The following is a 56437-nucleotide window of genomic DNA, read 5'->3' on the forward strand; positions in this document are numbered from 1 at the left end:
CGGGGGTGTGGGGGTGGGGGGGGGGCCCGGGGGGGGGGGGGGGGCGGGCGGGGGGGGGGGGGGGGGGGGGCGGCCCCCGCCGGGGGGGGGGGGGGGGCCCCGCCGCCCCCCCCCCCCACGGCCGTCAGGACGACGGCGGCCGCGAGGGCCGCCGATCGCTTCCGCATCTTTGTCGCTCTCCTACAGCTACAGGCGGGGTCAGGGGTTCTGGGTGAGCAGGTGGGCCTTGTAGCCCTCGCCGAACGTGGCCGTCGGGGTGCCGTTCCAGTCGGTGATCAGCACGTTGCCGGCGCTGCCGCAGACGCCCCACGGGTTCCACGTCCACGCCAGGTAGCCGATGCCCTTGGTGTCCGCCCAGGCCATGACCTGGTCGATGTAGTCGTGGGCGCAGGTGTTCTGGCCGATCTCGGTCGCGACCAGCGGGACCTGCGCGGCGACCGGGGCGATCTGGCTGTCCCAGCACGACGCGGTGACGCAGGCGTTGAAGTTGTACGTGTGCCACGACGCTGCCAGGTTGTTCAGCGGGTCCGACGGCTTGTACTGCAGCCACTGCGTCATGTCGTTGGTCCAGGTCAGCCCGGCGGTCATGATGACGTTCGTGGCGCCGGTGCCGCGGACCGCGTTCACCAGGCTCTGCATGCCGGCCACCGGGTAGCCGATGCCGGTGCAGGTGCCGCCGTCGCGCAGGCAGGTCCAGGCCGCCGTCGCGTCGGTCCAGTTGTTGGCGGCGTCCGGGTAGGGCTCGTTGAACAGGTCGAACACGACCGCGTTGTTGCCCTTGAAGGCCGTGGCCAGCTGGGTCCAGAACGTCGGGGCGTACTGCGCGTCGGGCATCGGCTTCTGGCAGGTCGCCTTGACGTCGGAGCAGCCCGCGCCGGCCCCGGAGTACTGGCCGTAGTTCCAGTGCATCTCCACGATCGGCGTGATCCCGGAGGCGACGAGGAGGTTCACGTAGTCCTTGACCGCCTGCTGGTAGGCGGCGCCCTTGGTGCCGTTGGCGGGCACGCTGTCGGTGCCGAGCCAGCACTCCTCGTTGAGCGGGATGCGCACGACGTGCACGTTCCACGTCTTCATCGCGTTGATCGAGGCCTGGTCGGCCGGGCCGTCCCACATGCCGTTGCCCTGGATGCAGGCGAACTCACCGCTGGAGCGGTTCACGCCGAGCAGCCGATACGGGGTGCCGGCCGCGGTCACGAGCTTGTTGCCGGACACGTGCAGCGCGGGCGCGGCCTTGGCCGGGGGCGTGCTGGTGCTGGCGCTGGGGCCAGGGCTGCTCGGCTTCGGGCTGCTCGGGCCCGGGCTGGACGGGCCGGGGCCGGTCGTCGAGCCGGTGCAGGCCACGCCGTTGAGCGCGAAGTTCGACGGCTGCGGGAACGGGGCCGGCGGCGTGCTCCCGGACGCCGAGCGGGTCCAGTCGCCCTGCAGGCCGACGGAGGTGTTGGTGGTGCCGGTGCCGATCGCGCCGTTCCAGCCGGCGTCGGTGGCGGTGACGGCGGTGGTGCCGGTGAACGACGCGTTCCAGCCGCCGCTGCGGGTCTGGCCGCTGGGCAGGGTGAAGGTCAGGGTCCAATGGCTGATCGGGTCGCCGAGGTTGGTGATGGCCAGGCTGGTGGTGAAGCCGCCGGACGTCGGCGTCGACTGCCACGTGCTCAGGTTCTGGTAGGTCACCGAGCAGCCGGCGCTCGCGGCCGCGGCGGGCAGCGTCACGACCGCGACCCCGGCGGCCGCGAGCGCACCCGCCGCGCACAACGCCAGCGCGGCTCTTCGTTGCTTCATGCGGGTCTCCCGGTTCTGAGGCAAACATCAATGCGATGCACCCGGGAACATGGAGAACTTAAACCTTTAAGTCAACCGATCGACCGCCTTCACCGGCCATGATGTTCGAACCGGCCTGAAACTTTCGCGGCTTGTGATTAAGCTTTTAAGCAGGGCAAGGTGCGGCCATGACGGCTGGACTGGATCAGGCGGTCGCACTCTGCGACGCGCTCGGGGACATCTTCTGCCTGACCTTCGTCCGCGGCGTCGAGCCCCGGGAGGCGCTGCGGCGGTTCGGCGCTTACCCGGACACGTTCACCGAGCTCGACGGCGCCGCCATGTACGAGCGGTATTCGTCGTTCGCCGACGGCTACCCGACGATGGCCGGGGCGATCGCGCACGGCGACTGGGCCGTGGTCCTCGAACCGTGGGGGTTCGAGGGGACCGGCTCCCTGCTGGAGCCGGTGTCGGCGGGCACGGAGGCGGTGGCGGCGCTGCGGCACGACTACGCGTCACCGCGTTTCGCATACGCGGTCGACCGGGTCGAGATCGCCGCCTTCGACCCGGAGTGGACGGGGCAGACCTGGGGGGCCGACCCGGACCGGCTGCTGGAGGCGCGGCGCGCGGTCGGCCTCGAGCCGATCGGCCCCGAGGACGACGGCCCGGACGAAGCGGTCGCGCGGGCGGTGCTGCTCGCGGCCACCATCGCGGGCGGGCTGCCGCCGGTGGAGCGGCTGACCGCGCCGATGCTCGCGGCGCAGATCGAGCCGTGGTTCACCGCCGCCCGCCCGGCCGGCGGGCACGTCTACTTCGACCCCGCCGCCCTCAGCCGCCCGGGGCAGAACGCGCTCGCCGCGGCCGTCGACGCGGCCACCCCGGCGGCGAAACGGGCCGTGGCCGTCGCTGAGGCGCGCCGCATCGCCGGACTGCTCGACGTCGCCGGCACCCCGGGGCTGGCCGAGATCCTGGCCGACGCGGAGGCCGGCCGATACCCCGGCATCTCGCTCGACACGCCGCTCGGCCGCGCGGCCCGGCAGTGGCGGCGCCTCGCCGACCTGGCCCACTACTCCCTCAACGACCACTACGGCCGCCGGGCGATGACCGACGCCGAGCGGCGGCGCGGCTACCTGTTCGGCTGGTTCACGGGCGTGCTGCGGGGCGCTCTCTATCCGGAGCCGGACTGGGCCGTCCGCACCGCCCTGTATGCCCTCAGCTCCGGCCCGGCCCCGCTGAACGACCCGGCCGCCCACGCGGAGGTGCTGGCCCGGCTGCGTCGCTGAGCGGTATGGGGGCAGCGCTATGCCCTCGCGCTTGCCCTTCGGATCGCCCTCGGTGCCTTGTCGCGGGGATAGAGGTGTGCGAATCTCGCGCCACCCTCTTCCTCCGACCGAGGAGCATCCCCCATGAGATCCCGAACAGCGGCGCTGACCCTGACCGCGTCCGCCGCCCTCCTGCTCGCCGGCGCCGGGCTGACCATCCCGGCGTTCGCCGCGCCGAACGCCACCCCCGCGCTCGCCGCGGCGCCCGACATCGCCGTCGCGAACGTGCAGGCCCATCTGTCCCAGCTCGGTACCATCGCCAGCGGCAACGGCGGGACCCGGCGCAGCGGCACGGCCGGCTACACGGCCTCGGTCGCCTACATCAAGGGCAAACTGCAGGCCGCCGGCTACACGGTGGCCGAGCAGACCTGCACCTCGTGCACCTACCGGGCCAACAACCTCATCGCCGACTGGCCGGGCGGCCCGTCCGACCAGATCACCATGTTCGGTGCGCACCTCGACAGCGTCGCCGCCGGGCCCGGCATCAACGACAACGGCTCCGGCTCGGCCACGCTGCTCGAGAACGCGCTCGTCCTGGCCCAGCAGAACCCCACGATGAGCCGGCACGTGCGGTTCGCCTGGTGGGCCGGGGAGGAGCAGGGCCTGCAGGGTTCGAAGTTCTACGCCAACGCGCTCACCAGCGCGCAGCGCACCCAGATCAAGGCGTACTACAACTTCGACATGGTGGGCTCGCCCAACGGCGGCTACTTCATCAACCACATCACGTCGGCCGCGGCCGCGCCGATGAAGGCGTACTGGGACTCGCTGAGCCTGCAGCCGGAGGAGAACACGGAGGGCGCGGGCCGCTCCGACGACTACTCGTTCGAGCAGGTCGGCATCCCGACGTCGGGCTACGCGGCCGGCGCCAGCGCCCGCAAGACGTCGTCGCAGGCCTCCAAGTGGGGTGGTACCGCCAACAGCGCCTACGACTCCTGCTACCACCAGGCCTGCGACACGACCAGCAACATCAGCGCCACCATCCTCAACCGCGCGGCCGACGGCGTCGCCTACACGATCTGGGCCACCTCGGTCGGCGGCACCACCACACCCCCGACCAGCACCCCGCCGACCAGCACACCCCCGACCGGCACCTGCAGCGGCCAGAAGCTCACGAACCCCGGCTTCGAGTCCGGCACCACCGGCTGGACCGGGACCACGGGCTCGATCGGCCAGTGGGCGTCGCAGGGCCAGGCCGCGCACGGCGGCACCTACAGCTCCTGGCTGCTCGGCTACGGCTCCACCCACACCGAGGCCATCTCCCAGTCCGTCACCGTCCCGGCCGGCTGCGCGGCGACACTGACGTTCTGGGTGCACATCGACAGCGCCGAGACCACAACGACGTCGGCCTACGACAAGCTGACGGTCACCGCCGGGTCCACGACCCTCGTCACACTCTCCAACCTGAACAAGGCGAGTGGGTACACCCAGAAGTCCTACAGCCTCAACGCGTTCGCCGGCCAGACCGTGGCCCTCAAGTTCTCCGGCACCGAGGACTCGTCCTTGCAGACCTCGTTCGTCCTCGACGACCTGGCCGTGACCGTCAGCTGAACCGCCTGGCGAGCCCCCGGGGGCGATCCCGGGGGCTTGTTATTTTGGGCGCATGACTGTTGTCGTGTTCGGGGCCCGCGGTCAGGTGGGCCGGCACGTGCTCCAGGGGTTGCGGGACGCGGGTGTCGACGCGCGGGGCACCAGCCGCGGCGGGCCGGTCGTCGCCGACCTCGACCGTCCGGAGACCTTGCCGGCCGCTCTCGACGGCGCCACCGCCGCGTTCCTCTACGCCCACCCGGCCGGCATCGGGGGCTTCGTCGCCGCCGCGCGGGCCGCCGGGGTGCGCCGGGTCGCGCTGCTGTCCTCGGCGTCGGTGGTCCGGCCCGACGCCGGGCAGAACCCGATCGCGCAGCGGCACCGGACGGTCGAGGAGGCCCTGGAGCAGTCGGGCCTCGGGTGGACGTTCGTGCGCGGCGGCCTGTTCGCCAGCAACACCATCGGCCTGTGGGCGCCGTCGATCCGCGCCGCGGGCAAGGTCCGCCTCGCCTACCCGGACGCGCAGTCCGCGCCGGTGCACGAGGCCGACCTGGCGGCGGTCGCGGTCGCGGCCCTCGTGACCGGCGAGCACGACGGCCGGGCCTACACCGTGCACGGGCCGCGGTCGCTGAGCCAGGCCGACCAGGTCGCCGCGATCGGCGCCGCGCTGCAGCGGCCCATCGCTGTGGAGCACGTCGACGCGGACACGGCCCGGGCCGAGATGGCCCGGAGCCTGCCGGACGCCGTCGCCGACCGGCTCCTGCGCATGTGGGCCGCGGCCGGGAACGCCCCGGCCGCCACCTCCCCGGACCTCGCCACCCGGACGTTCGCCGAATGGGCCGGCGACCACGCCGGCGACTTCCGGTAGCGCTACGGTGCCCGCCACGGGCCTCTGGGCGACCTGCTTCGCGGTCTCGCGCCGGTCCGGCGACTGGACCATCACCATGAGCTGCTCGCGCGCCGTGCCTGACCGGCACCGTCAGAAAGCGGCGATCGAGCCGGCCGACCGCTCGTGACGGGCCAGGGCGCGGATGACCGGCAGCGGGCCGTGCCGCCAGGTCGCGACCCGGCTCAGCAGGTCGATCGTGGCGGCGGCCGCGGCCGGGTCGATCGGCGGTGTCGGCCGGTCGAGGCTGACGGCGAGGTCGTCGACGTGCACGACGAGCTCGACGAGCCGGGTCAGCAGGAAGTCGTCGACGGCCAGGCCCCAGTCGCCGAGGTCGACGATCCGGTCGGCGGGCTGGGCGGGCAGGACGGCCCGCAGCTCGGTCAGGGCGGCGGCGACGACATCCGCGAGGCCGGCGGCGCTGGTCGAGGTGGCCGCGTGCTCACCGCGCCGGCGGATGTCGACGTTGTCGGGGCTGTCGGCGCCGGAGGTGACCCAGGCGTTGCGGGTGAAGTGCTCCAGCACCGGGATCGCCGCCGGTCCGGGCGGTGCGGCCAGGTAGGTGGCGGTGTGCTCGACCTGGTTGGCCAGGTGCCGGGCCAGGCCGGCGGTGGTGAAGTCGGGCAGGGCACTCGGCGTGGCCCACCGGTCTTCCAGGGCCGGGTCGCGCAGGACGGTCAGGGCGGTGGCGGCCGTGGCCAGGAACGCGTGTCGGATCACCGATTCGACGGTACACAGGTTGCTCCATCGGACCCGGCCCGTGAAGATGTTCGGCATGAGCGCCGCCGTGTCAGGGTCGGTGGGGGGCTTCGCGCACGCGATGACCCTGGCGTCGCTGCGCCGGCGCGGCGGCACCCTCGGCGACTTCTACCGCTCCCGCGTGACCCGGCTGCTGCCGCCGGTCCTGGTGCTGCTCGGGGTGTGGGCCGCAGTCGTCGGCGTCCTGGAGGCGGGCGGCTGGGAGCGGGGGCCGGTCGCGCTCGCCGCCGACCGGGTGACGACACCGCTGTGGTTCATCGGGGTGTACCTCATCGTAGTGCTCTTCGCGCCGCTGATGGAGGCCGGGCATCGACGGTACGGCCGGCTGCTCCTCGCTGTGCTGGTCGTGCTCGGCATCGGGTTCGACGTGCTCGAGTTCCGCTACGACCAGCTGTGGGCCGGCGTGGCCAACCTGGTCGTCATCTGGCTCGCGATCCACCAGCTGGGCTTCTTCTGGGCCGACGGCTCGCTCACGCGCGGCTGGGTTCCGGCGGTGTGCGCGGTCGCCGGGGTCGGCGTCGCGGTGCTGCTGACCTACGGACTGCACTGGTATCCGGTGCTGATGGTCGGCCTGCCCGGCCGCCCCACGTCGAACATGGCCCCGCCCGACGTGGCGCTGCTGGCCTACGCGATCGGGCAGCTCGGCGTGGTCCTGCTCCTGCGCGCCCCGGCCGCCCGCTGGCTGCGCCGGACCCGGGTCTGGCTGACCGTCGTCTACGGCAACGGCGTCGTGATGACCCTGTTCTGCTGGCACCTGTCGGCCGTGTTCGTCGTGCAGGGTGTGCTCCTGCTGGCCGGGCTCAAGCCACCGGCGGCGGGTACTGCCGGCTGGTGGGGCATCTTCCCGGTGTGGATCGCGGCGTGCGCGGTACCCCTGGCGGCTCTGCTGTTGTTGTTCCGGTGGGCCGAACGGGTGCCCGCCCCGCCACCGACGGGCGCCGGCCCGGTCACGGCCGCGGCCGGTGTGTGCCTGGCGGCGATCGGCGTCTTCGTGGTCTCCCAGGTCGGCCTCGACGGCCTGTTCCTCGGCGCGTCCGAGGAGGTGAACGGCGTGACGCTGGCCGGCTGGATGGGCCTGGCCGCCCTGCTCGCCGGCCTGGTGCTCCTGCGTGGCTGGCCGATCCCGGCCCGGCCCACCGCGGCCGGCTAACCGGTTGCGCGCCGCCGCCGCACATACGCGAACGTCGCCATCCCGAGTGTCACGCCCCACGGCAGCCAGATGAGATTGCCGGCCCACGCCGCCCAGTCGGCCGGTTCGAACGCGGCCAGGGACCGCCACATGGTGAACCCGGCTCCGGTGAGGACGACCGCGACGGCGGTGGCCGGCACCGCGGCCACCCACCACGGCACCCAGGTCCCCCAGCGCTGCACCAGCCCCAGCGTCAGCACCCCGCCACCGATACAGGCGAGGGCGAAGATCAGCTCCCGCTGCCGTCCCTCGGCCGTCGCCACCATCCCGGCGGTGGCCTCGCCCAGCCCGAACCTGAGCCCGGCCGCCCACAGCAGCCGCGGCAGCGCATACCCGAGCGGCAGCGCCGCCGCCACCAGGGTCACCGCCCGCCCCCACCGCGGCACCACCGTTTCGCGCGCCCGCCCGCCGTAGGCGACCAGCCCCCACAGCACCCCACCGACCGCGAACCATCCCTGCGTCAGCGCCGCCGCTTCGACCCGCCCCGGATGCCCCGCGAGCACCTCCCCGACCGCGAGCAGCAGCCGCCCGTCCGGCACGACGAGCAGCAGCCCGCCCGCCGCCACCCACGCCGCGACCCGCACGGCCGCGCTCACCCGCGCCGACCGCCAGGCCGTCACCGCCACACCGGCCAGCACCAGCCCGAGCAGGGCGATGCCGATTCCCGCCACCGCACCGCTGAGTCCGGTCAGCACCGCCCCCATGCGCACGGCCCGATCGTCCGTCCCGAACGGCGCCCCGGGAGCCCCGAGCGCCCACCCCACTCCGGCCGCGGCCGTCCCGACCGACCAGCCCAAAGCCACAATTGCCCACATGCCAAAGACCTTCGCGGTGGTACTGCCGGAGCCGCGACTGCCGACCGGCCGGACTCGACCTCAGGTGCGGCCCGCGACCCGGCCGATCGGCAGGTGCCGACCGGGCGCGGCCCTGGTTAGTCTGGCGCCGTGCCCCTGTGGATGACCTTGACCGCGGCCACCCTCACCGCCGCGGCCGCGACGATCGCCGTCCGCTCAGGGGTCAGCCGCCGCACCGCCACGGCCACGATCGCCGCCGCCCTGATCTCGGCAACGGTCAGCCTCGTCCTGGGGGTGGACCGATCCGGATCGCCGCCACCGACGTGGAGCGCCGCCCTGCTCCCCCTGGCGATCGAGTTCACCGCCCTGACCGTGCTGGTCATCCGCTTCACGCACCGGGCCGGCCCGCGCACCGCACTGCCGGCCGCCGCGGCCACCGGCCTGGCGATCGCACTCCTGGTCCTCCGGCTCACCAGCCCGCCGTCCTTCCCGGCCGCGGTCGGCGCGTGCGGCCTGTGGTCCATCGCCGCCCTCACGGCCGCGGCGATCGGCCTCACGCTGCGATCCCAGGACCGCGGCCGGCAGCGGCACGCCGAGGAGGCCCGCCGCGAGCAACGCCTCCGCCTGGCCCGCGACCTGCACGACTTCGTGGCCCACGACGTCAGCGAGATGCTCGCCCTGGCCCAGGCCGGCCAGGTGGCCGGGACCGACCCGGCCGACTTGTTCCGGCGCATCGAGCAGGCCGGCCAGCACGCCATGACCGCCCTGGACCGGACCGTCCACACGCTCGACAGCCCGGGCCTGGAGGCCTTGAGCACGTTGGTGGACCGCTTCCGCGCGACCGGACACCCGGCGGCCGAACTGACCCTCGACCCGGCGTTGCCGCGCCGGACCCCGCCGGCCGTCTCGACGGCCGCGTACCGCATCGTCGCCGAGGCCCTGACCAACATCCGCCGCCACGCCCCCGCCGCGACCTTCGTCCGGGTGGCCGTCACCGGGCACCGCCCGGACGCCGTCACCGTCACCGTCACGAACGGCCGCTCCGCCCCGCACTCCGCCCCGCCCCGCACCACCCCCGCCGGCCGCGGCCTCCCCGGCCTCGCGACGGAGGTGGAGACGCTGGGCGGCACCCTGGCCGCCCACCCGCACGGCGAAGGCTGGCGGCTGACCGCGACCCTCCCCCTGGACCGGTCATGACGACGAGAATTCTGCTGGCCGACGACCAGGCCGGCATCCGGGCCGCGTTCCGCCTGATCCTGGACGCCCAGCCCGACATGACGGTGGTGGCCGAGGCGGCCGACGGCACCCGCGCCCTGGAACTGTCCCGCCACCTGCGCCCCGATGTGGTCCTGGCCGACATCCGCATGCCGGGGCTGGACGGCCTGGAGCTGACCAGGGCCCTGGCCGGCCCGGGTGTGACGGACCCGATCCGGGTCGTGGTGGTCACCACGTTCGACCAGGACGACTACGTGTACACCGCGTTGCGCGACGGCGCGTCCGGCTTCCTGCTGAAACGCTCCGGCCCCACGTTGATGATCGAAGCGATCCGAGCCGCCATGGCCGGCGACACGTTGATCAGCCCCCAGGTCACGGTCCGCCTCCTGCAACGCCTGAGCCCCGAGCCGGCCACCGGGCCCGGCCCCGGCACACTGACGCCGCGCGAGCAGGAGGTGGCCCGCCTGGTGGCGAAGGGCCGGTCGAACCCCGAGATAGCCGCCGCACTGCACCTCTCGGTGGGCACGGTCAAGGGCCACCTGGCCGCCATCCACACCCGCCTGGGCCTGCGCAACCGGGTGGAGGTCGCCATCTGGGCCCACGAAACGGGCCTGGCCCGCCCGTGACGCGCGGTGGGCCCGGCGGCGGCCGCTGAAAAGCAACCTCGAAGGAGCGTCGTTCCGTCCCGCGGGTAGAGGCAACGGAAGGGATCGGCGTGCAGCGAAGCGACGAGGCGGCGTACCGGGAGTACGTCACGCTCAGGATGGATGTCCTGCGGCGGACCGCGTTCCTGCTGTGCCACGACTGGCACACCGCGGACGACCTGGTGGCGACCGCCCTCGCGCGGCTCTACGACAAGTGGAAGCGGGCCGCGCAGGCGGACAACATCGACGCGTACGTGCGGGCCATGCTCGTCAACGTCTACCTGGACGAGCGGCGGCGGCCGTGGCGGCGGGAGGTGTCGACGGACCGGATGCCCGAGGTCCCGGCGGCCGAGGTCGCGGCGGCGGGTGAGCACCAGGACCTGCTGGCGTTGGTGCGGTCGCTGCCGAAGAAGCGGCGCGCGGTGATCGTCCTGCGTTTCTACCTCGACCATTCGGTCGAGGAGACCGCGGAGATGCTCGGCATCTCCACCGGCACCGTCAAGAGTCAGACCGCGCGCGGGCTGGAGACGTTGCGAGCGGCCATTTCCAACGTGTCAGGGGTGCAGTGATGAAGGCAGAGTTCGACGCGGCGATCGGTGTGGTGCCGGCGTCGCCGATCGACGTCGATCGGCTGATCGCGCGAGGGCGGCGGCGGTCGGTGGTACGCCGGGTCGCGTCCGTCGGCGCCGGGAGCGGGGTGGCGGTGGTGGCGGTCGGCGTGGCCATCGTGGCCGGGGGAAGCGCCCCGAAGGCCAACGCACCCGGCGCAGGGGGGCAGGCCACCGCGAGCCCGTCGCCGGTGACGAGCAAGGCGCCGCCTCAGGTTCCGAACGGCAAGGGGTCGACGCCGGCCGGCCAGGCCAGCGCCGCCGCGAGCCACCTGTCCCAGGTCGTCAAGGACGTGGTCAGGCAGCGGGCGCCCCGTTACACGCTGTCGGCGGGTGCGGACGGGTCGCCGTTCACGATGCGGTACCTGTTCTACAGCGGCAACGACAGCTACTTCGGCTCGGCCGACCTGAAGGGGCCGACCGGCGAGGGCAACGTGTCGCTGAACGTCGGGCGGCGCAGCACGGACTGGAACCCGATGAACTGCGGCACGGCGAGTGAGTGCACGACCGAGGCGGACGGCACCACCATCCTGCGGCGGGAGATCCACGAGGGCACCGTCGCCGACAACTATGTGATCGTGGACCGCCCGGACGGCATCACCATCCTCATCGTGTCCGCGAACCAGGGCGGCCAGACCGATACCAGCCCGGGTAAGCAGGCGGACCCGGTACTGCCCTTCGACACCCTGGTCGCCATCGCGCTCGACCCGCGGCTGACCGTGTAGGCAGGCGAGTGCCGGCTCCCGAAGGAGCCGGCATCCACCCGTCAGACCCGGGACAGCGCCCGGTCGCTGATGAACACGTGCAGGCCGAACTGCTGCGCCCGGCGCTTGGCGAAGTCGGCGAGCCCGTCGCTGTCGGCGTAGTCGAGCGCGTACAGGTCAAGGTCGAACTTCAGCAGCCGCTCGGCGATCTGCGCGTGATACTCCAGCACGTCCGGCGGCCACGGCCCGTAGCCGTCCTCGTGCCAGCGGGCCGAGAACGACTCGAACAGGATCCCGTCGACGAGCTCGGTGAGCTGCGGCAGCATCCCGAACCCGCGGTTGGCCAGCATGTAGCCGGGCTGCGCCTCGGAGCGCAGCGCGGCCACGAGTTTCAGCAGGTGCGGCACGTCCTCCGGGAACGTCAGCTCGACGTTGAGCGTGTCGAGGAACAGGCCGGTGAAGCCGCCCGCGAGGGCCGACTTCGCCTGTCCGACCACGTGCTCGACCCAGTCCGGGTGGTCGACGTGCACGAACGCGCCGCCCCAGTCCGGGTTGCGTTCGGTGCGCTGCCAGGCCGCCGGCGGCCCCTGGTCCTCCGACAGCGACAGGTAGGCGAGCGGCTCGGTGCCGTTGCGGGTCAGGTAGGTCAGCTCACCGGGCTGGTAGAACTCGGGCTGCAGTACCACCCGCCGGTATTGACACAAAGCGTCGAGCTGCCCGGCGCCGTAGTAGAAGCCGATCGGAAGCATTAGTTTCCCCATTCTCGATACCAGGCGACAGTCCGGCGGACGCCCTCCTCGAGCGGGACGGCGGGCTGATAGCCGGTCAGCGTGCGGAGCAGGGTCAGGTCGGGGCAGCGGCGGCGGACCGACCCCGGTGGTGCCGGCAAGGGCAGGAGCGTCGCGGGGGTACCGGTCTGCCGCAGCACCAGCTTCGCGAGGTCGGCGATGTTCGTCTCGGCCGTGTCGTCGCCGATGTGCACGATGCGCCCGCCCGCGGCCGGGGTGGCCATGAGCCGCAGCATCGCCTCGACCGCGTCGTCGACGTAGCAGAACGCGCGGTGCTGGTCGGCCCCGGGCACGCGGAACGGATCCTCGCCCCGCAGCGCCCGCAGCGCCATCTCCGGGATGACGTGGTCGGCGCCCATCCGCGGCCCGTACACGTTGTGGAACCGCCCGACGACCGCGGCCACGCCCTTGGCCCGTCCCATGTGGACGAACGCGGCCTCGCCGAGCAGCTTGCTGATCGCGTACGCGAACCGGGGCGCGGTCACGTCGGCGACCGTCACCGGCACGTCCTCGGCGGTCGGCACGGCCACGGTGCCGGCGTCGACGCCGCCCGCGTAGACCTCGCTGGTCGAGGCGAAGAACACCCGCTGCCCGGGCTCGACCCAGTCCAGCAGGTGCAGTGCGGTAAGGGTGTTGACCCGCACGACCCGGGCCGGGTCGCCCTCGACGTTGCGCACTCCGACGACGGCGGCCAGCAGGTACACCTGGTCCCAGATCCGGGGCAGTGCGGCCCAGGTGGCGGCGGCGGTGAGGTCGGCCGAGCGCACGGTCGCGCCCGGGTGGGCCCGGACCGCGGCCAGGTCGGCGTCGTCGCGGCCGCGGGAGAAGTCGTCGACGAGGGTGACCGCGTGGCCTTCGGCGAGCAGGCGGCGGGCGAGGTGCAGGCCGATGAACCCGGCCCCGCCCAGGAGCAGCACGCGCATGGTCAGGCTCCAGCCGCGGTCGGAGCCGCACCAGCCGCGTAGCCGATACCGGCGTAACGAATCCCGGCCGCGCGTACCGCCGGCTCGTCCAGGATCCGCCACGAGTCGAAGATCAGCGCCGGCCGGTGCCCGCCGAGGACCGCGTCGAGGCGGATGGCCCGGTAGTCGGGGTGGTCGTTGACGACGAGGACGGCGTCGGCCTCGCTGAACGCCTTGTCCAGGCTGACCGGTTCGCCGCCGTACTGGCGCACCACCGTGTCGCTGACCATCGGGTCGTGCCCGAGCACCACCAGGCCGGCCTCGGTGAAGATCGGCATCATGGCCTCGATGGGCGTGCCCCGCATGTCGTCGGTGGGCGGCCAGCCCTTGTACGCCCAGCCGAGCACCGACAGGCGCAGCCCGCGGGTCGCGCCGCGCAGCTCCCGCAGGTGTTCCACGACCCGGGTGGCCACGTGCACCGGCAGGTGCTCGTTGAGCCGCCGGGCCCGCTCGACCAGGAACGGCGGCGTGTCCCCGGCGCTGCCGACCATGAGGTACGGGTCCTTGGACAGGCAGCCGCCGCCGACGTACCCGGGCCGGGCCAGGTCGGGCCGCGGGTAGTCGAGGTTCGCGGCCCGGATCACCTCGAGCGGGTCGAGGCCGTGGCGCTCGGCGATGAGCGCGACCTCGTTGCCGTAGGCGTAGATCAGGTCGGTGTGGCAGTTGTTGGACAGCTTCACCATCTCGGCCGCCTCCAGGCTCGACACCGGGACGATCCGCTCCGCGAGCCCCTCGAACAGCGCGACCCCGGCCTGAAGACTCTCGTCGTCGAGGCCGCCGATGACCTGCGGCAGCTCGACCAGCTCACGCAGGGCCTGGCCCTGGATCGTGCGCTCGGGCGCCATCACCAGCCGCACCCCGCTCCCCCAGGCCTCCAGCAGCGGCGGCAGCACCACGGCCCGGCTGGCCCCGACCGGCACGGTGCTGCGCACCACGACGAGCGTCTCCGCCGTGCACGACTGCCCGACGAGGCGGGCCGCGGCCGCGAGGTTCGTCAGGTTGGGCCGCCGGGTGTGCTCGTCGACGGGCGTGGACACGCAGATCACGGTGGCGTCGACGGTGCCGGCCGGCAGCGCCGAGTCCACGAAGATCGATCGGTTGATGTGCTCGGCGAACGCCTCGGCGACGCCCGGCTCGAAGATGTGCGGGCGCCCGGCGGCGAGCGCGCGCAGCACGGCCGGCTGCACGTCGACGCCGTGGACGACGTAGCCCTTGCGGGCCAGGGCCGCGGTGAGCGTCAGCCCGACGTACCCCATTCCGATGACACCGACAGTCCTGGACATGCCTCTCCTTCAAGCGTCAGGTGCACGGCGCGGCGATGCGGTCCAGGTCGCGGACCGTCACGTAGCCGGCGAAACGTTCCTTGCGGTACCGCTGGCAGGCGTCGCGCACGTGGTCGCCCTGCCCGGCGTAGTCGACGGCGAGGACGAACTTGCCCGCGTCGCGCAGGGCGCGGGCCTCGGCGAGGTTCTCGGCGCAGAAGTCCTCGCGGCACTGCTCGTCCGTCGCCCGGTAGAACAGTTCTTCCATGGCCAGACCGTCGATGGCCTCGGTGTACCCGCCGAAGCGCCGCAGCTCCGGGGAGTTCTGCGGCACGATCCAGAAACCCGGCCGCAGCTGCTTGGCGTAGCGGCTGATGCGCACCAGCAGCGCCACCATCGCCGCGCCGAGACTGTCCTGATCGCGCCCGGCGACGAGGCCGCGGTCGATCTCCTCGTAGGCCAGCAGCGTGTCGAGGTACACCCCGTCGAACCCGGCCTTGACCGCCCGCTCGACCCGCGGCGCGATCACGGTCGTCCACCAGCGCTCGTCCCAGTACTTGACGAAGTACTCCTGCGGCCAGTCCGGCCACTTGTTGAGCACCAGGTCCCCGGCGTCGCGGCGCAGCGGCCCGTACTCCGGCCGGAACTCCTCGATGCTGCCGATCTCGAAGTAGGCCAGGACCCGCTTCCCGGTCGCCCGCAGCGCCGCGATCTCCTCCGGCTTAAAGTAGTCGGTCCCGGCGTCGCGGGCGAGGTCGATGACGGCGAGCGGATAGCTGGTGCGGGCCAGCGCGTCCAGCCGCCCCCCGTCGTAGCCCTGCAGCTGGTAGACCCAGCCGGCGGACGGGGCCGGCTGCGGCTCGCCGTTGGCGCAGCCGGGGAAGACCGGCAGCAGCACCAGCGCGAACAGCAGCACGGCCCGGTTCATCCGACGCCCGCCCAGACCCGCTTCACGGCGTCGGCCAGGGTGACCTCCGGTGTCCACCCCAGCGCCGCCCGGGCCGCGGCGATGTCGCCGCACATCCACGGCACCGCCGTGGACCGCGACGGTGCGACGCCCTCCTCCCGCACCACCCCCGCGAACCCGGCCGCCTCGGCCAGGAGCCGCACGGCCGTGCGGGACACGACGGCCTGCCCGCTGGCCACGTTGAGCACCCGCGCGGGCGGGTCGGTGACGAACACCGCCCGCTGCACGGCCCGGGCCACGTCGCCGATGTCGAGGAAGTCGCGGTGCGCGCCGAGCGGCCCCAGGGTGATCGCGTCGGCGCCGCCGGCCGCGGCCGCCCGCATGAGCGCGGCCGCCCGGCCCAGCATGTTGTCCGCGTGCAGGCCGGGGCCGATCGGGTTGAACACCCGCAGCACGACCGCGTCGACCCGGCCCTCCCGGGCGGCCAGCTCGGCCAGCCGGGTGCCGGCGAGCTGGCTGACGCCGTAGTCGCTGACCGGGGCGGCCGGATACGCCTCGGTGACGGCGACGCCGGCCGGGACGGGCCCGTATTCGGCGGCCGAGCCGAGCCGCACGAGACGCGCGGCGGGTGCGGCCGCGGCGACGGCCTCGAGCAGCCGGGCGGTGACGATCGCGTTGGCCTGCAGGAGTTCTGCGGCAGTACCCCCGAGGCGTCCTGTGCAGTTGACGACCGCGTCCGGGGACTCCTCCGCGAGCAGGGCACACAGCGCGGCCACGCCGTCGCGCTGCAGGTCGTGCCGGTCGCGTCCGGGCGCGACGACCACGCACCGGGCGTCGGCTTCGAGCACGGCCCGCACGTGCCCACCGATGAAGCCGGACCCGCCGAACAGCACCACCCGCTTCACACCGCCGCCCCGTCCGGTGACGGCAGCAGGATCGGTGCCAGCTCGGCGAAGTCGCGGTTCACCCGGTCGTAGTCCTCCGGTCTTCCGACGTCGACCCAGAAACCTTTGAAGGCATAGGTCTGTGGGTACTCCTCCCGCGCGAGCAGATCCAGGAGCAGCTGGTCGAAGCCGAAGGGCAGCCCGGCCGGATACCCGTGCAGGACGGCCCGGGACATCGCGTAGACGCCCATGCTGACCTGATAGTGGTAGGTCGGCTTCTCGGTGAAGGCGATCAGGCGGGGACCGTCCACAGTCAGTACCCCGAAATCGATCTTCAGGGGCCGTTCCGCGGTCGCGACGGTCAGCGCCGCGCCGGACAGCTCGTGGCTGTGCAGCAGGTCGCCGTAGTCGAGGTCGGTCAGCACGTCGCCGTTCATCACCAGGAACCGCTCCGGGAGCCGGTCGCGCAGCCCGAACAGGGGTCCGACGGTCGACAGCGGCGCGTCCTCCGTGAGGTACTCGATGGTCATGCCCCACCGGGAGCCGTCGCCGGCGAAGGCCCGGATCAGCTCGCCGAGGTGGTTGATGGCCAGGGTGACGGAGCGGAAGCCGCGGGCGGCCAGCTGGTTGAGGATGATCTCGAGGATCGTGTAGCGGTCGCCGATCGGGACGAGCGGCTTGGGCAGTGCGGTCGTGTACGGGCGGAGGCGAACGCCTTGACCCCCGGCCAGGATGACGGCGTGCATGCGGTGCGTCCCCCTTACTGTCGTGGGAACCGGTTCCCGGTCAGCGGTAGCGACGGGCCTGACCCAGGACCGGTACGAGCGCGATCGTCAGCAGCACCTGCAGCAGCACGGCGCTGGCCAGGAAGAGCAGGACGTCGGAGGCGGCGTCGGCCGCGACCCGGGGCAGCAGGACGTCGGCGCCCACGTGGGCGGCGGTGGCGACGGCGAGCGCCGTGCAGAGCCAGCCATAGCGGCCGTGGGCCACCATGACGAAGGCCAGGAAGTACGCGCCGGCCACGGCGACCTGCGCCCCGGCCATGATCGTGCCGGCCGGGGTCAGCCGGCCCGCCCAGCGCAGCCCGGCCAGGAGCAGGACGGCCCCGGCGGCGACCGCGAGCCAGCACAGCAGCAGGTCGGTGCCGAGCATCCGCCACACCCCCCGGACGAACTGCCGGGGCCGGCTCACCCGGTGCAGCAGCAGCCGGCTGCGCTCCACGAACACGCGGGCCCGCCACTCCACGATGCCCATCGCGGCGATGAGCGGCACCCCGGCCACCACCACGTCGAAGTGGGTGAGCAGGTACGGCGCCTGCGCGTGCAGCAGGAACGCCGCCGACAGCGCCGCGTAGAGGGCGACGAGCAGGAACGTCCCGGTGCGGCCGCGCAGCAGGGCCCGGACCGTCGAGTGCGGCGTCTCCGGCCCGGTCCGGCCGGCCCGCCGGGCCAGCACCATCGCCAGGGTCAGCGCCACCAGCACCGTGACCGCCACGACCACCAGCGCCCAGCGGGCCAGGCCCGGCCCGCCGCGGTGGACGGCCGTGGCCACGCCGAGGCCGACGGCGGGCAGCATCACCGCGCCGAGCAGCAGCTCGTGCCGGTGAAACACGAGCAGCGTCGCCGCCATCTGGTAGACCATGACCCCCGGCACCAGGGCGGCGGCCGCGATCCCACCCCCGGCGACGGCGGTGACGGCCACCCCGAGCCCCGCCGCGACCGCGACGCCGAGCCCGCTCGCCCCGATCAGCACCCGCGCCGCCGCCCGCGGATCGCCCACGTTGAGCCCCTGGTAGGCCAGCCAGCTGGCGGCGCCGGCCCAGACCCACCCGAGCGCGCCCCCGGTGAGCAGCGCCACCACGAGCGGGTGCGGCGCGACGATGGCCACGACCGCCGGGAACAGCGCGCTCGGCAACAGATACAGCAGGCCGTGCAGCAGTTCCCGGCGATTCGGCGGGGGTACCTCCAGCGGCCGGGCCGGTGGCCGCCGGTCCGCGACCCGCACGTAGACCGCCTCAGCCAGGTCGAACACGTCCTGGAACCCGTACTCGACCCGGGCCGTGCGGTCACTGACCCCGTCGGCCTCGAGCATCGCGGCGACCTGGAGCCCGTCCACGGCGCCGGAGGCCCGGTCCTTGACCCGGGCGGCGAGGGCGTCGACCGGGTCACCGGACGGTGCCGGGGCCCCGAACGCCTGCCGCGCGGCCTCGGACAGCTCCATCGTCGCGTCGCTGGCGATGCCGCGGGCCGCGACCGCCATCGACGCCTCGACCTCCTGGGTGCTCACGACTCCTCCCCCGCGTCCGGCGGCCGGGCGGGGCGCAGGGCCGGCACGGTGGCCCGGCCGATCGGCTTGCGGACCGCGGCCCGCCCGATCATCCGGCGCACCATGGCCCGGGCCACCACCGGCCGGGCGACCGGCCGCAGCGGCTGCGGGTCGGCGCTGGACGCCGGGGCGGCCCCGGCCGCCGTCAGCTCCGGCGTGGTGACCCGCTCGTAGAGGCGGCGGTAGGCGTCGAGGGACTGTGCGAGGGTGAACCGGCCCATGACCCGCTCCCGGGCCCGGGCCGCCAGCTGCTGTCGCAGGGTCGCGTCGTCGAGGAGTTTCACGCACGCGTCGGCGATCGCCGCGACGTCCCGCGGCGGCACCACCATCCCGGCGTCGCCGACGGCCTCGGCGACACCGCCGACGTCGGTGCACACGACCGTCCGCCCGCAGGCCATCGCCTCCACCACGGTGTAGGGGAAGCCCTCGGAGATGCTGGTCAGTGCCACGATGCTGCCGCTGTGGTACGCGTGCACGGTGTCGGCGACCCGGCCCTCCATCGTCGCCCACGCGCCGATGCCGAGCTCGTCGATGAGCGCGGAGCAGCTGTCGCGGTAGCTTTCGCCGCCGGGCGGGGTGGCGCCGAAGACGCGCAGCCGCGCCTCCGGCATCCGCTCGTGCACGACGGCGAACGCCCGGATCAGCGTGTGCAGGTCCTTCAGGGGGTCGATGCGGCCGACGAAGACGACGGTCGGCTCGGCCGGCTCCTCCTCGGCGGCCGGGAACGACTCCGGGGACACCCCGTTGTACATCGTCCACATCCGCTCCACCGGCGCCCCGTTGCGCAGCTGCCACCGCCGGTTGTACGACGAGTGCGGGGCGAGGGCGTCGGAGATGAGGTACCCGGCCCCGGCGAGGGCCCGGAAGAAGCTCAGGACGAGGACCTTCACCGCGTGCGGCGCGTCCTGGTCCAGGTAGGCCAGGTACCGCTCGCGCAGGTAGATGCCGTGCTCGGACATGAGCACCGGGGTGCCGTGGCGCCACTTGGCGGCCATCCCGACGAGCACCGACAGGCCGTTCATCGAGGTGTGCACGACGTCGGCCCGCACCGGCGGCGCGCTGAGCGGGCGCAGCATGTGCTCGATCAGCGACGCCGCCTGCACCGCGTCGGCCAGCACCAGGCCGTCCGCGCGCAGGCCGTGCCACGTCTCCGTCATCGTGTGCAGCGCGTCGTTGGAGGTCAGCGCCGCGCCCAGGTCCCCGCCGTCGGCGGCGTACTCGTACAGCCCGCGCAGCGCGAGCACGAAGCGGCTGCGCTCCACGGCCGCTTTCTCCGGGTGCGGGTCCAGCGGCGTGACGAGGCTCGTCAGGAACGCCGGATACGACGCCCGGAACGCGGACCCGGGGCGCGACGCGCGCCGCCGGGCCCCGGCGGCCCAGAGCGGGATCTGCACGACCCGGTCGAGGTTCTCGGGCCGGGGCCACAGCTCCCGCTCGGAGCCGTCGACGGTCAGGGCCACCATGTCCCAGCGATAGTCGGGCAGGCCGCGCAGCAGCTGGTCGCACCACACGCTGACCCCTCCCATCGCGAACGGATAGGTGCCTTCGGAGACCAGGGCTACTTTCACGGTCGCGGGCTCGCCGGCACGGTCACCGTCACCCCGGCGGCCAGGGTCACCTGGGCGATGTGGTCGGTGCCGTAGGTGACGGCCCCGGCCGGTGCGATCCCGCTCAGCCCGACCTGCCCGGCCGCGGGTGAGGTCACCGTGACGGTCCCAGTGCCCGGGTGCCAGACGGCGTCGACTCCGGCGGTCAGCTCGGCGAAGTGGGCGTTGCGGCTCGACACGTACGGCCCGAGCGCCGACCAGGCGGTGCTGAGCAGCGGCACCGAGTAGTACGCGCTGTACTTCTCGGCCACCTTGCGGGCCCAGTCGGTGGCCAGGGTGGCCCCGGAGCCGTAGTCGTTGAGGTTGGCGATGTGCAGCGTGTGCGTGTAGATGGAGCCGGACGAGACGTGCTGCAGCGCGACCCCGGCCTCGTAGTCGATGATCTGCGCGTAGGTGAGGTTCGTCGGCCAGAACGGGAACCGCCCGCCCGGTCCGTAGTAGGCGTTGTAGAACGCCGTCTCCTCGGCCGCCGTCGTCGTGTAGTAGGCGATGTTGGTCGGCCAGTCCGGCACGATCGTGATCGTGGCGTTCATCGGGTGCACGATGCCGCAGTTGAAGCACGCCGGCACGTGGCTCGGGAACGACATGTTGCCGTGCAGGTAGGTCACGCCGGCCGCCTGCGCGGCGCTGAGCAGGTTGGGGTTGGACGCCATCAGGCCGTGGTCGGTGGGCGGGTTGACATCGTCGTTCGGGTCCGGGTTGTAGACGCCGAGGCCGGAGTACTCGCCGGTCTTGAGCACGTTGTTGGGCTGCGACAGACCGAGCGCCGTGGCCACGGGGCGGTTGGCCGTGATCTCGTTGCTGGTCGTCGCGGCGTCGGTGAAGTTGAGCTCCTGGTGGGTGTAGGTGTGGTTGATCCACCGGAAGCTGGTGCGCAGGCAGCGGGTGGTCGGCGTGAGCGTGTTGACGCCGCCGCGGGCGCTGCACGTCGCGTCGGCCGGCAGCACCGCGTCGGCGCCGTTGTAGGCCATGGTGAAGGTGAACCCGGAGGCCAGCGGATACGCGGTGCGCAGGGCGATCTGCTGCTGGTTGGCGTTGAAGGCGTCGTGGCCGGTCATCCGGTACCCCGGCGTGCTTTCGATGTGTCCGTCCGGGAAGTAGTGGTCGGAGGTGTTGAACCAGTCGTCGACGTCGACGTTGAGGTAGTGCCGCTGCTCGCCGAGGAACATGCCCTTGGTCGCCCAGCGCAGCAGGCCGTAGGTGAGCAGGCCGGCCTGGAGCAGGTTCTGGTTCGACGTGAACGTCAGCGCCAGGCGCTCCCGGCCGTCGGCCGAGGTCGTGCGGACCCCGAGCACGTCGGCCCCGTTGACCAGCACCGGGTCGGCCGCGCAGCCGGCGGTGACGCGGGTGCGGTACACATAGGACTGCACGATCGGCACGGTCGCGGTCGGCTTGAGGTAGTCGAAGACGCCGGCGCCGGCCGTGGTGAGCGCCGCCGGCAGCGGGGTGTCGGCGACACCGCCCTCGGTGGACGCGGCGAGGCAGTAGTTCTCGGGGAACGTGCCGTAGCTGGTGTAGAGGGCGGCCTGGCGGACACCGTAGTCGCGTTCGTAGGCCCACAGCGTGTTCCACTCGGTGGCGTCGAAGCCGCTGACGAAGCCGGCCGCACCGCCGTCGTAGAGCTGCGAGCTGCTGGTGAGCAGGATCGCGTTGTACTTCCCGGTGCCGTCGGCCCGCACGAGCGAGGCGGCGGTCAGCGCGGTGGTGCGGCTGTAGAGCACGTCGTAGGCGGCGCCGACCCGGTCGAGCGTCGAACGCCAGGTGTCGACACCCCAGTCGGTGGGCTCGGTGCCGACGACGAGGGTCCGCAGCGCCAGGTCGGGCGCGGGGGTGAGCACGGCCGCGGAGTTCGCGCCGCTGGTGCCGGTGCCTTTCCCGGGCCGCAGCTTCCGGTCGGTGCGCACCGGGACGGACCCGGTGATGTGCGGCAGCGGCTGCAGGGCCCGGCCGGTGGCGGGCGCGGGCCGGCCGGGGATGAAGGTGTCCCGGTGGTGCGCGGCCGCGGGGCCGCCGGGGGCGCCCTGGGCCGCGGTGGGCGGCGCCACGACGAACACTGCGAGGGAGAGGGCGAGGCCGAGGATCAGCGCGGCCGCGACACGGCGACTGAGGTCTGTGCAGGCTCGAAGCATGTGCAACTCCGGACGAATGAGAACGCGGCGATCCGCCATTCAACATCGACGAATACCGCTCAGCGGGAGCTCGATTCGTGGAACCGGGTCGAATTCGCCACGACAGTAGCGCAACTCACACACCGCGAACTGGCGCTGTAAAGTTCCCGCACAATTGTTGACGGCCCGGAGTGGCTCTTGCTAGGCCACGCCCCGTCCGGGCGCGCTTTTTCCGCAGATGTCCCGGACTTCCTGATGCGGTTCGGTCGGCCACGCCGCCGTTCATGGGATCGGCTCCGCAGAATGGCTGGTGAGGCTGTCCTGAAGGGGGAGGCCGGCCCGCGACCGGCCCGCCGGAACACCGCCCGGCCACGTGCGTGATCAGCGCATTCCAGCAATTCCGGCGAAATCGTCGTAATTGCTGGCAGCCCTATTGTCTGACCAATCCAAGATTAGCATCGCGCGCGGCCAAGAGCCACTTTGTCCAGCGCCAAACATAAATTTTCCGAACACATCAGTGCCGGCCCTGATGCGCGCGGGGATGCCGCCCACGCACACCCTCGAAGGGCTCGAGGCGGCTGTGGCCGGGCCGTGATTCGTTTCCGCACGCCACCGCCGGGTAAGGGTCCGCGCATGGCCAACGAACCCTCTGAACAAGTCCAGCTGACCGGCGGCCCGCGCGACGGCGCCGTTCTCGACACCGTGGACGCACCGGTGGTGGAGATCGAGATCGACGGCCTGATCCACCGCTACGTGACCACGACGAAACACCGCGACGACGGCGACCGCTCCTACCACGTCTACAACTACGACGGCGCGATCGACCCCAACGGTGCGATGCCGGGTGCGGAGACCCCGGACGGCGGCCACCACGACCCCGTCCAGGGCGTGTAGGGAGTCGCCCCTGGCCGCGCTGTCCGTCAGGCTTCGGTCATGGCGTTGGACAGGTCTCTGGGCCGGGTGTTGTCTTCCGACCGGGTGCCGGTCGCAACGTGCTTCCAGGTCAGCCCGGGTGTGGTGGTGACGGCGGGGCACGTGCTGGCCGAGGCCGGCCGCACGGTGCTGGTGGACGCCCTGGCCGGGGACGAAGGCGCGGTGCCGGCGCGGGTCCTCCGGGTCGACGCGGTCCACGACCTGGCCGTGCTGGAGGTGGCTCAGGGCGTGTTGACCGGTGTGGTGGCCGGGTTCGCGCCGACCGCGGAGCAGGCGATGTCGACGCCGGTCACGGTGGCCGGGGTGGCCGATGCCGCGGGCTTCGTGGAGGCGTCGGGGCGGCTGGAGGGCAGCGCCACCCGGGACGGTGTGGTGGTCGGGCGGGTGGAGTCGCCGGCCGTCACCGCGGGCATGCGGGGCGCGCCGGTCCGGCGCCGGTCCGACGGGCTCGTCGTCGCGGTGGTGTCGGGCCGGCACAACAGCGCCGACGGCTGGCTGCGCGACTCGGTGTGGGTGATCCGGGTCGAGGAGCTGCTGGCGGTGCTCGACGGTCTCGCCGACGTCTGGGTGGGCCGATCGTCGGTGGGTGCGGCGGTGGACGTGTCGGTGGTGGTGGACGCGGAGTCGGTGACGGTGTCGGGCCACGGCCGGCAGGCGGTCACGGTGCCGCATCAGGGGGTGGTGCCCGGGCTGCGGGTGTCGCTCGACGCGTTCCGCCGGTCCCGGTCGGGGCTGGCCGCCCACCGTGACCTGAGCGCTGACGGCGGACCGGACGGGCCGTCGCAGGCCCCGGTGCTCGCGGTCGGGCGCGCGTTGACCCGCAACTTCCTGGCCGACGGGGCCGGGCGGCTGTTGCAGGACCTCGTCGAGTCGGCGCGGGCCGGGCACCGGCCGACCCGGGTCGGGCTGCGGGTGGTGCCGGGGCTGGCCGGTCTGCCGTGGGAGACGATGCTGTCGCCGGGGTCCGGCCGCCCGCTGGGCATCGACCCGCAGGTGCGAGCGTTTCGCCAGGCCCGCTCGGCCCCGGCCGCCCGGCCCGGCCCGCTGCGGATCGTGGTGGCGATCGCGTCGCCGCTGACCGGCGGCGGCCAGGTCCTCGACTACGAGCAGGAGCTGCGCAACGTCCTGGCCGCGGTCCGGTCGGCCCGGGCCTTCGACGCCGACGTGCGGGTGGTCCACTTCGCGACCACGGCGGCGATCCGGGCCGCGTTGAGCGCCGCCCCCGCCCATGTTCTGCACCTGTCCGGCCACGGCACGCCCGGCTTCCTGGTCCTGGAGGACGAGGACGGCGCCGCCCGCCCGGTGACCGCCGATCAGTTCCTGGACGAGGCGATCCCGGCCGGCGCGATACCACCGGTGTTCGCCCTCGCCGCCTGCTACACCGTCTCCCTCGCGGAGGGGCTCCTGGCCCGGGGCGCCGGGGTGGTGATCGCGACGGAGACGTCGATCAGCGATGTGTACGCGACCCGGGTGTTCGCCCGGGTGTACGCCCGGCTGGCCGCGGACCCGGCCGCCGATGTCGTGGCCGCGGTGGCCGACGCCCGCGCGGACGTGCAGCTGGAGCTGGAACGCTCCGTCGACGAGCGGGACCGGCGACTGGCCCGGTTCCAGGAGTGGTCGACGGTGTCGGTGTACGCGCCGGCGGGCTCGGTCCCGGTCGTCGACGTCGACGCCCCGCCCGCGCCGATACCGGCGGCGCGGTCCGGGGCCGGGGTGCTGCGGCGGGAGGCCGGTGAGGTCGTCGGCCGCCGCCGTGAGCAGCGCGAGTGGCCCGCCGCCCTGCTGTCCGGCCGGACCGCCGGGATCGTCGTGCACGGCCTCGGCGGGGTCGGCAAGACGACCCTCGCCGACGAGCTCGTCACCCGGGTCCTGGAACGGGAGCCGGACCGGGTCGTCGTCGCCGTCACCGGCCCGGTCACCGGCGAGCAGCTGCTCACCGAGCTCGCCCTCCAGACCGGCGACCAGCTCGAGGACCGCGAGACCGCACCGTCACACCGGGTCGCGCGGCTCCTGTCGCGGGTCGCCGACGCCGCCCGCACCCTGCCCGACCGCACCGCGGCCCTGCACGAGCTGCTGACGGAGGTGCCCGTGCTCCTGGTCCTGGACAACTTCGAGGACAACCTGCCCGGCACCGGCGTCCAACCGGTCGCACCGCCCCTGGCCCGGCTGCTCACCGCCGTGGTCACCCGCCCCGGGCGCGGCCGGCTGCTCATCACCTGCCGATACCGCTTCACGCTGCCCGGCAACGCCCACCGCGCCCTCACCTTCCATCACCTGGGGCCGCTGTCGTTCGCCGAGACCATGAAACTGGCCTGGGCCCTGCCGCACCTCGACCGGATGACCGGCGCCGACCTGGAACGCGTGTGGCGAGCGGTCGGCGGCCACCCGCGCTGCCTCGAGTACGTCGACGCGCTCCTGGCCGGCGGCACCGCCCGCCACACCGACGTCACGCTCCGCCTGGCCACCGCCGTCGAGCGCCACCTGCGGACCAGCACGGCCACCGCCGCGGTCACCGACGCCGACATCGACGCCTACCTGGGCGCGAACGCCGTCCTGGACGACGCCCTGGCCGAGGTCGCCACGCTGGCCGCCGACGACATCCTCCTCGAGCGGCTCCTGACCGGCCTCGAGCCCAACCCCGACGCCGTGCGACTCATCACCGGCGCCAGCGTGTACCGGGTCCCGGTCGACGGCACCGCCCTGTCGTACGTCCTCGGTGACCTGGTCACCGACGACCCCGACTTCGACCGGGCCGTCAGCGCCTGCGTGGACAGCGGCCTGCTCACGCCCGGCCGCGGCCCGGACGGCTCACCGTCGTACTTCGTGCACCGGTGGACCGCCACCGCGCTCGCCGGCCGCGACGGGAACACGGCCGCCCTGACCGACGCGCACCTGCGGGCCGCCGCATACTGGGTCCGGCGCGCCGACACCGAGCCGCAGCCGCTGGCCGCGGACGCCGACGACCTCCGCGAAGCCCACCACCACCGCAGCGCCGCCCACGCCCTCGACCCCCGCACCGACCTCCACGACATCGCCCGCCTCTGCCATCGGCTCCAGCGGCTCCTCGCCCGCCTCGGCCGGCGCCACGAGGCCGCCGAATACTCCGAAGCCGGGCTGCGGCTCCACCGGCAGCTCTACCCCGCCGACCCCGCACCGGACGACACCGACCAGCTGGCCGGTGCCCTCGACGACCACGGCATCCGGCTGCTGGGGCTGGGGCGGCGGGCAGCGGCGTTGGCCGCCACCGCCGAGGCCGTCGACCTGCGCCGCCACCTGGCCGCGGCCGACCCGGCCGCGTTCGAACCGGGCCTCGCGGGATCGTTGCGCAACCTCGGCGGGATGTTGTCGGAGCTGGACCGGGAGGACGAGGCGCTGATCGCCACGGCCGAGGCCGTCGAGCTGCACCGCCGGCTCGCGGCGGCGGACCCGGCCGCGTTCGAACGCGAACTCGCCGGGTCGTTGAGCAACCTCGGCAACCGGCTGTCGAAGCTGGGCTGGCCGGACGAGGCGGTGGCCGCCGCTGTCGAGTCCATCGGCATACAGCGACGCCTGGCCGCGGCCGACCTGGCCCCGCTCGAAACCGACCTCGCCGGGTCGCTGAGCAACCTCGGTGCGATGCTGTCGAAGCTGGGGCGGTGGGAGGAGGCGCTGACCGCCGCGGCCGAGGCGGTCGACGTGCACCGCCGGGCGGCCAGGGCCGACCCGGCCGCGTTCGCACCCAGCCTCGCCACGTCGTTGAACAATCTCGGGAATCGGCTGGCGGCGTTGAGACGGCTGGAGGAGGCGGTGGCCGCCACCGCCGAGGCCGTCGAGATCCGGCGCCGACTGGCCGCGACCAACCCGGCCGCCTTCGAGCCCCTGCTGGCCCGGTCGTTGCACAATCTCGCCCTGTACCTGCGCGACATCAGCCCCGAGGAGGCCGAGGCGGCGGCCGAAGAGGCTCGGCAGGTCGCCGCCCGCGGCGAATGAGCGGCTTTAGCGGGGCCGGTGACAATGCACCGTGCTTCCTGCGCTGATCCTCGTCGGCATGCCCGTTGCCCTGGTCATCATCATGCTCGGGCTGGGGCTCGGGCTGACCATGGACGACTTCGCCCGGGTCGGGCGGTATCCGAAGGCGGCCGTGATCGCGCTGGTGTGCCAGCTCGTCGTGTTGCCGGTGATGTGCTTCGGAGTGGTGCTCGCGTTCGGGCTCGAGCCCAACCTGGCGGTCGGGCTGCTGCTGCTCGCCGCGTCGCCCGGGGGGCCGACCGCCAACCTGTACAGCCACCTGTTCGGCGGGCACGTCGCGCTGAACGTCGCCCTGACCGCGGTCAACTCACTCATCGTCGTGGTCACGCTGCCGATCGTGGCGAACCTGGCGGCCGGATACTTCCTGCCTGACAGTCGCGACGTCGGGCTGCAGTGGACCGAGGTGTCGCAGGTCTTCGTGATCGCGGTCGTGCCGGTCATCGTCGGCATGCTGCTGCGGGCCCGGCTGCCCCGGGTGGCGCGATGGCTCGACCGGCCGGTCCGGGTGCTGTCGATCGTGGTCCTGCTGGCGGTCGTCGGGGCCGTGCTCGCCGGCGGGTGGGCCAAGCTGCCCGGCTACTTCGCCGCCGTCGGGCTGGCGGTGCTCGCGTTCAACCTGATCAGCCTGCTGGTCGGCTACGGGGTGCCGCGGCTGGCCGGCGTCGAGCACCGGCTGGCCACCGCGGCCGGGTTCGAGATCGGCATCCACAACACCGCGCTGACCCTCACGGTCGCGGCCAGCCCGGCGCTGATGAACAGCGTCGAGATGGCGATACCGGCCGCAGTCTACGGCATCGTCATGCACGGCACCGCGCTCACGTTCGGGCTGCTGTTCACCCGCCGCAAGGTCCGCGCGTCCGCCCCGGCCGAGCCCGTCCCGGCCGACGCCTGATAACGGCCGGGCCGCCGCGCCCGCCGGGCTCGGGAGTTTCCGGAATACGTGCCGGGCCGTCCGGCTTGAGTTGAACCGTGACGACTTTTGGAATCATCGGGGCCGGCAACATCGGAAGCCAGGTCGCCCGGGCGGTCATCGCCCTCGGGCACGACGTGGTGATCGCGAACTCACGCGGACCGGAGACGCTGTCCGCCCTCATCGAAGACCTCGGCCCGGCGGCGCGGGCGGCCACGGCCCAGGAGGCGGCGGCCGCGGGTGAGGTCGTGGTCGTCACGGTGCCGTTCGGCAAGTTCCGTGACGTGCCGGTCGAGCCCCTCGCCGGCAAGATCGTGCTCGACACCAACAACTACTACTGGGAGCGCGACGGCCACTTCGACGAGCTCGACCGGGGCGAGGCGACCACCGCGGGCCTGCTGCAGGCCCACCTGCCCACGTCGAAGGTGGTCAAGGCGTTCAACCACATCGGCGCGGCCGACATCACCACCGACGGCTCCCCCTCCGGCACCCCGGGCCGGCGCGCCCTGGCCGTGTCCTCGGACCACCCCGAGGCGGCCAAGTTCGCCGCGGACCTCTACGACCAGATCGGGTTCGACACCGTCGACGTCAGCCCGTTGAGCGAGTCGTGGCGGGTCGAGCGCGACCGCCCCGCGTACGTCGCGAAGCAGAACAAGGCCGAGCTCGAGGCCAACCTCGCGAAGGCACCGCGCACGATCTGACCCATGGTGGGCTGTTTGGCCAGGTCAGGGCGGCACGGATTCGGGAGTTGCCCGGGTCCGTGCCGGTCTACCGTGAGCTGAGACACAGCAACCGAGGGAGCCCGCCATGACCGACGCCGACATTCCGTACGTCGTTGAGCACGACACCAACCACGATGGCCACGACGAGTGGCTCAGCGTCGACTCCAACGCCGACGGGCGCGACGACGTCTACCAGTACGACCTCGACGGCGACGGCAACCTCGACAACCAGGCGTGGGACAGCAACCACGACGGGTACATCGACGCCCGCGGCTACGACCACGACCACGACGGCGTCATGGAGCAGGTCAAGTACGACACCGACAAGGACGGCAAGGCGGACCTGATGCAGGTCGACAGCGACGGCGACGGCTTCCTCGACCGGCTCTACTACGACGACAACCACGACGGCCAGTTCGACCGCGCCGCCCCGATCCACGCCGCTGACCCGAAGATGACGCACTACACCGACCACTACACCAACGGCGCGCACTACAACGGCTGAGCCGCCGCGATCTCCCGCAGTGCGCCGAGGACCGACCGCACCGCCACCCGGTGGAGGGTCTCCGGGCGGGTGAGCGCGTCGATGTGCCGCCCGGCCGGCAGGCCGGCCAGCGGGCGCAGCACCACGCCCGGGCCGGGCCGGCTGGTGTGGGCCGGCAGCAGCGCCAGCCCGCCACCGGCGGCGACGATCGCGGCCACGACGGTGAACTCGTTGACCCGGTGGACGATCTCCAGGGGGCGCCCGGCGGCGGCCGCGATCGCGGTCAGGACGCCCTCGAGGGGAAACCCCTCGTGCACGCAGATCCACGGCTCGCCGGCGACTTCGGCGGCGCTCAGCGACGGCCGCGCGGCCAGGCGGTGGCCCGCCGGCAGGGCGACGTTCAGCGGCTCGTAGGCCAGCGGCACGACTGTCAGCCGGTCGGCCGGCCAGGGCGGGCTGTGCGCCAGCCGGTGCGCCAGGACCAGGTCGTAGTCGGCGACGAGGGCCGGGAAGTCGGCCTGGGCCACGTCCTCGTCCGCGCACCGCACCGGCGGCAGGCCGGCCCGGCCGAGCAGCGGGCCGAAGTAGGTGAGCCCGGCACTGTGGAACGCGGCCACCGTGACCGGCGCGGCCGGGTCGTCGAGGTAGGCGTCCACGGCCCGCCCGGCCCGGTCCAGCGCGGTGGAGACCTCGATCGCCGCGGCGGCCAGGGCCTGGCCGGCCTCGGTCAGCACGAGCCGGCGGCCGCGGCGCTCGGTCAGCGGCACCCGCGCCGAGCGCTGCAGCGACCGCAGCTGCTGGGAGACGGCCGACGGTGTGATGTGCATCGCCCGGGCGACGGCGGCCAGGCTGCCCCGGTCGCCGAGCTCCCTGAGCAGGCGCAGATGGTGCAGATCCATTAGGTCTCACTACACTGTCGGTTGACGAGAATCCATCTGGTCTTCACGATAGTCCGCCCCCAGGCTGGTGCCATGGGGATGCGACGCAGCGACCTGCTGCTGCTGGCGGTGGCCGTGGTGTGGGGCAGCAGCTACCTCGCCGCCCAGACGCTGGTGCTGGTCGGTGGGGTGCTGGCCGTACTGTCGCTGCGTTTCCTGGTTTCGGCGGCCGCACTGGCACCCGCCATGGCCCGGCGCCGGCCGAGCCGACCGGAGCTGCGGGTCGGGGCGCTGCTCGGCCTCACGCAGGCGTCGGTGCTGGTCCTGGAGACCTACGGGGTGTCGCTGACCAGCGCCACCAACGCCGGCGTGCTGATCAGCCTGACGATCCTGCTGACGCCCGCGCTCGAAGGCGCCGCCCACCGGCGGTGGCTGCCGGGCCGGTTCTTCGTCGCCGCGGCGATCGCGGTCGCCGGCGTCACCCTGCTCGTCGCCGGCCCCGGCCTGCGCGCACCGACCACCGGCGACGCGCTGATGCTCGCCGCGGCCGCCGTCCGCGCCGCCCACGTCACCCTGTCCGGGCGGCTGACCACCGGGCGGCAGTACGACACGGTGACGCTCACCTGGCTGCAGACCGCGGTCGGCGCGATCCTGTTCACGGCCGTCGCCGCGCCCGCACTCCCGGCGGCGGTACGCGCGTTCGGGCCGGGGCACTGGCTCGGCGTGCTGTACCTCGCGCTCGGCTGCAGCGTGTTCGCGTTCCTGGTGCAGCTGTGGGCGATCCGGCGCACCTCGGCCGCGCGGGCGAGCCTGCTGCTGGGCACCGAACCCGTGTGGGCGGTCCTGATCGGCGTCGGCGTCGCCGGTGAGCACCTGAGCGCGGCCGCCGTCGCCGGGATCGCGCTCGTCCTCGCCGGCACCTACTACGGCCAGCGCGTCGAGTCCGCCCACCGCGAACCGGTCCCGGTCTGATGTGCGTCCCGGCCATCGAGCGGGGAGAATGGCTCGATGGCCGATCCGCCGCCGCGCGTCTGTCATCGCCTCACCTGGTCCGACCGGACCGGGCAGGAGCGGCACGTCTGGCTCGTGCCGGGCTGGAGCCGATACCGATCCTTCCGTCGCGGTCAGATCGCCGGCGAGCTGTCCCGGCGGTACTACATCCAGGGTTCCTGGACGACCGCGATCGTGCCCGCGACGGCGGCCGAGGTCGAGCGCTGGGCGGAGGCCGGCGACCGGTACCTCGCCGTGTCGAAGGCGGCCGCGGCGAAACTGCGGCGGGTCGACGAACGGTACCGGCGGCGGATGGCCGTGGCCGCCGCCGCCTACCAGCCCGTCCTGGCCGAGATCGACGACCGCGCCGCGGCCGCCGGAGCGGCTGCGCAGGAGGCCGCGCGGGAGCGGCAGGCGGCCGCGCGGGCGGCGGAGCGGGAGCGGCAGGCGGCCATCGACGAACGGAACGCGAGGTTCGCCCGCGCGGGCGCCGGACCGGTGTGGATGTGGCGGCCGATGGTGCAGCGGATCTGGGTGTACCGCACGGATGTCGCGCGGGACGCGCAGCCGCCGACGGGCCGGGTGCACGCCCCGGCGATCGGCCCGCTGACCGCCGACGAGCTCGCCCTGACCGTGGTGTGGCGCGGGATCGCGACCATCTTCTGGCACCCGGCCACCGTCCGGAAGGTCGAACGGGAGACCGAGCCGGGCGGCTTCGACGAATGGTGGCGCCGCCGGCTGCGGTACGCCCACCGGCCGTTTCCGTAGACGTTGTGCGACGGTGGACGGATGTCGAGGTGTTACCGTCGCGCGGTGTCTGACAACCCCCGCGCGGCGGTGACCCTGCGGCCCCGGCGGGAGGACGACCTCCCGACGATGTTCGACGTCCAGTTCGACGAGGAGGCCCAGCGGCAGGCCGCGTTCGTCGGCCCGGACCGCCGGGACCGGGAGGCCTACTACGCGAAGTTCCGGAAGATCGTCGCCGACGACGCCATCGTCAAGCGGGTCGTCGAGGTGGGCGGCGAGGAAGGGTTCGCCGACGCCCGCCAGGAGACCGTCACCGAGCCGATCCACCGGCTGGGCTGAATGGAGCCGGACGAGCTGGACCTCGGCGCGCACGCCGCTGACGGCGATGCGGTGCTGCGCGCGCTCGGGGCCGGACCTCGAGGCCTGGCGCCGGATGAGCGGGTGCGACGGCGGGAGCGGTACGGGCGCAACGTCCCCGCCGGCACGCGGCCGCCGAAGCGCTGGCGGCCCGAGCTCGCCGAGTCGTTCACGGAGCCGCTGCAGCTGCTGCTCATCGCCGTCGCCGTGCTGTCCGCGGTGTTCGGGGAGCTGTCCGACGCCGTCGCCATCGCGGCCGTCATCGCGGTCGTGGCCGTGCTCGAGACCAGCACCGAGATGCGGGCCGCCCGGTCGATCGAGGCGCTGCGGGCGATGACCGCCCCGACCGCCCGCCTCGTCACCGCCGACGGCGGCGTGCGCGACGTGCCCGCGGCCGACCTCGTGCCCGGGGACGTCATCGCGGTCGAGGCGGGCGATGCCGTACCCGCCGACGCCCGGGTCCTCGACGGCCGCGGGCTGCGCATCGACGAGTCGACCCTGACCGGGGAGCCGGCCGCGGCCGGGAAGAGCGCCGAGCCGGTCCCGGCCGACACCCCGCCGGGCGGCCGGTCGAGCATGCTCTACGCCGGGACCGCCGTCGTCGCCGGTGACGGCCGGGCCGTCGTCACGGCCACCGGCGCCCGCACCGAACTCGGCCGGCTCGGGCGGCTCGTCGCCGCGGCGAAGGAGCCGCCGACCCCGTTGCAGCGCGCCCTGTCCCAGCTGGCCAAGACGGTCCTGATCATCGCGGTCGGAGCCAGCGTGGCCGTCCCGCTGGCGGGGGTACTGGCCGGGCAGCCGATCCGCGACATGATCCTGTCCGGGCTCACCGTCGCGTTCGCCACCGTCCCCGAGGAGCTGCCGATCCTCGTCGTCGTGCTGCTCGCCGTCGGCGGGCGGCGGCTCGCCCGGCGCGGCGTGCTGCTGCGGCGGCTGCGGGCCGGGGAGACGATCGGCGCGGTCGATGTCGTCGTCACCGACAAGACCGGCACCCTCACCGAGAACCGCCTCCGCCTCACCGAGATCGTCGGCGACCGCCAGGCCGTCCTGGCCGCGGCCGTCGGCGCCTACCCGCCCGGCGGCCGCGAACCCATGGAACAGCAGCTCCTCGCCGCGGCCGCCGACGAGGGCCGCACCGAGCCGGGCCCGGTCGTCGCCGGGCACCCGTTCGACCCGCACCGCAAGCTGCTCAGCCGCGTGCACCACGGCGCCGGCGGCTCCTACGTCGTGGCGGTGGCCGGCGCCCCCGAGGCGGTCCTGGACCGCTGCACCCTCGACCCGGCCGAACGCGCCCGCCTCGACGACCTCGTCGCCGACCGCGCCCGGCAGGGCCTGCGGATCATCGCCTTCGCCACGAACACGCTGCCCGCGCCCCCGGCCGCCCGCGACGACGCTCTCGCCACCGACGCGCTGCCGACGGCGCCGGTCGCCCGGGACGACGCTCTCGCCGCGAACACGCCGCCCGCGGCGCCGGTCGCCCGGGACGACGTCGAGCGGGGGCTGCGGTACGCCGGGCTCGCCTGCTTCGCCGACCCGCTGCGCCCGCACGTCGCCGACGCCGTCGCGACCCTGCACCGGGCCGGCGTGGCCACCGTCGTCGTCACCGGCGACCACCCCGACACCGCGGCCGCCGTCGCCGCCGCGGCCGGCCTGCCCGCCGGGCACCGCATCGCCCGCGGCGACCGCCTCGCCGACGCCACCGACGCCGACCTCGGCCCGCTGCTCACCCACGGGACCGTCGTCGCCCGGGCCACCCCCGCGGCCAAGCACCGCATCGTCCAGGCGCTGCAGGCCCGCGGGCACACGGTCGCGGTCACCGGCGACGGCGCCAACGACGCCCCCGCCCTGGCCGCCGCCGACGTCGGCATCGCCATGGGCCGCCGCGGCGCCGACCTGGCCCGCGCCGCCGCCGACATCGTCCTCACCGACGACGCCTACCCGACCGTCGTGGCCGCCGTCGCCACCGGCCGCAACATCGGCGCCCAGCTGCGCCGGGCCGTCGCGTTCTACCTCGGCGCGAAGGTCGCCCTCGTCGCCGTCCTGCTCGCGGCCCTCGCCGCCGGCCGGCCCGTGCCGTTCGCGCCGGTCCACATCGTCCTGCTCGAGATCTTCATGGACCTCGGCGCGTCGGTCGCGTTCGTCGCCGAGCCGGCCGCCCCCGGCGCCATGCACCGCCCGCCCCGCCGGTCCGGCACCCGCTTCCTCGACCCGGCCGCTCTCGCCGCCATCGCGACCGCCGCGGTCACCCTCACCGCGGCCACCCTCCCCGGCTACCTCCTGCTCGCGCACACCGGCACCGAGGCGGCCCGGGCCGCGGCGATCCTCGGCTGGCTGGCCGGGCACGCCCTCATCGCCTGGACCCTGCGCACCCGCCCGGCCCTGTCCTGGCGCACCAACCCGGCCTTCCCGGCGTGGGCCGTCGCCGCCACCGTCGTCGCCGCGGCCGCCGCCCTCACCCCCGCCGGTCGGCTGCTGCACCTGCGCCCCTTGACCGTCCGCGACCTCGCCGTGGTCGCCGCCGCCGTCGCGATCGCCGTCGGCCTCGCCATCACCGCCCGCCGCGCCCTGCGCACCCGAGACCGCTTGTAGCGCCGGTTGCACAGCCGCAGCCGGGTTGCGCCGACCGGCTTCGCACCGTCGGGCCGGACGGGGTCCCCGGAACCGGTGGAGCCGATTACCTGGCCGGTGGGCCCCGCAAACGGGGGCCCACCGCAGGTTACGCGGCGATCCGGCCGATGCGGACGCGCTGCGGGTGGTCGCCGACCGGCACGCTGAGGACCTTCTGGCCGGTGGCGAAGCTGATCGCGGTGATCTGGTCGGCGCCGGACTCCGAGATGACGCAGTCGCGGCCGTCGCCGCTGACGGTGGCCCAGTAGGGCTTGCCGGCGGCGACCAGCGGGCCCGGCTGCAGCGTGGCCCGGTCGACGACGGTGGCGTAGTCGTCCATGGTGCCGGCCACGCAGACCTTGGCGCCGTCGGGGCTCATCGACAGGCCGTGGTGGCGGGAGTCGTTGACCCAGGTCGTGCGGTCGGGGCTGGTCGCCGGGTTCTTCGGCAGCTCCTGGACGCGGGTGATGCGGTCGGCGGCGACGTCGTACTCGACGATGCCGTTGAAGAAGGAGACCTGGAAGTACAGCGTGCGCTCGTCGGGGGTGAACACGGCCGGGCGGACGGCGTCGGAGAGGTCGGAGCGGCCGAACGCGTCCAGGCGCGGGCGCATGTCGATGGTGCGCACCACCTGGAACGTGCGCGCGTCGGCGATCGTGATGTGCCGGTCGCCCTTCGTCCAGTCCAGCCACGGGTCGTCCAGCGCGGTGTTGACCTCGCCGATCGACATGTTCCACAGGTATCGGCCGTCGCGGGTGTAGATGTTCTCGTGCGGCTTGTCGCCGGTGCCGAACGAGCCGAGCGGCCGGCCGGTGTTGATGTCGAGCACGTGCACCGTGTTCGACGTCGAGGCGGACACCGCGACCCGGGTGCCGTCCGGTGAGACGGCCATGTGGTCGGCGCGGTAGCCGGAGACCGCGAAGCGCCAGCGCAGCGCGCCGGTGCGGATGTCGATGGCGACGACGTCGGCGAAGCTGGGCCGGGACACGACCAGCGCGGAGCCGTCCGGCGTGGTGTACATGTCGTCGATGAGCTGGTCGTGGCCCTCTCCCGGGCCCTGCTGGACGCCGAGGTAGAAGGCCAGCTTCACCGGGTTGAGGTAGATCTCCAGCAGCCGCTGGTTCTTGTCCGGCACGACATTGAGCCGGCCGATCCTGGCGTAGCTGCCGCTGGACCGGATGATGTCGGCGGTGCCGTCCCAGTTGTTGCCGACGAACATGACCTCCTGCAGCGCGGGCGCGGCGGCGGCCGGGCGCAGCGGGGTGAGGACGGCGGCGAGCAGTGCGAGGCCGGCGATGGCGGCGCGCCGGCGCAGGTTCCGTGTCACGAAGCCTCCCTGGATACGTTACCGGGCGGTAGCCTTCAGGAAATCGCCGATCGGCGCCGCTCGATAGGTCCCCGCCGACAACGCGGGGCCGCCCGGTTGTCGCCCGCCCACAACGGAGAGGTCATGATCGCGACGCTGCTGGCCGCGCTGGCCGGCGACGAGAGCCTCGTCGACACGCTCGTCGCCGCCGCCCGCGACGCCTCGCCGGAGGTCGCCCGGCTGCCCGTCGAGGAGAGCCGCCGCCACGTCGCCCTGCTCTTCACGGCCGGCTTGGCCGCGTTCCAGCGCCCCGCCGACGGCATCTCCTACGCCGACGCGGAGCGGCTCGGCGCCGACCGGGCGGCCCAGGGTGTGCCGATCGCCGGGCTGCTGCGCGGCGTACAGGCGGCCAGAACGCGGCTGCTGGAGATCGCGGTGGAGCGCGGCCGGGCGGCCGGGATCGCCGACGAGGCCCTGCTCTCGGCCGCCCTCGACTTCGACCGCTACGTGTCGGCCCTCGAACGGCACGTCGTCGACGGCCACCACGCGGCCGAGCGGGCCCTGGCCCGGGGCCGCCGCGACCAGCGCGACGCGGTGCTGCGGGCCTTGCTGCTGCCGGGCCGGTCGGCGGCCGCGGCCGGCGACGTCGCGCTCCTGGGGCTGCGCGGGCACATGCCGTACCGCTGCATGGTCTTCAATGTGACGGACCCCGGCCGGGCCGACGCTCTGGAGGCGAAGCTCGCGATGTGCGGTGGTGTCTTCGGCACTGTCGAGGGCCGCCTCGCGGGCCTCGCCGCCCGGCCGCCGGGCCCGGTCGACCCCGCGGTGCTGGTCGTCACCGGCCCGCCGCTGCCGCTGGACCGGGCCGCCGCCGGCTACCGGCTGTGCGTGGCCGCCCTGGTCGGCGCGGCCCGTTTCGGCGTCACCGGTCGGCAGCTCGCCCTCGACCTGGCCGGCCCGGCCGCGCTGGCCGCCCAGCCGGAGCTGGCCGGGCTGCTCGCCGACGAAGTCCTGGCCGCCCTCGACCCGGCCGACGCGTTCCACCGGGAGCTGGCCGCCACCGCACTGTCCTATCTGGACCACGGTCAGCGCCTCGACCGGACCGCGGCCGCCATGCACGTGCACCCCAATACGGTCCGCTACCGGCTGCGGGCCCTGCACGAGCGGACCGCCCTGCCGCTGGACGACGCGACGGTCCTGGCGACGCTGCGCTCCTGGTGGGCGCTGCGCACCTGGCTCGACGGGGCGTAGCGCAAGGGTGCCAGGCAGGCCGGGCGCCACGGTCCGGTCACTGTCCGCTGTTGCCGGGCCGGCGTCGTCGTCGCTAGGGTTCGCGCAGCGGCGATCCGGGGCGGGGGCTCGATGGCATGGTGAACGCTTCCGCGGAGGAGCCGACGCGCGATCTGGCCGCGTCACCGTTGCGCGGCCGGCACCGCGGCGGTCGGGGCCGCACGGCCGGCGTGGCGCTGGCCTGGGCCGCGGCCGGGTGCGCGGTCATCGGCCTCGCGCAGGCGGCGCGGGCCGGAGCCTTCGATCACGTATCACTGCTCGATCGGGCGGCCGGCGACGGCGCCGAGGCCGCCGGCTTTGTGCTGCTGGTCGCCGCGTGGTGGAGCCGGGACCGCCGCTGGATCACCCGTTTGCTGCCGGCCCTGCTGCTCGCCATCGCCGGCCTGGTCGGCGTGGTCGCGCTGATCCTGTGGGCCACCGGCACCGTGACCGACGCCTACCCGCCGTCGTTCGCGATCTGGGTGGGGGCCGGGTTCGCGGCCCTCGCCGGCTGCCCGCTCGTCCTGCGCCGCCGCCCGCCCGGGCCGGCCGCCGGGCGCGCACCGGTGTGGCGAAGGGTGGCGGCCGTCGTCGCCGTGCCCGTGACCGCGGCCGGCGCGTTCCTGCTCATCGACCAGCAGTACGGCATCTGGCCGCAGGTCGGCGACGTCCTCGGGCACTCCGGGGCGCTCGACGCCCAGCAGGCCCACAACCTGATCGACGGCACCGCCACGCCCGGCGGCCGCCCACCCGCGCAGGGTGTGATCGCCGACCTCGACGCTCCGGCCACGAGGTCGCACTTCCGGCACCGCTCCGGGGTGGTGTTCCTGCCGCCCGCCTACTTCGGCCCGGACCGGGCGACGTTGCCGGTCCTCGTCATGCTGGTCGGCTCGCCCGGCACGCCGATCAACTGGCTCAAGTCCGGGCACGGGCAGTCGACGGACGACGCCTACGCCGCGGCGCATCACGGCCGCGCCCCGGTCCTCGTGGTCGTCGACCAGAACGGCTCCGCCACCGGCGACACGGAGTGCGTCGACAGCCCGGCGGGCAACGCCGAGACCTACCTGACCGCCGACGTGCCCGCGTTCATCACCGGCACGCTGGGGGTCCAGCACACCTCGTCGAGCTGGGGCATCGCCGGGTTCTCCGAGGGCGGCACCTGCGCGCTGGACCTCGTGCTGGGCCACCCCGACATCTACGAGCACGCCATCGACTTCGGCGGGGACGCCCGGCCCAACCTCGGCGGCCCCCAACAGACGCTGCAGCACCTCTTCGGCGGCAGCGTCGCCGCGCAGCTGGCCCACGACCCCGCGCGGCTGCTGAGCACCCGCCACTACCCCGGCGTCACGCTGTGGTTCGGCGCCGGGGCCGACGACACCCGCGGCATCGCCGTCGGTGAGCAGCTGTCGGCCGCGGCCACCCGGGCCGGCGTCGTCAACCACCGCTTCGTCGACGCCGGCGGGCACAACTGGCAGTTCGCGAGCGCCGGCTTCGCGCGCGTCCTGCCGCCGCTGTGCGACGAGATGGCCGTCAGCCGCCTGTCCCCCGCGCCGGGCCGCCCCGGCCGCCTCTGAGGGCCGCCGGCGGTCAGCGCCGGCGGGCCGGCAGGACCAGCAGGGTGATGGAGTTGGCCGGGAACGTCGCATCGACCTGGCCCCGGTGTACCGCGAGATCGTCACCGCGCACGATCGAGCCGAGATCGGCCGGGCCGTAGGTGAACCGCTGCGCCGTGCCGCTGCCGTTGAACCCGGCGACCGACAGCGGCGCGGCCTGATCGGTGCCCGTCTTGTTGACGACCATGAGGGTCAGGGCGTTGTCGCACAGCCGCTGCGCGCCGTACACCGCCAGCTGACCCTGGTCGCTGCTGACCGCCGACACGCTGACGTCGCCGAACCGGCCGCCGGCCCCGTCGTAGTCGCGGTACATGCGGAACGCGTAGGCGCCGGGCTGGGTCGGCTGCGGCTCGCCCCACATGGTGGCCAGGTCGAGCCCCTCCCGCCCGAAGATGCCCAGCACGTCGGCCTGCGTCAGGGCGCCGTTGATGTCACCGAGTGCACCCCAGTTGTACTCGGTGATGGCGACCTTCGTGCCGGGGTAGTAGCGCGCGACCCATGCCTTCATCGTGCGGATGAACTGCAGCGGTGGGGCGTTGACGCCGCTGGGGCCGATCCAGGACTCCTCGACGTACGTCGGGTCCCACAGCGAGCGGGTCGAGCGCAGGCGCAGCGCGGCCGCGTCGGGGTCGGTGCCGCCGCCGATCTGCGGGTAGTAGTGCTGATCGAAGTAGTGCAGGAAGCGCCGCCCGCCGTGGGCGTCGCTGTAGTCCTTCATGTTCTTGAGGTACCACTGGGAGAAGTTCAGCCCGCCGTGCGCGGCCGCGTCGGCGCCGGGTGCGCATCCGTCGACTCCGGAGGCGACCCATTCGCAGTAGCCCCAGCCGGACGGGCCGAGCACCGCCGCGCTCGGGTCGGCGGCCTTGATGGCCGCGGCCGTCGCCGTACTCTTGCCGCCCAGCTCGTCGTAGGACACCGCACCGGGGTGCACATCGCGGTGGGTCGAGCTCCACAGCACCGGCTCGTTGTCGAGCTCGTAGATCGCCACCCCGCCGCGCGCCGCCGGGCCGAACCGGCTCACCAGGTGTGACACCATCGCACCGTCGAACGCGGCGTCGGCCGGGATCGACGTGTCGGCGGGTACCGCGCCGGTGAGGTCGGCCCCGTCGAGCTTGCCGTTGCCGCAGTTGGCGTCCCACTGGTCGAACCCGTCCTGGGCCGGGAACCGGGTGGCCGGGAAGCCGCAGGCGAACGGGTGCGCATCCGGGGAGTCCTTGGCCACCCAGCCGCTCATCGGCACGGTGACGACCTGCTTCGTGCCGCGGTCCCGGTTGGTGCTGACGAACGCCTCGAGCGTGTTGGCCGGCCCGGCCACGATGTTCTCGAAGTACCAGTCGCTGCCGGTGTTGTACGTGTGGTTGCGGAAGTTGTACCGGGTGCTGGCATTGCCGCCCCAGCGCGCCACCGGCAGGCCGATCTCGGCCGCGAACGCCGGGTCGGCCCCGTTGAGCCCGTAGATGTCGGGGCTGATCGCGTGCCGGGCCGCGGCCACGTCGACGGACAGCGTGAGGCCGGTGGCGGCCACGGCCGGGGTGGCCGGCGCGGTCAGGGCGCCCGCCGCCAGCGCGGCCGTCAGTCCCAGGATCGTGGCCGATCGTGGCCTCCGTCGCCGTTGCCCGTCCATCGCCGGTACCCCCATCAGTCGATTCACCACCATCAATTGCGCAGCGTGGCCGGGGGCCGCCCGCGAAGTCAAGCCGCGCGCCGCCGAGCGCGGCCGGGGCCTGAACGTTACATACCGCGGGTCAGCCCATCGGCGGTGTCCACGTCGAGAGGTCGGTGCACGAGCCGAACCGGGTCTCGCGCGCCACCCGCTCCAGCGTCGCGCGGGTCACCGCCCGGGCGTCCGCGGTGCGCAGCATGAGGCTGCACCCCGGCTCGTACCGCACAATCAGCGCGGCCGCATAGGTGTCGCCTTCGCCGAACCAGTCGGAGTTCGCCCTGGTGATGAACCAGGAGTCGTGCCCGGCGATCGGCGCCGGCGCGCCGAACTGCGACGCGAAGTCCATGTTCTGCGCGCGCTGGCTGACCACCTGGAGCATGAGCCGGTGGTCGGCGTCGTGGAAGTTGAGGATCGTCATCACGTCGGCCGGCTGGGACTCCACCGACACGACCCGCAGGCCGGCGGGCACGAACTCGAGCCGCAGCGGCCACCGCACGTCGCGCGGTGGCCCGATGCGCACCGCCACAGCCGCCTTGGCCAGGCGATCCTGCGGCACCGGCCCATAGGCGACGATCCACGCACCCGTGGCGTCGCGGCGGGCGACGGCCGTGACGGCCGAGCCGGTCATTCCCTGGGGCGCGAACACCGGCAGCGCGAACCCGGCCGCGCCGTCGCCGAGGCCGATCCGCTGCGCTCCGGCCAGGGTGCTCGGGTCGTACGCGCCCGGATCGTGCACCTCGGCCCGCACGTCGCCGCCGAGGACCAGCTGCTGCAGGTCGGCGGCGGTGGAGTACCCCCGCAGCTCGAACCCGCTGTCCGCGGCCACGCTCGCCGAGAGCTGCAGCATCCCGCGGCTGTACGGTGCGGCCGGCGTGACCCCCGGCCGGGCGAACTGACCCACCGCGAGCGTCGCCACGACGGCCACCGCCAGCACGCCGGCCGCCGCCGTCATCCGGCGGCGCCGACGCCGCCGGGCCGCGCCCGCCCGCACGCCGTCGAGCAGGCCGGCGCCGTCGGCGGCCAGGTCCGCGTGCTCGTCGAGGCTCTCCCGCAACACGTCGATGCTGTTCGTCCCGCTCATTGGTGCTGCCCTTCGGTCGCGAGGCTGGAGTCGGTGAGCTCGATCCGCAGCGCGGCCAGCGCCCGCGCGGCGTTGCTACGCACGGTGGTCGGCCGGCAGCCGAGCACCTCGGCGATCTCGGCGTCGGTGAGCCCTTCGTAGTAGCGCAGCACCACCGTGGCGCGCTGCTGCGGCGGCAGGGTGGCCAGGCGCTGCCACATCGCCTCCCGGGCGGCGGACTCGGTGGCGTAGTCACCCTGGACCGGCGCGGCCGGCCCGTCGAGCGCGTCGAACGTCAGCGGTACCGTCACCACCCGCCGCCGGCGCCGCTGCGACAGGAACTCGTTGGTGAGCATCGCGCGGACATAGGCGTAGGGCTCGTCCAGGGCCCCGATCCGCCGCCACCGGACCAGGGACTTGGTCAGGACGTCCTGCACCAGGTCCCGGGCCGCTTCCCGCTCGCCGCACAGCAGCGCCGCGCAGCGCAGCAGGGCGGGCAGCCGGGCGTGCGCGAAGTCCTCGAACCGCATGGAACTCCTTCCGTCGGAAGAAGAACGCAGAACCGCGTCGATCCGCTGCACCGGCGATCGACTTCGGTGGGCGGCCACCCGTACGTCAGGCGGCGGGCGAGTCCTCGGCGACCAGGCGGACGGTGAAGCCCTCGGGTCCGCGCTGCAGCGACACGTACGCGCACAGCTGATGCATCAGCCACAGGCCGAGCCCGCCCGGTTCGCGGTCCGGCATCAGGCCGGCGACCGGGTTGACCGGGCCGGGTCCGGCGTCGGTCACGGTGACGACGGCGCGGCCGGGCCGGGCCCAGCCGCGCAGCCGCACGGGTGCCCGGCCGTGCCGGACGGCGTTGGTGACCGCCTCGCTGACGGCGACGACCAGCCCCTCGAACTCGTCGGCGGACAGCGCCGCCGTCGCCTCGAGGGCGGCGGCCGCGCCGCGGCCCTGCGCCGGGGTCGGATCGAGCAGTTCGACCGCGGGCGCCGACGCCTGCAGCGGCTCCGGCCACGACGTCACGCCGGTGGTGAGGAACTGCCGCGGCGGCTGGTACATCCCGCTGGGCCGGCGGTGGCCGTCGGCGCCGACCATGTGGGTGTGGGTGCGCTGGACATCGGCGAGGATCTCGGGCGGCGCGGTGCGGGTGTCGTAGGGGCACAGGCCGTACATGGGGAACTCGTCGTAGACCTCGTTGACCGCGGACTCGTAGCGCGCCCACCACTCCCACGGCACCCCGACGCCGGGGTGCGGGACATCGCCGGCGATGCGGATCTGCGCGGCGCCGGCGCCGACGTAGTGCGCGAGCATCTCGCGGTGCCGGCGGATGGCCGCGGCCGGGCGCTGGTAGTGCCGGCCCCCGTCGATGAACTCGACGCCGCTGCCCGGGCCGAACGCCGAACGCACCAGCCGCTGGTTGTGCGGGCCGAACAGCGACACGGTGGGCTCGCCGGCCGCGACGCCCGCGCGGAGGAACGGCACCACCACCGCGAGGAACTCGTCGTCCGAGCCGTAGAACGCGGCCTCGTGGAGCAGCCCGTCGTGCCCGGCCGCCGGCCCCGACCTCATGCGCTCACCGCCACGCGCGGCGCGGCCGCCGGGAGCAGGGCCACCAGCCGGGGCAGGCCGCTGCCGGGCGCGACGACCAGCCGCGTCTCGGCGCCGCCGCGGGCCCGGACCCGGGCGGCCAGCGACAGCAGGCTCCGGTGGTCGATGAAGGTGAGCTCGCGGGCGTCCAGCGTGACGACGCCGTCGACCGGTCGCAGCGGGATGCGGTCCAGCGCGGTGCACAGCAGCGGGTGGCTCGCCAGGTCGACCTCGCCGGCGAGGACCGCGGTGGTGCCGGGCTCATCGGACGCGAACAGCCGCATGGGGGTCGTGCCCGCCCGCGCCAAGGGGTGCATGCAGGCCAGCTCCGCGACCGCCGCCGAACCCAGCTGAACCCGGTCGTATGCGCACAAGGCGGACATCGGGTGGCCGGCCATGTAGGCGTCGGCCAGGTGCTCGTACGCCGCGAACGCGGCCCGCTCGGCGTCGGTGCCGACGAGGCTCGTCACGTCCACGGCGACCCGCAGGCCGGTGTAGCCGTCGGCCAGCGCCGCCTCGGTCGCCCGCGCGTAGGCCCGGACCTGCGCGATCGGGTCGAAACGACCGCCGTCGCCGTAGAAGCCGACGTCATGGACGTCCGCGGCGCCCGCGGCGAACCCGGCCGCCCGCTTGAGCGCGGACGCCTGGTCCGCGGCGCCGACGAAGAGCACCCGCGCCCCGTCGGCCAGCGCCTCGGCCAGGAACCGCTCCGCGACGCGCCGATACTCGTCGGGCGAGTCGAAGCCCCAGCAGACGTGATCGTGCCGGCCGAGCCCTTCGACCGAGTCGATGAGTCCGGCCTGGCGCATGCGGCGACACTACCACTGCAAATACATATGGCCACTTGCCGCGGACGCAGCGCGTCCGGTCGTGGGGGCACGGATGCGGACGCAGCGCGTCCGGGCCCGCCGGCGCGGACGCGGGCTCAGCGCGGCCCGGCCCGCGTGGGATGATCCATCATCTCAGTGGGAAAAGTGGGGTTTCAGTGAGCGAAGTCGATGTGGCGATCGTCGGTGGCGGCGCCGCCGGCGCGCTGGTCCTGGCCCACCTGACGCGGCTGGCCGGCGACCGGCTCCGGATCGCCCTCATCGACCGGGGCCCAGGAGCATTCGGCAGTGGTACCGCCTATCGCACCACCGACCCCGCCCACCTGCTCAACGTGCGGACATCGGCCATGAGCGCCTGGCCGGAGCAGCCCGAACACTTCACAACCTGGCTCGCCGCCAACGGTCACGACGGCGTGACCCGCGACGCGTTCGTGCCCCGCGCCGCGTTCGGCGCCTACCTGGCCGCGCTGGCCGGCGAGGCCGCCGACGGGGATCGGGCCGGTGCCGACGTGCGCCTGCTGCACGGCCGGGCCACCGGCGTGCACCGCGGCCCCGACCGGTGGACCATCACCGTCGAGGGCGCCGCACCGGTCCACGCGACCGACGTCGTGCTGGCCATCGGCATCGAGCCGCCGGCACAGGCCTGGGTGCCCCGCCGCCTGCGCAGCCGGCCGCGGTTCGTCGCCGATCCGTGGCGGCCCGGCGCCCTGGACGGCGTGGGCCCGGACGACCCGGTCCTGATCGTCGGCACCGGGCTCACCGCCGTCGACGTCGCCGTGACGCTCGCCGCCCGGACGCGGCGGACGATCACCGCCACCTCCCGCAACGGCCTCCTGCCGTACGCCCACACGACCGAGGCCCGGGCGCCCATGCCGCTGGACGGCTCCGCGCTGCCCGCCGGCATCCGCGACCTGCGCCGGCTCGTCCACGGCCGGGTCCGGGACTCGATCGCGGCGACCGGCGACTGGCGGCCCGCCGTCGACGGGCTCCGGCCGCACACCCAGGCGCTCTGGACGGGCCTGCCGGAGGGCGACCGCCGGGAGTTCCTGCGCCGGGACCTGCGCCGGTGGGACAACGCCCGGCACCGCATGGCCCCGGCGGTGGCGGCCACGATCGCCGCGCTGCGGGCCGAGGGCCGGCTGACGATCGCCGCCGAGCATCCGTCGGTCGCCATCGCCGTCGCCGAGCCCGGCAGCTGGATCATCAACACCACCGGGCCGGACCCGGACCTGGCCGGCTCGACGAACCCGCTGATCCAGCAGCTGTTCGCGGAGGGGTACGTCACGGCGGGCCCGCTCGGCGTGGGCTGGGCGACCACCGGCGACGGGCAGCTGCGCGACGCCTTCGGTGCGCCGGTGCCGGGCCTGTGGACGCTCGGCAGCACCCGCCGCGGCCAGCTGCTGGAGACGACCGCCGTGCCGGAGATCCGGGCGCAGGCCCTCGAGCTGGCCGAGCGGCTGCAGGACCGGCCGGCGCCGAGCCGGGCACCTGGGCCGCGGGTCCGCCGGGACCGGTACGGCCTGCCCGTGCTCGCCTCCGCCCGGGCCGCCGAGCACTTCGACGACGCGGTCCGCCGGGTGCTGCGCGTGCAGCAGGGCGCGGACGCGGCGCTGGACGCGGCGACCGCCGAGGACCCGTCGTTCGCGCTCGCACACACCGTCCGCGCGCTGCTGGCGGTCGAAGGGGTCATCGCCGCCGACGCGACGGACGCGCTGGCCGCGGCCGAAGCGGCGGCCCGGTCCGGCGCCGACGCCCGCACCGCCAGCCTCCTGCGGGCCGTCACCGGCCGGGTCCGCGCCGGCGACCCGGCCGGTCTGCTGCGCCACATCGACGACTTCCCGCGTGACGCGCTCGTCGTCAACGCGTGCGTCCCGACGATCGCCTTCGGCGGCGCCACCCAGGTCCCCCAGCACGCCTGGGCGATCGTCGAGCGGCTGGCCCCGGTGTACGGCGAGGACTGGTGGTACCTCGGGCTGCTGGCGTTCGTCCGGCAGGAGCAGCACCGCTGGACGCAGAGCGCCGACCTCGCCGAGCGGGCCCTGGCCGCCGACCCGGCCGGTGGCCACGCGGCCCACGCGCGCAGCCACGTGTACTACGAGACCGGCGAGCACCGGGCCGGCCTCGCCTGGCTCGACGGCTGGATCGGCGGACCCGGCCGGGCCGCGTTCCAGGGCGCGCACTTCGCCTGGCACGCCGCCCTGCACGAGCTCGCCCTGGAGCGCTGGACCGACGTCTCGGCCCGGCTGCGCGGCCGGTTGTCGCCCCGGTCGGTCGGCGGCGTCCGCGCCCTCGTCGACTCGGCGTCGCTGCTGTGGCGCTGCCGGGTCCTCGGCGCGCCGCCCCAGCCGGTCGCGATCGGCGAGGTCCTCGGCGTCGTGCCGAAGGAGCTGCTGACCGAGCCGCGAACCGCGTTCATCGGCCTGCACGCCGCGATCGCCCTCGCCGCCGCCGACGATCTCGCCGGGCTGGACGTCCTGGGCCGCTACACCGCCGGGCGCACCGAGCCGGCCTTCGACCTCGTCAGCGTGCTCGTGCGGGCGCTGAGCGCGTACCTCACCGGCGACTATGCGCGCACCGTCGAGCTCATCTCCCGCCGCACCGGCGAGTGGGTCCGCCTCGGCGGCAGCGACGCGCAGCGCGAGGTCATCGACGACACCCTGCTCAGCGCGTTGCAGCGGGCGGACCGGTACCGCATCGACTGACGGCGGCCGCGGCGGCCGGACGGCCGGCGATGACCGTGTTCGGCAGAATGGGACGGATGCGCAGCATCGAGTGGGACGGGTTCTGTAACGCGCGGGATCTGGGCGGGCTCCCGACGGCCGGTGGCGGCCGGACCCGGACGGGCGTGCTGATCCGCTCGGCGGACCCGCGGTTCGTCACCGCGGACGGCTGGCGCGCCGCCCGCGCCGCCGGCGTCCGCACGATCATCGACCTGCGCAACGACGACGAGGTGCCGCCGGGCGACGTCCGGCTCCCCGCGGGCCTGAACCGGGTCCACGTGCCGCTGGACGGGGTCGAGGACGTGGAGCTCTGGCGGTACCTCAACGAGGAGCTCCTCAACGGCACGCCGCTGTACTACCCGCCGTTCCTGGCCCGCCAGCCCGCCCGCTGTGCCGCCGCGGTCACCGCCGTGGCCCGCGCCGAACCGGGTGGCGTCGTCTTCCACTGCGGCGTGGGCCGCGACCGCACCGGCCTGCTGGCACTGCTCCTGCTGAGTCTGGCCGGCGTGGAGCCGCCGGTCCTCGCCGACGACTACGAGCTCGGCGCGGCGGGGGTCGCCGCGCTGTATGCCCGGCTGGGCCGCGACGATCCGACGCCGCGGCTGCAGGCGGTCCTCGCGGGCAAGGGCACGACGACCAGGGCGGCGATCCTGAGCGTGGTGGAAGGCTTCGACGCGGAGGGGTACCTGCTGGCCGCCGGCGTCACCGCCGACGACATCGCCGCGATCCGCGAGCGGCTCACGGACTGAACACCGACGGCCGGGTGGCGGCGACGGTGGTTTCGCGGGTCTGGCGGGCGGCGGTCCACTGGGCGAGGGCCAGGAACCAGCCGAGCAGCAGCAGCCACAGGTAATGGTCGGGGAGCTCGACGCGGCTGCCGGCGATCTGGGCCGCGGCCGGCACCAGGGGTGGCAGCAGGTGTGGGATGAGCCGGTCCGGGGCGGCCACCGACAGGGCCGTGAGGAGGTTGACGATGAGCAGCACCGCGGTGGTGCCGGCGGTGGTCGCGACGGCCCACGCGGCGGCCGGGCCGCGGCGGCGTTCGACGACCAGGCCGATCCCGGCGAGGCCCAGGCCCAGGAGGATCACCGGCAGGCCCACGTCGGCCGGGATCGGCGGGGCCAGCAGCACGGTCGCGGCCCAGATCCCCGCGATCCCGAAGCCGCCGGCCAGGCCGGTCAGCAGCGTCCCCGCCGTCACCGCCGCGCGGTGGCCGGTCATCGCCAGCGCCCCGGTCAGGAAGCCGGCGAACACGGCCGCGAGGACGGGCTCGCCGCCGAGGTCGGCGTTGGTCTGCTGGGCCATGAACCAGCCGGCCTCCACCGCCAGGGCGCCGACGAGCGCGTAGGCCACCAGCCGGGCGATCCGGGCCGCCGGGCCGGCCGCGACCGGGCCGAACGGTCCCAGCACGCCGAGCTCGGCCACGGCCGCGAGGACGACCGCGAACGCGACCACGCCCCAGCGGCGGGGCGCCCAGTCGATCGCCGCGCTCCACCGCACCACGAGCCCGGCCAGGACCACGGGCAGCAGCGCGTAGACGGCGCGGCGCCACGCCGCGGGGCGGGTGAGGACCGCGGCGACACAGCCGGCCGCGAACCGGCGCCGTTCGCGGGCCGGGCCGATGCCGGCCAGCTCGGCGAGCATCGCCTCGCCCCACTCCCGCCGGGGCGCCGGCAGCAGCCGGACCGCCGCCGCGAGGGCCCATTCGCCGCCGTTCACCACGCACCCCGCAGCTTCGCCGGCCGGGCCGCGGCCGGCTTCGTCTCGACCGGCTCGGCGGCCGGGGTCGCCGCGGCCAGCTCCTGGCCGGTGCCGGTGAGCCGGTAGAGGTGGCGCGGCGGGCGACCGGGCGGTGGGGCGGTCTCCCAGGCGGCCTCGAGCAGGCCGCGGTCGCACAGCCGCATGAGGATCGGATACAGGGTGCCGGCCCGCAGGCCGACCTCCAGCCCGAGCTCGTAGCCGTATCGCCAGGTGGACGGCTCCACGGCCAGTGCGTGCAGCACCGCGGTGGTCTGCGGGGAAGGTCGCCGGGTCCGGGTCACCGCATAACTCTATATACATCGAGTTCGCATCGGTACTCCCCCTTCGGCCGATCATCGGGCCAGGCCGGCGTGGACGGAGGCGACCGCGCCGGCCCCCTCGGATCGACGAGCGCCTTGACGTTCGGGTTGCCGGTCGCCGCGTTGGTGATGAGTCAGCGAATGCGCCGTGGACCAGTACCACGTTCGCCTACGTCCACACCCGCTGGTCCCCACCGGCCCGGTCCTGGTGTACTCCTGCCGCCGGCCCGTCACGCGGCCCTAGCGGAACGGGTCGGGCGTTCGGCTCCCGGGACCGGCCGGCCAGCGCATGTCCGCGGCCCGTGACCGTCCGTATGGTCAGAGGGTGAGCGGCAGCGGGTACCGGCTGGGGGTCGACTTCGGCACGTCGAACACGACGGCGGCGCTCGCCGGACCCGACGGGCGGGTGCGGCCGCTGCTGTTCGACGGCTCGCCGCTGCTGCCCTCGGCGGTCTTCGCCGGGCCCGGCACCGGGCTGCTGGTCGGCGGCGACGCCATCCGGGCGGCGGTCGGGGCACCGGCCGGATTCGAGGGCAACCCGAAGCGGCGGATCGACGACCGGACGGTGTGGCTCGGCGAGCGGGAGTTCCCGACCGAGCACCTCATCGCCGCCGTCCTGCACCGCGTCAACGCCGAAGCGACCCGGGTCGCCGGCGAGCCCGTCACCGACGTCGTGCTCACCCACCCGGCGGCGTGGGCGCGCCCCCGGCTGCAGGTGCTCACGGCGGCCGCCGAGGCGGCCGGGCTCGGCCCGGTGCGGTTCATGCCGGAGCCGGTCGCCGCGGCCGCCTACTTCGCCGCGGCACTCGGTCAGCGGATCCCGCCGGAGCACTGCATCGTCGTCTACGACCTGGGCGCCGGCACGTTCGACGTGAGCATCGTGCGCCCGGCGCCCTACGGCTTCGACGTGGTGGCCGCGGCCGGCCTGACCGACGTCGGCGGCCTCGACCTGGACGCCGCCGTCGTCGAGCACGCCCGCACCCGGACCGCCACCGCGACCGAGGCCTGGCGCCGGCTGGACTGGCCCCAGACCGCGGCCGATCAGCAGGCCCGCCAGAACCTGTGGCAGGGTGCGCAGGCGGTGAAGGAGCAGCTGTCCCGACACCCGAGCGGCGACCTGCACGTGCCCCTGGTCGATCATCAGGTCCGGATGACCCGCGAGGAGTTCGAGAAGGCCGCCCGCCCGCAGCTCGACCGCACCTCGGCGCTGACGCTGACGGTGCTGCAGGACGGCGCGGTGCCGCCCGAACGCATCGCCGGCGTGTTCCTGGTCGGCGGCTCGTCCCGGATCCCCCTGGCGGCGACGCTGCTGCACCGCACGCTGCGGATCGCGCCGACGGTGATCGACCAGCCGGAGCTGGTGGTCGCCGAGGGCGCGCTGCACAACCGGCCGGTCGCGCCGCCCGCCCCGGACCCCTATCCGACGTCCGGTGCCGTGGTCGCTGTGCCCGCCGTGCCGATGCCCGTCCAGCCCGCGGCGCCGAGCGCGATGCCGGTTCGGACGGCACCGGCACCCACTCCCGCCGCCCGGAGGCTCCCGACCGGAGCGATCACCGCGTGCGTAGCCGCCGTCGTCGTCCTCGTCGCCGGTGCGGTGCTGGCCGTGACCCGGCCGTGGGAGTCCGCCGGGCCGGCCGATCCGGCGAGCTCCCCCGTGGCCGGCAGCGGCCCCCCGGCGACCGACGTCCGCACCTCGGCGGGTCCGCCCGCCGCCCAGGCCGCCTTCCCGGCGAGCTGGGCCGGCACCTGGACCGGCGAATACCGCCAGGACAACGGCAAGACCTACACGACCGCGCTGTTCATCACCAGCGGCTCCGGCGTCGCCCAGGTCCGCTACCCGGACATCCCGTGCCTGGGCACGGTGACCGTCCAGTCGCAGGACGGCGGGGTGATCCGCGCGCAGGAGGCGATCACCTCGGGCCGCTGCACCCCGACCGGCACGATGACGATGCGGCTGCAGGCGGGCAACCAGCTCGAGGTCACCTACCGCCCGGACGGAGCCACGTACACCGCTGAGGCCGTCCTCGCCCGCTGAGGTATTACCTCGGAGGGAATTGTTCCGGCTCCCGGCGAGGGGCACCGTCGAGGGCATGACGACGTATCCGATCCACACTGTTGAGACCGTGCCCGAGCTGGCGGCGCTGGAGCGGGCGTTCGGGTTCGTGCCGAGCGCGGCCGGGGCCATGGCCAACTCGGGGGCGCTGCTCAAGACGTTTCTCGCGGCCTTCGGGCAGTTGCGGGCGGCGGACTCGTTGACGGCCGGTGAGCGGCAGGTGCTGCTGCTGACCAACGCGGTCGCCAACGAGTGCGGCTGGGCGGTGGCGTTCCATACGCTCGAGGCGCTCCACGACGGGGTGGCGGCTGAGGAGGTACACGCGATAAGGGCTGGAAAAATGCCCGCCGATCCGCGGCTGGCGGCGTTGTCGGGCCTGGCCCGGGCCCTGATCGGCAAGCGGGGGCGGGTGGACGCGCAGGACACGGCGGGGCTGGACGGGGGGCTGGTGCTCGACGTGGTCCTGGCCGTGGCAATCTCGACGATGACGAACTACACGGCGTCGGTCGCGGAGGTCGCGGTGCAGGAGCAGTTCAGTGAGTACACCTGGGCCGTCTGAGGTCGGGGTCCTGATCCGGCGGTGGCGGGCCGCGCGCGGGCTGAGCCAGCTCGGGCTGTCGGCGGCGTCCACGGTGTCGCTGCGGCACCTGTCGTTCATCGAGACGGGCCGGTCGAGTCCGTCGCGGGCGATGGTGCTGAAGCTGGCCGAGGTGCTCGACGTGCCGCTGCGGGAGCGCAACAGTCTCCTGCTCGCGGCCGGGTTCGCGCCGGTATACCGCGAGTCGGCGCTCGACGGGCCCGAGCTGGGGGCGGTGCGGGCGGCGCTCGACGCGATCCTGGCGCAGCAGGAGCCCTACCCGGCGCTGGTGATCGACCGGGACTGGAACATCCGGCGCGGCAACGCGGCGGCCGCGCGGTTCTTCGCGTTCCTGCGGGCCGGACACCCCACCGAGGTGCCCGGCCCGCCGAACGTGCTGCGCCGCCTGTTCCACCCCGACGGCGTGCGCCGCTACGTGACGAACTGGCCCGACGTTGCCGTGGCCCTCGTCCGCCGGGTGCGCCGGGAGGCCGTCGGCGGGGCCACCGACGAGCGCGCCCGGGCCGTCCTGGAGGAGATCCTGGGCTACCCGGGCGTGCCCGACGGACTCAGAACGCTCGACGTCACCGTCCCGACACTGCCGATGATCCCGATTCGGTACTGCCGCGACGATCGCCGATTCCACTACTTCTCCACGGTGACGACCCTGGGCACCGCGCAGGACATCACCCTGCAGGAGCTGCGGATCGAATGCTTCTTCCCGGCCGACGACGAGACCCGGGCGAACGCGCGATCGCTCGAGTGAGAGGGTGGCTGCATGTCGTTGAGCCAGTACGAACTGCGCAGCTCGATCGCCGTGTCGGACATCCACCGGGCGGTCGAGTTCTACGAGGGCAAGCTGGGCCTGCCGGTGCTGCGGTCCGGGCCGAGCGCGCGTATCGCCGACGGCGGCCGGGTCTACGGCTCCGGGGGCGGGCCGGCGCTGAACGTGTACCAGTCGGCCACCGCCGGGCAGACCAGCTCGACGCTGGCGACCTGGTACGTCGACGACCTCGACCGGGTCGTGGACGAGCTCGCCGCGGCCGGGGTCGCGTGCGTGCGCTACGAGGGCCTCGTGTTCGACGAACGGGGCATCACCGAGCGGGCCGGCGGCGGGCGGATCGCCTGGATCCAGGACCCGGACGGCAACACGTTCGCCCTCGAGTCCGACGCCTGACGCACACGGAGGTGCCCCGGCGGCTCCCACGCCGGGGCACCACTTTCCGAGGAGGCGTCAGTAGGTGGGTGCGGTCGACGGCCAGACGACCGCGCTCGTCGGGATGGACGTCGTGAGCTTCTGCCAGTAGCCCGCGGCCAGGATGCCCTGGCCGTTGAGGGACGTGGCGACCAGGCGGGCGACCTCGATCGCGCCGTAGGCCTGGAAGTGCGTGTTGTCCTCGATGCCGGACGGGTAGTTCGGATACTGACCGGCGGCGAGGATCATGAAGTACCGCTTCGTGCCCTCGACGCCCTGCTGGTTCCACAGCGCCAGGCTCGACGCGGTCAGGTCGACCAGGGGCACGCCCTTCGCCGCGGCCAGTTCGCGCATCGCCTGCGGGTAGGCGCCGTGCGACGGCTGTGCGGCGCCGGCGCTGTCGAAGCGGCGGCGCTCGACGGGGGTGACGAGGACCGGCTTGGCGCCCTTGGCCCGGGACTTGTCGATGTACCGCGACAGGTATGACTTGAACGTCGTCTGCGGGTCGGTGCCGCGGGCCGGGTCGTCGGTCTTCTCGTCGTTGTGGCCGAACGAGATGAGCAGGTAGTCGCCGGCCTGGATGCGGGCCAGGATCCAGGTGAGGCGACCCCCGTCGATGAAGCTCTTCGAGCTCGCCCCCGACCACGCCGCGTCGACGACGGTCGTGTTGCCGGTGGCGAAGACCGGGAGCGCCTGGCCCCAGCCGGCCCGCGGCGACTCCTTCGTCGTGTAGATCGAGGCGGTGGAGTCGCCGGCCACGTAGACGTGCACGGCCGTCACCGGGGTGCCGCCGCCGACCTTCGTGAACGTCCACAGCCGGTTCGCGTCGCCGGTGCAGGCGTCGAGCGTCGTCGTGCCACCGGATTTGACGCACCAGCCGGAGGAGCCGTGCTTGAGCTGGTACGCCCCGGATTTGGCGACGAACGACCATTGCTGAAGGTGACCCGGGCCGGCAGCACGAGCAGGAGCGTGGCGATGACGGTCGCCAGCGCCGTTCGTTTGATAACCACGTCCCTGTAGATGCCATCGACGATTGTCATATAACAGAAACTCGACCTGAACCTGGGCTGCACGGCGGCGCCCGCGCCCGCCCGGTGCGGGCGGACGCGAGCGGACGGGCGTCAGCTCAGGAAGCTGCCGTACGGCCCGGCGAAGATGGCGTTCTTCTGCGCCTGGCTGAAGTGCGTGTTCGGGTAGCTGTAGAACGAGGCGGACATGGGGGTGCCGTCGGTGGACGTGGAGTCCGGCAGGCCGAAGCCGTGGCCGAGCTCGTGGACCATGCCGCCGTACCAGCGGTTCATCGCGCCGCCGAGGCCCGCGGCGCCGTCGGCGTCGTGGCCGCTGAGGATGACCCAGCCCGGGCCACCACCGCCGCCGGACTTGCCCACCTCCTCGGCGCTGATCTCGCCGACGCACAGCCAGCGGCTGTCCTGCCCGGCGATGCCGAAGCGGCGCTGCAGCTCGGCCTCCATGTTGAAGACCACGCACCAGTAGTGGTCGCTGCCGGTGCAGTTCGTGGTGATGTACCAGTTCTTGTCGTGCTCGCCGTTGACCACTTCCACGACGGTGTTGTTGAGCGCGAAGGTCTTGCCGAGCTCCTGCTTGTAGTACCGCTGAGCTTCCCGCATCACGCCCGTGATGCCGTCCGGGTAGCGCTGGTCGAACGCCACGTCGGTCGGCTTGAGCCAGAACACCCGCACGGTCTTGAGCGCGGGGCCGGTGCCGCCGGTCGGTGAGGTCGTCGGGGTCGGCGACGTCGACCGGGTCGGGCTCGGCGACGTCGACCGGGTCGGTGACGTGCCGGTGGTGGGCGTGGTGGTGCCGCCGGTGCAGGCGACGTTGTTGAGCTTGAACGCGGTCGGGATCGAGTTGGTGCCGGTCCACGAGCCGTTGAAGCCGAACGACGCGCTGCCGTTGGTGGCCAGGGCGCCGTTGTACGACACGTTCGTGGCCGACACCGCGGCCCCGCTCTGGGTGACGGTGGCGTTCCAGGCCTGGGTGACCGTCTGACCGTTGGCGTAGCTCCAGGTCAGCGTCCAGCCGGTGATCGGGTCACCGAGGTTGGTGACGGCCACGTTCGCGCCGAACCCGCCCTGCCACGTCGAGCTGATCGTGTAGGCCACGCGGCAGCCGGCGGTGGCGGCGTTCGCCGTGGCGGAGGCGACCGCCGCTCCGGTCAGGGCCAGGCCGACGGTGGCGCCGATCGCCACGAGACTGCGGAACTGTTGACGACGCAACGCTCCTCTCCTTTCATCGATGTACGTCGCCACTCTGTGGACCGAAAACCTTTTCGGCAAGGTGGCGGCGGCAATCCGAAAGAAGAGGAGCGCGCGTCTCGAAACTTTCACGCACAGAGCGCGGCGTCGACCGCCTGCACCACGTCGTTGACCATCCGCTCGGAGGTCGGCAGCGCGGTCACCGCGACCACGGCGCTGCGCCCGTCGGTGGTCACCAGGTTGCGGGTCTCGAACCCCTGAATGTCGCCGCCGTGCCCCCACGCGTAGCCGCCGCAGGTCAGCGCGTGCCGGGCGACACCGAGGCCGTACTCCCAGCCGTCCGTCGGCTCGAACCCGGGCGCCGGCACGGTGGCCAGCATCGCCTGCTGCTGCGCGGGCTTGAGCAGCCGCCCGCCGATCAGGGCCTCGAAGAACGCCCGCAGGTCCGACGGCGTGGAGACGAGCTGCCCGGCCGACCAGCCCAGGGACGGGTCCATCTCGGTGACATCGACCCAGGGGGCGCCCGGTGCAACCGCGACATACCCCTGCGCGTGGGTACCGCGAATACGCTGCTCCCCCACCCCGGGCCAGTAGGTGTCACGCAGGCGCAGCGGCTCGATGATCCGCTTGGTGATCTCCTCACCGATGGGCCGCGACGTGACCCGCTCGGCGATGAGCCCGGCCAGGACATAGTTCGTGTTGCTGTACTCCCACCTGCTCCCGGGCGCGAACGACGGCGGCTTGGTCATGGCGGCGTCGACGAGCCGGCGCGGGTCGAAGTACGTGTGCGCCAGCCCGGCCAGATCCTCCGGCTTGGTGAAGAACACGTCGTCGTAGTCGGGCAGCCCGCTGGTCTGCTGCAACAGCTGGTGCACGGTGATCTTCGACCCGTCGTTACCGTTGCCCCGCACGATCCCCGGCAGGTAGTGCTCGACCGTCTCGTGCAGGTCGACCTTCCCCTCCCCCGCCAGCTGCAACAGGACGACAGCGGTGAACGTCTTGGTGTTGCTGCCGATCCGCACCTGCCCGTTCTTCGGCACCGGTCGATGGGTCCGGATGTCCCCGGCTCCCGCCGTGTAGTCGCGGACCTTGCCGTCAGTACCCCGGACCGACGCCAGCGCACCAGGGAACCCGTCCTCGGCGACGAGCCGGTCGAGGGGCTGCAGCCGCGCGTCGGCGAACGCGGTCGGCGCGGACAGGACCGCGGCCGCCGTCACGACAGCGGCACCGGCGGTGAGCGTCACTCGCTTCAGCTTCTTCGTCATGCCCTCGACGCTATGACCGCGATCGCCCCCGATCGATCCAGCGCACTGCCCGGCCGTGGTGGTGCAGGCTGTACCCGCACGACCCCGAGGTACGGTGACGGGATGGCTGTCGCCCGCCTGGCTTCGATCGTCTTCGACTGCCAGGAC

The 56437-nt window shown here is 73.9% G+C and carries 50 protein-coding genes (1 of these 50 running past the window's edge); 26 read left to right on the forward strand and 24 right to left on the reverse strand.

The genetic code is table 11. The features are described 5' to 3' along the window. Positions 1–198: 198 nt before the first annotated feature. Entirely contained in the window at positions 199–1776 is a 1578-nt protein-coding gene (locus ACIA8L_RS11765; RefSeq protein ID WP_395903197.1) for a cellulase family glycosylhydrolase, read from the reverse strand. Positions 1777–1943: 167 nt separating this feature from the next. Here ACIA8L_RS11765 and ACIA8L_RS11770 point away from each other — a divergent pair, with 167 nt between their 5' ends. The 3 genes from ACIA8L_RS11770 (at position 1944) to ACIA8L_RS11780 (ending at position 5466) form a co-directional block, all read left to right on the forward strand. Next, a complete protein-coding gene (locus ACIA8L_RS11770) occupies positions 1944–3035 on the forward strand; it encodes a DUF6461 domain-containing protein (RefSeq protein ID WP_395903199.1) in 1092 nt (363 codons plus the stop codon). A gap of 123 nt (positions 3036–3158) precedes the next feature. Further along, positions 3159–4622 (forward strand): M28 family peptidase, encoded by a 1464-nt coding sequence (locus tag ACIA8L_RS11775; protein WP_395903201.1) that lies wholly within the window; start codon positions 3159–3161, stop codon positions 4620–4622. A gap of 52 nt (positions 4623–4674) precedes the next feature. Then, entirely contained in the window at positions 4675–5466 is a 792-nt protein-coding gene (locus ACIA8L_RS11780) for an SDR family oxidoreductase (RefSeq protein ID WP_395903203.1), read from the forward strand. A 111-nt stretch (positions 5467–5577) separates the two neighbouring features. On the opposite strand, the gene ACIA8L_RS11785 is transcribed toward ACIA8L_RS11780, so the two are convergent. Continuing rightward, positions 5578–6204: a maleylpyruvate isomerase N-terminal domain-containing protein gene (locus ACIA8L_RS11785; protein ID WP_395903205.1), complete on the reverse strand. Its 627-nt coding sequence runs from the start codon at positions 6202–6204 to the stop codon at positions 5578–5580. Positions 6205–6259: 55 nt separating this feature from the next. Between ACIA8L_RS11785 and ACIA8L_RS11790 the strand changes: the two genes are divergently transcribed. After that, a complete protein-coding gene (locus ACIA8L_RS11790) occupies positions 6260–7393 on the forward strand; it encodes an acyltransferase family protein (protein WP_395903207.1) in 1134 nt (377 codons plus the stop codon). Here ACIA8L_RS11790 and ACIA8L_RS11795 read toward each other — a convergent pair. After that, entirely contained in the window at positions 7390–8247 is an 858-nt protein-coding gene (locus ACIA8L_RS11795; RefSeq protein ID WP_395903209.1) for a hypothetical protein, read from the reverse strand. The two genes, ACIA8L_RS11790 and ACIA8L_RS11795, sit on opposite strands and share 4 nt — an antisense overlap. Before the next feature lie 129 nt (positions 8248–8376). Here ACIA8L_RS11795 and ACIA8L_RS11800 point away from each other — a divergent pair, with 129 nt between their 5' ends. The 4 genes from ACIA8L_RS11800 (at position 8377) to ACIA8L_RS11815 (ending at position 11418) form a co-directional block, all read left to right on the forward strand. Further along, positions 8377–9423, forward strand: coding sequence for a sensor histidine kinase (locus ACIA8L_RS11800; RefSeq protein WP_395903211.1), 1047 nt, complete (start codon positions 8377–8379; stop codon positions 9421–9423). Next, positions 9420–10067: a response regulator gene (locus tag ACIA8L_RS11805; RefSeq protein WP_395903214.1), complete on the forward strand. Its 648-nt coding sequence runs from the start codon at positions 9420–9422 to the stop codon at positions 10065–10067. Before ACIA8L_RS11800 ends, ACIA8L_RS11805 begins: the two co-directional genes overlap by 4 nt. Before the next feature lie 89 nt (positions 10068–10156). Continuing rightward, the gene (locus ACIA8L_RS11810; RefSeq protein ID WP_395903216.1) at positions 10157–10654 is read left to right on the forward strand and encodes a SigE family RNA polymerase sigma factor; all 498 of its coding nucleotides are present in this window, start codon (positions 10157–10159) and stop codon (positions 10652–10654) included. Next, the gene (locus ACIA8L_RS11815; RefSeq protein ID WP_395903218.1) at positions 10654–11418 is read left to right on the forward strand and encodes a hypothetical protein; all 765 of its coding nucleotides are present in this window, start codon (positions 10654–10656) and stop codon (positions 11416–11418) included. Before ACIA8L_RS11810 ends, ACIA8L_RS11815 begins: the two co-directional genes overlap by 1 nt. 41 nt (positions 11419–11459) lie before the next feature. Here the strand turns inward: ACIA8L_RS11815 and ACIA8L_RS11820 are convergent, their stop codons facing one another. Genes ACIA8L_RS11820 through ACIA8L_RS11860 form a run of 9 tightly spaced genes read right to left on the reverse strand, consistent with a single transcriptional unit; the run spans position 11460 to position 22261 of the window. After that, the gene (locus ACIA8L_RS11820; RefSeq protein ID WP_395903221.1) at positions 11460–12146 is read right to left on the reverse strand and encodes a hypothetical protein; all 687 of its coding nucleotides are present in this window, start codon (positions 12144–12146) and stop codon (positions 11460–11462) included. Continuing rightward, positions 12146–13108: an NAD-dependent epimerase/dehydratase family protein gene (locus ACIA8L_RS11825; protein ID WP_395903223.1), complete on the reverse strand. Its 963-nt coding sequence runs from the start codon at positions 13106–13108 to the stop codon at positions 12146–12148. The genes ACIA8L_RS11820 and ACIA8L_RS11825 overlap by 1 nt, the downstream gene beginning before the upstream one ends. 2 nt (positions 13109–13110) lie before the next feature. After that, complete coding sequence (locus tag ACIA8L_RS11830; RefSeq protein WP_395903225.1) at positions 13111–14430, reverse strand: nucleotide sugar dehydrogenase; 1320 nt, start codon at positions 14428–14430, stop codon at positions 13111–13113. A 16-nt stretch (positions 14431–14446) separates the two neighbouring features. Then, positions 14447–15337, reverse strand: a complete 891-nt coding sequence (locus tag ACIA8L_RS11835; RefSeq protein ID WP_395903227.1) for an endo alpha-1,4 polygalactosaminidase — start codon at positions 15335–15337, stop codon at positions 14447–14449. Then, positions 15334–16221: an NAD-dependent epimerase/dehydratase family protein gene (locus tag ACIA8L_RS11840; protein ID WP_395903229.1), complete on the reverse strand. Its 888-nt coding sequence runs from the start codon at positions 16219–16221 to the stop codon at positions 15334–15336. Before ACIA8L_RS11840 ends, ACIA8L_RS11835 begins: the two co-directional genes overlap by 4 nt. Continuing rightward, on the reverse strand, positions 16218–16946 hold the full coding sequence (locus ACIA8L_RS11845; protein WP_395903232.1) for a sugar phosphate nucleotidyltransferase: 729 nt from the start codon (positions 16944–16946) through the stop codon (positions 16218–16220). The genes ACIA8L_RS11840 and ACIA8L_RS11845 overlap by 4 nt, the downstream gene beginning before the upstream one ends. A gap of 40 nt (positions 16947–16986) precedes the next feature. Next, a complete protein-coding gene (locus tag ACIA8L_RS11850; RefSeq protein WP_395903234.1) occupies positions 16987–18486 on the reverse strand; it encodes a hypothetical protein in 1500 nt (499 codons plus the stop codon). Then, the gene (pelF, locus tag ACIA8L_RS11855; RefSeq protein WP_395903236.1) at positions 18483–20093 is read right to left on the reverse strand and encodes a GT4 family glycosyltransferase PelF; all 1611 of its coding nucleotides are present in this window, start codon (positions 20091–20093) and stop codon (positions 18483–18485) included. The genes ACIA8L_RS11850 and pelF overlap by 4 nt, the downstream gene beginning before the upstream one ends. Then, on the reverse strand, positions 20090–22261 hold the full coding sequence (locus ACIA8L_RS11860; RefSeq protein WP_395903238.1) for a hypothetical protein: 2172 nt from the start codon (positions 22259–22261) through the stop codon (positions 20090–20092). Before ACIA8L_RS11860 ends, pelF begins: the two co-directional genes overlap by 4 nt. A gap of 612 nt (positions 22262–22873) precedes the next feature. Between ACIA8L_RS11860 and ACIA8L_RS11865 the strand changes: the two genes are divergently transcribed. The 5 genes from ACIA8L_RS11865 (at position 22874) to ACIA8L_RS11885 (ending at position 29318) form a co-directional block, all read left to right on the forward strand. Continuing rightward, on the forward strand, positions 22874–23134 hold the full coding sequence (locus tag ACIA8L_RS11865; RefSeq protein WP_395903240.1) for a hypothetical protein: 261 nt from the start codon (positions 22874–22876) through the stop codon (positions 23132–23134). Positions 23135–23173: 39 nt separating this feature from the next. Continuing rightward, the gene (locus ACIA8L_RS11870; RefSeq protein ID WP_395903242.1) at positions 23174–27142 is read left to right on the forward strand and encodes a tetratricopeptide repeat protein; all 3969 of its coding nucleotides are present in this window, start codon (positions 23174–23176) and stop codon (positions 27140–27142) included. A gap of 58 nt (positions 27143–27200) precedes the next feature. Continuing rightward, positions 27201–28073 (forward strand): bile acid:sodium symporter family protein, encoded by an 873-nt coding sequence (locus ACIA8L_RS11875; RefSeq protein ID WP_395903244.1) that lies wholly within the window; start codon positions 27201–27203, stop codon positions 28071–28073. Positions 28074–28150: 77 nt separating this feature from the next. Next, complete coding sequence (locus ACIA8L_RS11880) at positions 28151–28792, forward strand: NADPH-dependent F420 reductase (RefSeq protein ID WP_395903247.1); 642 nt, start codon at positions 28151–28153, stop codon at positions 28790–28792. A gap of 106 nt (positions 28793–28898) precedes the next feature. Continuing rightward, positions 28899–29318 carry a hypothetical protein gene (locus tag ACIA8L_RS11885; RefSeq protein WP_395903250.1) on the forward strand — a complete coding sequence of 140 codons (420 nt, stop codon included), beginning with the start codon at positions 28899–28901 and terminating at the stop codon, positions 29316–29318. Here ACIA8L_RS11885 and ACIA8L_RS11890 read toward each other — a convergent pair. Continuing rightward, positions 29306–30196: a LysR family transcriptional regulator gene (locus ACIA8L_RS11890; protein ID WP_395903252.1), complete on the reverse strand. Its 891-nt coding sequence runs from the start codon at positions 30194–30196 to the stop codon at positions 29306–29308. The two genes, ACIA8L_RS11885 and ACIA8L_RS11890, sit on opposite strands and share 13 nt — an antisense overlap. Positions 30197–30268: 72 nt before the next feature. Here ACIA8L_RS11890 and ACIA8L_RS11895 point away from each other — a divergent pair, with 72 nt between their 5' ends. Genes ACIA8L_RS11895 through ACIA8L_RS11910 form a run of 4 tightly spaced genes read left to right on the forward strand, consistent with a single transcriptional unit; the run spans position 30269 to position 34858 of the window. Beyond that, the gene (locus ACIA8L_RS11895) at positions 30269–31147 is read left to right on the forward strand and encodes a DMT family transporter (RefSeq protein ID WP_395903255.1); all 879 of its coding nucleotides are present in this window, start codon (positions 30269–30271) and stop codon (positions 31145–31147) included. 36 nt (positions 31148–31183) lie between these two features. Next, positions 31184–31933 (forward strand): hypothetical protein, encoded by a 750-nt coding sequence (locus tag ACIA8L_RS11900; RefSeq protein WP_395903257.1) that lies wholly within the window; start codon positions 31184–31186, stop codon positions 31931–31933. 45 nt (positions 31934–31978) lie between these two features. Further along, positions 31979–32251 carry a hypothetical protein gene (locus tag ACIA8L_RS11905; protein WP_395903260.1) on the forward strand — a complete coding sequence of 91 codons (273 nt, stop codon included), beginning with the start codon at positions 31979–31981 and terminating at the stop codon, positions 32249–32251. Beyond that, complete coding sequence (locus ACIA8L_RS11910) at positions 32252–34858, forward strand: cation-translocating P-type ATPase (RefSeq protein ID WP_395903262.1); 2607 nt, start codon at positions 32252–32254, stop codon at positions 34856–34858. A gap of 127 nt (positions 34859–34985) precedes the next feature. On the opposite strand, the gene ACIA8L_RS11915 is transcribed toward ACIA8L_RS11910, so the two are convergent. Next, positions 34986–36203: a YncE family protein gene (locus ACIA8L_RS11915; protein WP_395903264.1), complete on the reverse strand. Its 1218-nt coding sequence runs from the start codon at positions 36201–36203 to the stop codon at positions 34986–34988. A 123-nt stretch (positions 36204–36326) separates the two neighbouring features. Here ACIA8L_RS11915 and ACIA8L_RS11920 point away from each other — a divergent pair, with 123 nt between their 5' ends. Together ACIA8L_RS11920 and ACIA8L_RS11925 are read left to right on the forward strand one after the other, a co-directional pair. Then, positions 36327–37433: a PucR family transcriptional regulator gene (locus ACIA8L_RS11920; protein ID WP_395903266.1), complete on the forward strand. Its 1107-nt coding sequence runs from the start codon at positions 36327–36329 to the stop codon at positions 37431–37433. A gap of 116 nt (positions 37434–37549) precedes the next feature. Then, entirely contained in the window at positions 37550–39025 is a 1476-nt protein-coding gene (locus ACIA8L_RS11925; protein ID WP_395903268.1) for an alpha/beta hydrolase, read from the forward strand. A gap of 13 nt (positions 39026–39038) precedes the next feature. Here ACIA8L_RS11925 and ACIA8L_RS11930 read toward each other — a convergent pair whose 3' ends face one another. The 5 genes from ACIA8L_RS11930 to ACIA8L_RS11950 form a co-directional block, all read right to left on the reverse strand. Next, positions 39039–40721, reverse strand: coding sequence for a glycoside hydrolase family 44 protein (locus ACIA8L_RS11930; RefSeq protein WP_395903270.1), 1683 nt, complete (start codon positions 40719–40721; stop codon positions 39039–39041). A gap of 88 nt (positions 40722–40809) precedes the next feature. Continuing rightward, the gene (locus tag ACIA8L_RS11935) at positions 40810–41808 is read right to left on the reverse strand and encodes a hypothetical protein (protein ID WP_395903272.1); all 999 of its coding nucleotides are present in this window, start codon (positions 41806–41808) and stop codon (positions 40810–40812) included. After that, positions 41805–42317, reverse strand: coding sequence for a SigE family RNA polymerase sigma factor (locus tag ACIA8L_RS11940; protein ID WP_395903274.1), 513 nt, complete (start codon positions 42315–42317; stop codon positions 41805–41807). Before ACIA8L_RS11940 ends, ACIA8L_RS11935 begins: the two co-directional genes overlap by 4 nt. 85 nt (positions 42318–42402) lie before the next feature. Further along, on the reverse strand, positions 42403–43359 hold the full coding sequence (locus ACIA8L_RS11945) for an anti-sigma factor RsbA family regulatory protein (protein WP_395903276.1): 957 nt from the start codon (positions 43357–43359) through the stop codon (positions 42403–42405). Continuing rightward, the gene (locus ACIA8L_RS11950) at positions 43356–44186 is read right to left on the reverse strand and encodes an MEDS domain-containing protein (protein ID WP_395903278.1); all 831 of its coding nucleotides are present in this window, start codon (positions 44184–44186) and stop codon (positions 43356–43358) included. Before ACIA8L_RS11950 ends, ACIA8L_RS11945 begins: the two co-directional genes overlap by 4 nt. A 176-nt stretch (positions 44187–44362) precedes the next feature. Between ACIA8L_RS11950 and ACIA8L_RS11955 the strand changes: the two genes are divergently transcribed. Both ACIA8L_RS11955 and ACIA8L_RS11960 read left to right on the forward strand, forming a co-directional pair. Beyond that, a complete protein-coding gene (locus ACIA8L_RS11955; protein ID WP_395903280.1) occupies positions 44363–46906 on the forward strand; it encodes an FAD/NAD(P)-binding protein in 2544 nt (847 codons plus the stop codon). A 56-nt stretch (positions 46907–46962) separates the two neighbouring features. Then, on the forward strand, positions 46963–47673 hold the full coding sequence (locus ACIA8L_RS11960) for a tyrosine-protein phosphatase (protein WP_395903282.1): 711 nt from the start codon (positions 46963–46965) through the stop codon (positions 47671–47673). Here ACIA8L_RS11960 and ACIA8L_RS11965 read toward each other — a convergent pair. Beyond that, positions 47663–48646 carry a hypothetical protein gene (locus ACIA8L_RS11965; RefSeq protein WP_395903285.1) on the reverse strand — a complete coding sequence of 328 codons (984 nt, stop codon included), beginning with the start codon at positions 48644–48646 and terminating at the stop codon, positions 47663–47665. The two genes, ACIA8L_RS11960 and ACIA8L_RS11965, sit on opposite strands and share 11 nt — an antisense overlap. Continuing rightward, the gene (locus ACIA8L_RS11970; RefSeq protein ID WP_395903287.1) at positions 48640–48966 is read right to left on the reverse strand and encodes a PadR family transcriptional regulator; all 327 of its coding nucleotides are present in this window, start codon (positions 48964–48966) and stop codon (positions 48640–48642) included. The genes ACIA8L_RS11965 and ACIA8L_RS11970 overlap by 7 nt, the downstream gene beginning before the upstream one ends. 343 nt (positions 48967–49309) lie before the next feature. On the opposite strand from ACIA8L_RS11970, the gene ACIA8L_RS11975 reads away from it, so the two are divergent. From ACIA8L_RS11975 to ACIA8L_RS11990, 4 genes are read left to right on the forward strand one after another with little or no spacing between them, the layout of a single operon-like run. Beyond that, positions 49310–51019 carry an Hsp70 family protein gene (locus tag ACIA8L_RS11975; protein WP_395903289.1) on the forward strand — a complete coding sequence of 570 codons (1710 nt, stop codon included), beginning with the start codon at positions 49310–49312 and terminating at the stop codon, positions 51017–51019. 55 nt (positions 51020–51074) lie between these two features. Next, entirely contained in the window at positions 51075–51596 is a 522-nt protein-coding gene (locus ACIA8L_RS11980; RefSeq protein ID WP_395903291.1) for a carboxymuconolactone decarboxylase family protein, read from the forward strand. Then, positions 51574–52380, forward strand: coding sequence for a helix-turn-helix domain-containing protein (locus ACIA8L_RS11985; protein WP_395903293.1), 807 nt, complete (start codon positions 51574–51576; stop codon positions 52378–52380). Before ACIA8L_RS11980 ends, ACIA8L_RS11985 begins: the two co-directional genes overlap by 23 nt. Positions 52381–52392: 12 nt before the next feature. Next, positions 52393–52791: a VOC family protein gene (locus ACIA8L_RS11990; RefSeq protein WP_395903296.1), complete on the forward strand. Its 399-nt coding sequence runs from the start codon at positions 52393–52395 to the stop codon at positions 52789–52791. A 57-nt stretch (positions 52792–52848) separates the two neighbouring features. Here ACIA8L_RS11990 and ACIA8L_RS11995 read toward each other — a convergent pair whose 3' ends face one another. The 3 genes from ACIA8L_RS11995 to ACIA8L_RS12005 form a co-directional block, all read right to left on the reverse strand. Then, entirely contained in the window at positions 52849–53580 is a 732-nt protein-coding gene (locus ACIA8L_RS11995) for a rhamnogalacturonan acetylesterase (protein ID WP_395903298.1), read from the reverse strand. A 350-nt stretch (positions 53581–53930) separates the two neighbouring features. Further along, positions 53931–55046, reverse strand: coding sequence for a cellulose-binding domain-containing protein (locus ACIA8L_RS12000; RefSeq protein WP_395903301.1), 1116 nt, complete (start codon positions 55044–55046; stop codon positions 53931–53933). A 107-nt stretch (positions 55047–55153) separates the two neighbouring features. Continuing rightward, a complete protein-coding gene (locus ACIA8L_RS12005) occupies positions 55154–56290 on the reverse strand; it encodes a serine hydrolase domain-containing protein (RefSeq protein WP_395903304.1) in 1137 nt (378 codons plus the stop codon). Between the two features lie 102 nt (positions 56291–56392). On the opposite strand from ACIA8L_RS12005, the gene ACIA8L_RS12010 reads away from it, so the two are divergent. After that, positions 56393–56437, forward strand: the start of a protein-coding gene (locus ACIA8L_RS12010; protein ID WP_395903307.1) for a VOC family protein. It continues 324 nt past the right edge of the window; only the first 45 of its 369 coding nucleotides appear in the window; it begins with the start codon at positions 56393–56395; the stop codon falls past the right edge of the window.

Source organism: Dactylosporangium sp. NPDC051541 (assembly GCF_044454505.1).
Classification (GTDB): Bacteria; Actinomycetota; Actinomycetes; order Mycobacteriales; family Micromonosporaceae; genus Dactylosporangium.

Bases quoted from the DNA above. Each gene is read 5' to 3' on its own strand.
- ACIA8L_RS11765 (WP_395903197.1), bottom strand. From the start codon at position 1,776: ATGAAGCAACGAAGAGCCGCGCTGGCGTTGTGCGCGGCGGGTGCGCTC.
- ACIA8L_RS11820 (WP_395903221.1), bottom strand. From the start codon at position 12,146: ATGCTTCCGATCGGCTTCTACTACGGCGCCGGGCAGCTCGACGCTTTG.
- ACIA8L_RS11945 (WP_395903276.1), bottom strand. From the start codon at position 43,359: ATGAGGTCGGGGCCGGCGGCCGGGCACGACGGGCTGCTCCACGAGGCC.
- ACIA8L_RS11795 (WP_395903209.1), bottom strand. From the start codon at position 8,247: ATGTGGGCAATTGTGGCTTTGGGCTGGTCGGTCGGGACGGCCGCGGCC.
- ACIA8L_RS11790 (WP_395903207.1), top strand. From the start codon at position 6,260: ATGAGCGCCGCCGTGTCAGGGTCGGTGGGGGGCTTCGCGCACGCGATG.
- ACIA8L_RS11815 (WP_395903218.1), top strand. From the start codon at position 10,654: ATGAAGGCAGAGTTCGACGCGGCGATCGGTGTGGTGCCGGCGTCGCCG.
- ACIA8L_RS11910 (WP_395903262.1), top strand. From the start codon at position 32,252: ATGGAGCCGGACGAGCTGGACCTCGGCGCGCACGCCGCTGACGGCGAT.
- ACIA8L_RS11895 (WP_395903255.1), top strand. From the start codon at position 30,269: ATGGGGATGCGACGCAGCGACCTGCTGCTGCTGGCGGTGGCCGTGGTG.
- ACIA8L_RS11770 (WP_395903199.1), top strand. From the start codon at position 1,944: ATGACGGCTGGACTGGATCAGGCGGTCGCACTCTGCGACGCGCTCGGG.
- ACIA8L_RS11925 (WP_395903268.1), top strand. From the start codon at position 37,550: ATGGTGAACGCTTCCGCGGAGGAGCCGACGCGCGATCTGGCCGCGTCA.
- ACIA8L_RS12005 (WP_395903304.1), bottom strand. From the start codon at position 56,290: ATGACGAAGAAGCTGAAGCGAGTGACGCTCACCGCCGGTGCCGCTGTC.
- ACIA8L_RS11960 (WP_395903282.1), top strand. From the start codon at position 46,963: ATGCGCAGCATCGAGTGGGACGGGTTCTGTAACGCGCGGGATCTGGGC.
- ACIA8L_RS11865 (WP_395903240.1), top strand. From the start codon at position 22,874: ATGGCCAACGAACCCTCTGAACAAGTCCAGCTGACCGGCGGCCCGCGC.
- ACIA8L_RS11935 (WP_395903272.1), bottom strand. From the start codon at position 41,808: ATGAGCGGGACGAACAGCATCGACGTGTTGCGGGAGAGCCTCGACGAG.
- ACIA8L_RS11940 (WP_395903274.1), bottom strand. From the start codon at position 42,317: ATGCGGTTCGAGGACTTCGCGCACGCCCGGCTGCCCGCCCTGCTGCGC.
- ACIA8L_RS11830 (WP_395903225.1), bottom strand. From the start codon at position 14,430: ATGTCCAGGACTGTCGGTGTCATCGGAATGGGGTACGTCGGGCTGACG.
- ACIA8L_RS11775 (WP_395903201.1), top strand. From the start codon at position 3,159: ATGAGATCCCGAACAGCGGCGCTGACCCTGACCGCGTCCGCCGCCCTC.
- ACIA8L_RS11920 (WP_395903266.1), top strand. From the start codon at position 36,327: ATGATCGCGACGCTGCTGGCCGCGCTGGCCGGCGACGAGAGCCTCGTC.
- ACIA8L_RS11875 (WP_395903244.1), top strand. From the start codon at position 27,201: ATGCCCGTTGCCCTGGTCATCATCATGCTCGGGCTGGGGCTCGGGCTG.
- ACIA8L_RS11805 (WP_395903214.1), top strand. From the start codon at position 9,420: ATGACGACGAGAATTCTGCTGGCCGACGACCAGGCCGGCATCCGGGCC.
- ACIA8L_RS11825 (WP_395903223.1), bottom strand. From the start codon at position 13,108: ATGCGCGTGCTGCTCCTGGGCGGGGCCGGGTTCATCGGCCTGCACCTC.
- ACIA8L_RS11860 (WP_395903238.1), bottom strand. From the start codon at position 22,261: ATGCTTCGAGCCTGCACAGACCTCAGTCGCCGTGTCGCGGCCGCGCTG.
- ACIA8L_RS11950 (WP_395903278.1), bottom strand. From the start codon at position 44,186: ATGCGCCAGGCCGGACTCATCGACTCGGTCGAAGGGCTCGGCCGGCAC.
- ACIA8L_RS11885 (WP_395903250.1), top strand. From the start codon at position 28,899: ATGACCGACGCCGACATTCCGTACGTCGTTGAGCACGACACCAACCAC.
- ACIA8L_RS11835 (WP_395903227.1), bottom strand. From the start codon at position 15,337: ATGAACCGGGCCGTGCTGCTGTTCGCGCTGGTGCTGCTGCCGGTCTTC.
- ACIA8L_RS11930 (WP_395903270.1), bottom strand. From the start codon at position 40,721: ATGGTGGTGAATCGACTGATGGGGGTACCGGCGATGGACGGGCAACGG.
- ACIA8L_RS11780 (WP_395903203.1), top strand. From the start codon at position 4,675: ATGACTGTTGTCGTGTTCGGGGCCCGCGGTCAGGTGGGCCGGCACGTG.
- ACIA8L_RS11845 (WP_395903232.1), bottom strand. From the start codon at position 16,946: ATGCACGCCGTCATCCTGGCCGGGGGTCAAGGCGTTCGCCTCCGCCCG.
- ACIA8L_RS11890 (WP_395903252.1), bottom strand. From the start codon at position 30,196: ATGGATCTGCACCATCTGCGCCTGCTCAGGGAGCTCGGCGACCGGGGC.
- ACIA8L_RS11900 (WP_395903257.1), top strand. From the start codon at position 31,184: ATGGCCGATCCGCCGCCGCGCGTCTGTCATCGCCTCACCTGGTCCGAC.
- ACIA8L_RS11980 (WP_395903291.1), top strand. From the start codon at position 51,075: ATGACGACGTATCCGATCCACACTGTTGAGACCGTGCCCGAGCTGGCG.
- ACIA8L_RS11870 (WP_395903242.1), top strand. From the start codon at position 23,174: ATGGCGTTGGACAGGTCTCTGGGCCGGGTGTTGTCTTCCGACCGGGTG.
- ACIA8L_RS11990 (WP_395903296.1), top strand. From the start codon at position 52,393: ATGTCGTTGAGCCAGTACGAACTGCGCAGCTCGATCGCCGTGTCGGAC.